Here is a 47,258-nt window from a genome sequence, read left to right as displayed (position 1 = left end):
CCGCGATCGCGCTCGAGGAGCCGCCGCTGATCGAGGTGGTGCCCGGCTCGTACGACCTTCCCGGGGCGCGGGTGCTCGACCTGGTGGCGGTGATGGACCGGTTGCGCACCGAGTGCCCGTGGGACCGTAAGCAGACGCACGAGTCGTTGGTGCCGTACCTGCTCGAAGAGGCCTACGAGGTGCTGGAGACCATCGAGCAGGGCGACTACCCGGCGCTTCGCGAGGAGCTGGGCGATCTGCTGCTGCAGGTGGTCTTCCACGCGCGGGTGGCCGAGGAGTTCGACATGGACGACGTGGCGGCCGGGATTGTGGAGAAGCTCATCCGCCGCCACCCTCATGTCTTCGGCTCCGTGCGGGCGGAGAGCGCCGACGAGGTCAACGACAACTGGGATGCGATCAAGGCGGCCGAGCGGGCGTCCAAGGGGCGCGAGTCCGTGCTCGACGGCGTGCCCATGGGGCAGCCCGCGCTCTCGCTGGTCGCCCAGCTCCTGCGCCGCGCCTCCCGCGCCGGTGCGCCTGACTCGCTGGCGGCCGCCGTGGGGCAGGGGGTGGCGCGCGAGCTCTTCGACCTGGTCCGCCGCGCCGGCGACGCCGGCCTCGACGCCGAGGCCGAACTCCGGGCCGCCGCCCGCGCATACCGCGACCGCGTCCACGCCTGGGAATCCGCCTGACACGGTTCTCGAGGGCGGTCGAAAGGTTCACCGGGGCACGAGCCTGACCGTGCGGTGCGGCGTACGGACGTACCGATAGGCTCTGATGGCATATTGCCTTTCCGATTTAGGAGCGCATCCCGTGGCTACCATCGAGGTCGTATACGCCCGCGAGATCCTCGACTCGCGAGGCAACCCCACGGTCGAGGTCGAGGTAGTGCTCGACGACGGCAGCAGCGGCCGCGCGGCCGTGCCGAGCGGGGCGTCCACCGGTCAGTTCGAGGCGGTCGAGCTGCGTGACGGCGGCAAGCGTTACGGCGGCAAGGGTGTGGAGAAGGCCGTCCTCGCCGTGACCGACGAGATCTTCGAGGAGATCAACGGGGTCGAGGCCGAGGACCAGCGCATCATTGACCAGATCATGATCGACCTGGACCGCACGCCCAACAAGGCCAAGCTCGGCGCCAACGCCATCCTGGGCGTCTCGCTGGCCGTCGCGAAGGCCGCCGCCGACAGCGCCGACCTGCCGCTCTTCCGCTACGTCGGCGGCCCCAACGCCCATGTGCTGCCCGTACCGATGATGAACATCCTCAACGGCGGCGCCCATGCCGACACCAACGTCGACATCCAGGAGTTCATGATCGCGCCGATCGGGGCGGAGACGTTCCGCGAGGCCGTGCGCATGGGCACCGAGGTCTACCACGCGCTCAAGAGCGTGCTCAAGGAGAAGGGTTACGCCACCGGCCTGGGCGACGAGGGCGGCTTCGCGCCCAACCTGCCGTCCAACCGCGACGCGCTCGACCTCATCCTGGTCGCCATCGAGCGGGCCGGCTACGTGCCGGGCGACGACATCGCGCTGGCGCTCGACGTGGCCGCCTCCGAGTTCCACAAGGACGGCGTCTACACGATCGACGGCAAGGGCCTGTCGGCGCAGGAGCTGATCGCGTTCTACGAGGACCTGGTCGCCAACTACCCGCTGGTCTCCATCGAGGACCCGCTCGACGAGGAGGACTGGGCGGGCTGGAAGGCCATCACCGAGGCGCTCGGCGACAAGGTCCAGCTCGTCGGCGACGACCTGTTCGTCACCAACCCCGAGCGGCTCGAGCGCGGCATCAAGGAGGGCACCGCCAACGCCCTGCTGGTCAAGGTCAACCAGATCGGCACGCTTTCGGAGACGCTCGACGCCGTGGACCTGGCCCACCGCAACGGCTACAAGTGCATGATGAGCCACCGCTCCGGCGAGACCGAGGACACGACGATCGCCGACCTGGCCGTGGCGGTCAACTGCGGCCAGATCAAGACCGGGGCCCCGGCCCGCTCCGACCGCGTGGCGAAGTACAACCAGCTGCTGCGCATCGAGGAGCTGCTCGACGACGCCGCCCGCTACGCGGGTCGCGCCGCTTTCCCGCGTTTCGGGCGCTAGTTTCGAGTACCGGGCTCGCGGAGTCCTGATCCACCCGCGAGCCCCCGTACTTGAAAGGGGGTGTGGAGCAATTGGCGAAAAGGCCGCAGCTGACCGGGCGGGCCGCCATCCTGGCCATTGTGGTGTGCGCGATCGCGATGAGCCTGGCCTACCCCGTGCGCGAGTACATCAGCCTGCGCCGCAGCATCGCCGAGCTCCGGGCGGAGAAGGCCAGGGTCGAGGCGGAGAAGCAGACGCTGCTGGAGCGCGACCGGCAGGTCTACGATCCCAACTGGCAGAAGAAGACGGCCAAGGAGCGGCTGTTCTACTGCGGGCCGGGAGAAAAGTGCTTCGTGGTGATGGAGCGCCAGCAGACCAAGGAGCAGGCGGCCGTGCAGCAGCAGCCGGCGGCGCCGCCGTGGTACCAGACGCTCTGGGAGTCGGTGGAGGCCGCCGACAAGGGCACGGGGCGCCGGGCCGTGACGGGGAAGGAAAGTGTTGGACAGTAAGGACGTCGAGACAGTGCGACGGCAGCTCGGGCGGCCGCCCAGGGGGTTGCGCGCGGTGGCGCACCGCTGCCCGTGCGGCAACCCCGACGTGGTGGAGACCGCGCCGAGGCTGCCCGACGGCTCGCCCTTCCCGACTCTCTACTACCTGACCTGTCCCAAGGCGGCCTCGGCCATCGGCACGCTGGAAGGCTCGGGACTGATGCGGGAGATGCAGGCCAGGCTGGCCACCGATCCCGAGCTGGCGGCCGCCTACCGGGCGGCGCACGACGACTACGTCGCCAGGCGCGACGAGGCCGCGCAGGAGCAGGGCCTCGAGCCGCTGCCGCGTGACATGCAGAGCACCGGCGGCATGCCGGAGAGGGTCAAGTGCCTGCACGCGCTCGTCGCGCACGAACTGGCGGCGCCCGGAGTCAACCCGTTCGGCAGGGAGGCGCTCGACGCGCTCCCCCAGTGGTGGAGTGACGGACCATGCGTGTAGCCGCTGTCGACTGCGGCACCAACTCCGTACGCCTGCTCGTCGCCGACGTGGGCGACGACCTCATCGACGACGTCGAGCGGCGGATGGAGATCGTACGCCTGGGCCAGGGCGTCGACAGGACCGGCAGGCTGGCCCCCGACGCCCTGGAGCGCACGTTCAAGGCCATGCGGGCCTACCGCGAGCTGATCGACCGGCACGGCGCCACCCGGACCCGCGTGGTGGCCACGAGTGCGACCAGGGACGCGGCCAACCGGCAGGAGTTCGTGGACGGGGTCCGCGAGATCTTCGGGGTCGAGCCGGAGGTCGTGTCGGGGGCCGAGGAGGCCGAGCTCTCGTTCGTCGGCGCGACCAAGGGCCTGCTACGGCTGTCGCCGGAGACCGAGATGCCGCAGGGGCCGCTGCCCCCGTACCTGGTGGTGGACATCGGGGGAGGGTCCACCGAGTTCGTGGTCGGCTCCGAGCACGCCGAGGCCGCGCTGTCGGTGGACATCGGCTGCGTACGCCTGACAGAGCGGCACCTGAAGGACGCCGGAGACCCGCCTTCCGCGCCGGCCCTGGAGGCCGTGGTGGCCGACATCGAGGCGGCGCTCGACCGGGTCGAGGCGGAGGTGCCCGTCCACCGGGCCCGCACACTCGTGGGACTGGCCGGCTCGGTGACGACGGTCGCGGGCATCTCGCTCGGCCTGCCCGCCTACGATTCGGCCAGAATTCACCACTCGAGGATTTCGGCAGAGCAGGTTCACGAGGTGACGCGGCGGCTGCTCGCGATGACCCATGGTGAGCGCGCCGAGGTGCCGGTGATGCATCCGGGAAGGGTCGATGTGATTGGGGCAGGTGCGCTAATACTTGACCGGATCGTACGACGTTTTGCGTTTTCCCAGGTCGTGGTAAGTGAGCACGACATCCTCGACGGCATTGCGTGGTCAATCGCCCGATAGCTGAAGAAATCCGGACATTTCCAGTACTTAGACTGAGTTGAGCGTGCAATCAGTATTGTGGTTAGGTAAAGAGGCATTACGGGGGCTTTGCCATATTGCTGTGCACGAAAGGTGTCGGCGTGGCGACCGTTCCCGAGCGCGTACCTTCCCTCACGGAATGGAGCACTCTCACATGAAGTCTGTTGGGTTAGCACGTAAGGCGGCGGCGTTCGGCGCGTCCGCCGCGGTGCTGGCCGCCCTGGCCGCGGGCCTGGTCGCCAGCCCCGCCCAGGCGGCGACGAAGGCAGCGCCCAAGGTCGCGGTATCGGCGCCCCGGGCGTCGGACAGTGACTACGAAGGATCTTGCCCGGTCAAGGTCGACTTCTCGGCCAAGATCAAGGTTGCGGTAAAGGGCAAGACGAAGCTGGCCTACCGCTGGCTCCACGGTGACGGGTCCAAGAGCAAGGTCAAGGTGATCAAGCTCACGGGCAAGGGCACCAAGTCGGTGACGGTCAGGCAGTCCCTGACCTTCAAGGAGGACGTCAAGGGCTGGGAAGCCGTCCAGGTCCTCGGTCCGAAGAAGGCGACCTCCAAGAAGGGCTACTTCTCCGTCTCCTGCGAGAAGCCGATCGAGTTGCCGAACCCCGGCCCGGCGGTGTCGGCTCGCGCGTGGGCCAGCCCCAGCTCGTACGTCGGCCCCTGCACTCCCGGCGACAAGATCAACTTTGCCGGCGTGATCGAGGCCAACCGCCCGACGTGGGTCCGTTACCGCTGGGTTCTCAACGGCGACGTGGTCGACTACGGCAAGGTCAAGGTCTACGACACGCGCAAGGTCGGTTTCGGCATCTCCCCGCGTGACAGCCAGCGCGGCTGGGCACAACTGGAGATCCTGAGCCCCGACGCCACCTCTTCCAACCGGGCCTACTACCGGGTCTGGTGCAAGGACGAGGCCCCCGAGACCACCAAGGTCTCGGCCGCTACCACGGTGGGCACGACGCCTGACTGCAAGCTCAGCGCGACCGGCACCATCACTTCGACCGGCGCCGGCCGGGTCACCTGGACCTGGCTGCTGAACGGCAAGACGGTGTCCAACGGCGAGACCTACTTCGACCGGAACGGCGGCACGAAGAGCGTTGACGCGCTCTCCGTCGCGCTCACCGGCGATGACGCCAAGGGCGGCAGCGTGAGGCTGTTCGTCTCGGGCCCGGACAACAGTGACCAGATCTTCAAGTCCTACGCGGCCTGCTCGACCCCGGCTACCTCCACGTCTTCCCCGGCGTGAACAAGGGTTCGGGTTACTGACTGAGAGCCGGACGGCACCCTCGGGCGCCGTCCGGCTTTCTTGTTGCCACTATTACGTTTTGCGCAGTAGTGTTCTTTACGTGGATCACAGCCAGCTTCTCAAGGGCGTGCTCGACCTGGCCGTGCTCGCGGTGCTTCACGAGCGCGACGGCTACGGATACGACGTCGTGCGCCGGCTCAGGGAGGCGGGCCTGGAAGAGGTGGGCGACGCCTCGGTCTACGGCACGCTGCGGCGCCTGTTCAAGGCCGGCGCGCTCACGTCATACGTGGTGGCCTCCGATGAGGGGCCACACCGCAAGTACTACGGGCTCAACGAGGTCGGCAGGGGCATGTACGCCGAATCGGCCAAGACCTGGGCCTCTTTCTCGGCCACCATGGCATCCCTGCTCAAGGAGGGACCAGCATGACCCCCGAACAGTACGCGCAGGCCGTACGGGATGCCCTTGCCGACCATCCCGAGCGGGAGGAGCTGCTCGAAGATCTCGACGACCACCTGGCCGAGATCGCGGCGGACTCGGATCTGCCGCTGGAGGACCGGCTCGGGCCGCCGGAGGTCTACGCGGAGGAGCTGGCGGCCGCGTACGGAGACCGGCCTGAGAGCCGCAGGAGGCGCCGTCCGGACCCTCGGGCGTGGGTGCTGGGCGCGCACACCAGACTGATGGGCCAGGGGCCGTACCGGGGCCTCGCAGGCTTCCTGCCGGAGCTGCGGCCCGGATGGTGGGTGCTGCGCGGCTACCTGCTGGCCATGCTGCTGCTGGCGGCGACCGGCGACGGCGGGCTCGTCCCGCCGAACATCGCGGGCTGGGCCCTGGCCGCGGCGGGCGTGTGGGCCTCGGTCTGGCTCGGCAGACGGCGCAGGGGACGGCTGGGCGCGGGGCTCATGGCGGCGCTCAACCTGGTGGCGGCGCTGACGTTATTCGCCGGGATGGTCTCGGCTGCCTCGTATGGTGAGGACAAGGAGCCCGTCCTCATGGCGACGCCACCGCAGGGGGTGTGGGTGGCCCCGGCCGCGTCCAGCGACGGTGTCTACAACATCAAGCCGTATGCCAAGGACGGCACCCCGCTGACCGACGTCTACCTCTACGACCAGGACGGCAAGCCGCTGACCACCAACCCCGAGGACTACGGCTACACGGTCGACCGGTCGTGCGGCGAGCCCATACTCAACCGCTACCCGCTGCCGCTTATCCAGCAGTCGGAGGCGGTCGAGCAGGGTCCGGCGACGAAGCGGACCTGCCCGACCCCCACGCCCAGTCCGACGCAGGGCAAGTGATCGGGCACCATCGGTGTCATGAGCTTCGTACCTCCTGGCACCGGCTGGCCCGACGACCCGGCGACCGCTGACACCCCGGTCGCGCTCGACCCCGCGGACGTGCGCCGCCTCGCCGCCACCAGCGGCACCCTCGCGGAGCTCACGGCCAGGCAGTCCGTCTGCCGTGCCTGCCCCCGCCTGGTGGAATGGCGCGAGCAGGTCGCCGACGTGAAGCGGCGCGCGTTCGCGGACCAGACGTACTGGGGCCGTCCCGTCCCCGGCTGGGGCGACGAGCAGCCGCGGATCCTGATCGTCGGGCTGGCGCCGGCCGCGCACGGGGGCAACAGGACCGGACGGATCTTCACCGGTGACCGCAGCGGCGACTGGCTGTTCGCCTCGCTGCACCGCAGCGGCCTGGCCGTACAGGAGACCAGTACGCACGCCGGCGACGGGCAGAAGCTCGTCGGCGCGCGGGTCCTGGCGTCGGTGCGCTGCGCGCCGCCCGCGAACAAGCCCACGCCCTCGGAGAAGGCCGCGTGCTTCCCGTGGATGGCCCGCGAGGTGCAACTCGTCGCGCCGTACGTGCGGGTGGTGGTGGCGCTCGGCGGGTACGCCTGGCAGGCCATGTGGCCCGCGCTCAAGGACGCCGGCTACGAGCTGCCGCGCAGCAGGCCACCGTTCGGGCACGGCGTCGAGGTCGAGGTCCGGTACGCCGGCGCGCCCGTCACGCTGATGGGCTGCTACCACCCCAGCCAGCAGAACACGTTCACCGGCCGCGTCACCGCTCAGATGCTGGACGACGTCTTCACCAAGGCCAGGTCACTGGCTGTGTGACGCGTTGCACCACCCCTGGATTGGATTCATCAAGTGCGCTTGACGTAAGCTTGTGAATGCTTTCACAAGCATTCCACGAGGGATGGGGCCTCAGGATGAACAAGCACATCTTGATCGTCGGCGGTGGATACGTCGGCCTGTACACAGCGCTCCGGCTGCAGCGCAAACTCCATCGGGAGCTGCGCAGCGGCGAGGCACGCATCACGATCATCGACCCCCAGTCCTACATGACCTACCAGCCCTTCTTGCCTGAGGCGGCTGCGGGTAACCTCTCGCCCAGGCACGTGGTGGCGCCGCTGCGGCGGATCCTGCCCAGGGCGCAGATTCTCAACGGCACGGTCACCAAGATCAACCACTCCGACCACACGGTCACTTTCCAGCCGGCACAGGGCGAGCCGCGCCAGATGGCCTACGACGTGATCGTGATGGCCGCCGGATCGATCTCGCGTACGCTGCCCATCCCCGGCCTCACCGACATCGGGATCGGCTTCAAGAGCGTGGGAGAGGCCATCGCGCTCCGCAACCGCGTGCTGCACCTGCTCGACGTGGCCGAGTCGACCGACGACCCGGAGGTGCGGCGCAGGGCGCTCACGTTCGTGGTGGTCGGGGCCGGGTTCGCCGGCGTCGAGGCGCTCGCCGAGCTGGAGGACATGGCCAAGGACTCGACGCGCTACTACCGCAACATCAGGCCGTCGGACCTCCGCTGGGTGCTCGTGGAGGCCACCAACCGGGTGCTCCCCGAGGTCGGCCCCGAGATGGGCAAGTGGACGCTGGAGCAGCTGCGCGAGCGCGGCATCGAGGTCAAGCTCGAGACCCGGCTGGAGTCCTGCGTCGGCGGCCACGTGATCCTCTCGGACGGCTCGGCGTTCGACGCGGAGACCCTCGTGTGGACCGCGGGCGTCAAGCCCAGCCCCGTCGTGAACGACAGCGACCTGCCGCTCGACGAGCGCGGCCGGATCAAGACCACCGCCATGCTCACGATCGCCGGCACGCCGGGTGCCTTCGCGGCCGGAGACGCCGCCGGGGTGCCCGACGTGACGAACCCCGGCCAGTTCTGCGCCCCGAACGCCCAGCACGCCGTCCGGCAGGCCAAGGTGCTGGCCGACAACATCGTCCGCTACCTGCGCGGAGAGCAACTGGTCGAATACCGCCACAAGTATGTCGGATCGGTTGCCGGATTGGGCCTTCATCAAGGCGTCGCCAATGTCTATGGAGTCAAGCTTCGCGGATTCCCTGCATGGTTCATGCACCGCACCTACCATCTGTCGCGGGTGCCGACGCTGAACCGCAAGGTCCGCGTCGTCGTCGATTGGACCCTGGCTCTGTTCTTCAAGCGGGAGACGATCTCGCTGGGTGAGATGGAGCACCCGCGTGAGGACTTCAGGGCCGCGGTCGCGACGACCCGCCGCTAGCCCAGGCAAGGCAGCGCCCCGGCGAGCCTCGCCGGGGCGTTTCGGCACCCCTGGTCGCAAGCGGAAGGGGTACCACGGGTGGGGCTCTCAGCGGTGACCGTGCTCGGCGTCGACCGGCCCGGCGTGATCGCCGCAGTCACCGGTTCGCTCGCCGACTGCGGAGCGAACATCCAGGACTCGACGATGACGTTGCTCGGTGGCCACGTGGCGATGATGCTGCTGGTGTCGGGCGACCTGGACTCCGCCGAGCTGCTGAAACGTCTGTGCGCGCCCGACCTCGTGGTGACCGCGTCCGCCATCGAGGCCCAGCGCCACTTCTGCGAGGAGGGAGGCGGCCTCGGCTACGTGCTGACCGTGCACGGGCCCGACCGGCCCGGCATCATCTCGGCCATCAGCGCGGTGCTGGCCGCGGACGGGGGCAACATCACCGGGATGAGCACCCGGCTCACCGGCCGCCTGTACGTGCTGATCGCCGACGTCGAGCTGCCGAAGGAGGTGGACGTGGCGGCGCTCATGCGCAGACTGGCGGCCGTCGGCACCAGCCTGGACTCGGCGATAACCTTCCGCCCCGTCGAACCGGACCTGCTGTGAGCGAGCACAGCGAGCGAACCACTGGACACAGAGGTTTGCTCACAGGACCGGCGAAGGAGGGCCTGTGAGTGGCCGGGGCGGCGGGCTTTGGGGGGTGGCCCGCGGTCGTCCGGGGACTCCGCGCGAGGTGCTCGGCGCCCCCCACCCTCTCCTGTCCGCCATGGCCGAACCGGTCGATCCGACCGCTCCCGAGATCGTGGCCGCCGCCGCCGACCTCCTCGCCACTCTGCGCCGGAAGACCTCCACGACCGGCCTGGCGGCTCCTCAGATCGGCCTGAGCTGGCGGCTGATCGCCTTTGACACCCGGCTCCACCCCAGAAGCCGTTCGTGGGCCGGAGAGCTCGTCCTGGCCAATCCACGGCTCGCCAGGGCCTCCCACTGGGACCCCGGGCGCGAGGGGTGCGCGTCCATCACAGGGCTCACGGCAGACGTCCCCCGTGCCACCCGTATCACCGTACGTGGGCATTTGCCAGGCACGGGCGAGCCCGTCACCATCGAAGCGGATGCCCTCGAAGCCCGCTGCATTCAGCACCAACTGGACCATCTGGACGGTCTACTCTTCTTGGACAGAGTGTCTGGAGCGCTATCCCTTCACCGCAGACTTCACAGTTGTGACTCTTGATGCGAAGTTGTGCTCCTCGGAAGTATGGTCTGTTTCGTATGATTGCGGCGCCCCCGTAGCCCAATGGCAGAGGCAAACCCCTTAAAAGGGTTGACGTGCGGGTTCGAATCCCGCCGGGGGCACTTGCCGTCTTCATCGCCTTTGGGTCCCTGACCTGGAGGTTTACCGCGATCGTCGGACGGCCTTGCTGCGGCCGATATGGAGTTGTTACGGAGCCGCGCTCTCAGCGGCCGCAACGCCCCTGGTGGCAGGGGCTGTCGGCGTCGGCGCGATGCCGGTCGGGTCGCTCGCCGGGGGTGAGTAAGCTCATGTCAGCGTCGTTTGCTTTTCACCTCTGACCATATTGACAAGGCGCGGTTTCTCTGCATCATCGGGCTTCTCCAGGGCGTTTCTTTCCGTGAATGCTCGACTACATCATTACTGCCGGTCTTTTCTCGCGGACGGACAGTAAAAGGCGCTTGCGGCGGACCCGCCTGCCCCTGGGCCTGGATGATCTTGGAACGGGCCCGATGACCTTGGGAACTCGGCGACGGGCACGTTCGTTGTCATCGCTGCCGAAGTCCCGTAAGAACATGCCAGTTGACCAAGGTGCCGCTGCGCCCCGTAGGCTCGGCGTCACAGGAGGCAGCGATGGAGAGCAAGAACCCCGTATTCAGCAGGTCGCGGCAGCAGGCCGCGGGCTGGGCTGGGCCGGACCCGTCCCCCAGTCAGTTGCAGAACATGTACGACGCCCCGTCGTACGCGGCCCCCACCCGGCCCGCGTACCGCACCATGACGCTCGACGACGTCGTCGTGCGTGGGTTCCTCACCCTCGGGGTGCTCGTCGTGGCCGCGGCCGCGGCGTGGATCCTCAACGTGCCGCCCGGGGTCGCCATCGGCGCTGCCGTAGTCGCACTGATCCTGGGGCTGATCGCCTCGTTCACGCAGAGCACCAACCCGGCGCTCATCCTGGGGTACGCCGCCTTCGAAGGCGTGTTCCTCGGCAAGATCAGCTCCGTCTTCGAGGGCCTCATCAGCGGCATCGTGCTGCAGGCCGTGCTCGGCACGGCGTTCGCGTTCGGCGCGGTGCTGACGGTCTACTCGTTGCGGGTCATCCGCGTCACGCCCAAGCTCGTGAAGTTCGGCCTGGCCGCGGGCATCGCGGCGCTCGGGCTGCTGCTGGTCAACATGCTCGTCGGCCTGTTCGCCGACGGCGGCCTCGGCCTGCGCACCGACAGCCCGATCGGCTGGGCGTTCAGCATCGTCATGATCCTCATCGGCTGCTTCTTCCTGCTGCTCGACTTCGACTCGATCGAGCAGGGCGTCAGGCAGGGGGCGCCGGAGAAGTTCGCCTGGCAGTGCGCGTTCGGCCTGACGCTGAGTCTGGTCTGGATCTACCTCGAGGTGCTCCGCTTCGTCAGCTATTTCACGAGTAGCGACTGATCGTTAACCTCCGCTTCACCACCGAGGGCTTCGCCGTCACGGCGGGGCCCTCGCCGTATGCGACCGAAAATCTACGTGCCGTCACAAAATGATGCCTGGCGGGGGGGTTGCCATTCGGACGTAGGTGTTGCAGTGTCGAGCCAAGGACCGTTATCCGCGGAGGTGCCCATGTCCTTGAACCACTCACCGGAGACGCAGACAAAGCTGATCGCAAGGGTCCCATCCATCACGGGACGCGAACTCCCAGAGTGGTTCCAAGCCATCGACAACGGCCCGGCTTTCCTGAGGTGCGATGAGCGGGCCAACTGGCTTGCCGACGAGCACGGGCTATCCCACGGCTACGCCGCCGCGATCGTTCACGAACACGAGCGGCACCGCCGTAACCGCATGGGCTTCATCTAAGCCCATCCATCCCCGCGCCCGCGCTCGAAGCGCGGGCGCGCCATCATGGCTGGATGGATCTCGACAAGGCACTCGCCTTCCTCCGCACCAACCACCACGCCATCCTCCTCACCAGGCATCGCGATGGGCGCCCGCAGATGTCTCCGGTGACCGCGGGAGTGGCGGGTGACCAGATCGTCATCAGCACCCGGGAGACGGCCGTCAAGGTGCGCAACGTCCGCCGCGACCCGCACGTCTCGCTCTGCGTCTTCACCAGCGCCTTCTACGGCGACTGGATCCAGGTGGACGGCACGGCCGACGTTCTCTCCCTCCCAGAGGCCATGGAGGGGCTGGTCTCGTACTACCGCGACATCTCGGGCGAGCACCCGGACTGGGACGACTACCGCGCCGCCATGATCCGCGAGCGCCGCCTCCTCCTCCGCATCACCCCAACCCACGCCGGCCCCGACTTCCGCGGCTGACTGGACCCACACCACCACACCGCCGCACGAGCGACCGTTTTGGCCCCCGGTGCGAACGGCGCGTACGCGGGCCGGTGCCGCACGTCGCCCGTCCCTTGGGAAGGAGGTCGGCGGGTGCGGCACCGAGACCGGTGGGGCCCAGAGCGCCGGGTCGGCGGCATGTGGTGCGGTGGTGTTCGGCGCAACGCGTACGGCGCCCGGGGTGGGCCACGGTAACCGGGCAATCATGGGCTCGCGTAACGGCGCTCAGCCGATGAAGGGTCAGAGGCCGTTTCCTGGAGGGCCATCAGCCGAAGTGCGGCGGATGGCCTGCCAGGGCGCAGCCGTAACGTATGGGCATCTCGTGGGGCCATCAGCCGAAGTGCGGCGGGTGGCCCGTCCGGGGCGCAGCCGTAACGTATGAAGGTTTGATACTCAGCTCAGGCGCTCGAGGATCATCGCCATTCCCTGGCCGCCGCCGACGCACATGGTTTCGAGGCCGATGGACTTGTCGTGGTGCTGGAGGCTGTTGATCAGTGTGGATGTGATGCGCGCCCCCGTCATCCCGAACGGGTGCCCCACCGCGATGGCCCCGCCGTTAACGTTGAGCCGGCCCAGCGGGATCCCCAGATCCCGATAAGACGGGATCACCTGCGCAGCGAAGGCCTCGTTGATCTCCACGAGGTCGATGTCCTCGATCGCCATCCCCGCCCGTGAGAGCGCCTGCTTCGAGGCCTCCACCGGCCCCAGGCCCATGATCTCCGGGGACAGCCCCGTGACCCCGGTCGAGACGATCCGGGCCAGCGGCGTGATCCCCAGCTCGGCGGCCTTCACATCGCTCATCACGATGACGGCCGCCGCCCCGTCGTTCAGCGGACAGCAGTTGCCGGCGGTCACGGTCCCGTCGGGCCGGAAGACCGGCTGGAGGGTGGCGACCTTCTCGTACGTCGTCCCCGCCCGCGGCCCGTCGTCCTTCTCCACCACCGTCCCGTCAGGCAGCGTCACCGGCGTGATGTCCTTCGCCCAGAACCCGTCGGCCAGCGCCTTCTCCGCCAGGTTCTGCGAGCGCACCCCGAACTCGTCCTGGTCCCGCCGTGTGACCCCCTTGAGCTGGGCGAGGTTCTCGGCGGTCTGTCCCATCGCGATGTAGATGTCGGGAACATCGCCATCCTCGCGCGGGTCGTGCCAGACTTTCCCGCCCTCGCCGAACGTCTTGGTACGCGCCACGGCGTCCGTGAAGATCGGGTTCTGCGTGTCGGGCAGCGAGTCGGAGCTTCCCTTGACGAACCGGGACACCGTCTCCACCCCCGCCGACACGAACACGTCCCCTTCGCCCGCCTTGATCGCGTGGAAGGCCATCCGCGTGGTCTGCAGCGACGAGGAGCAGTAGCGCGTCACGGTCGTGCCGGGCACGTTGTCCAGCCCGAGCATCACCGACACCACCCGGGCCATGTTGAACCCCTGCTCGCCTCCGGGCAGCCCGCACCCCAGCATGATGTCGTCGATGGACGAGGGATCGAGCTGGGGCACCTTGGCCAGCGCCGCCTGGATCATCTGCACGGTCAGGTCGTCAGGGCGGATCTCCTTGAGCGAGCCCTTGAAGGCCCGTCCGATCGGGGAACGCGCGGTAGCGACGATGACTGCCTCGGGCATGGCCCCTCCTTTGTCGGTGCTACAGATAGAACTATATTCGGGTCCTATCCGTACATACCCGGAGCGGTCGCGGTTTGGTCGTTGACGGCGTGGATGGCCCCCTTCTCGTCGCGCCACAGCCGCCACCCGTCCTGGCTGCCCGTGAACCAGGGCGGCGGGACGACAGCGCCCTGGACCCGCTTGCCGGTGCCCAGGTCGTACTCGCAGATGGCGGCCGTCGAGTAGAAGCCCGGCGCCTGCCCGCGCAGCGGCAGCGGCTTGGGGTCGGTGACGCAGAAGGACCAGCCGCGTTCCTCCTCGACCGGCACGGACTTGCCGGTGGCCAGGTCGAACGCCGAGCCCTTGGCGTCGTGCTTGAGGAAGCCCAGCTTGTCCATCCGATCGGGGAAGGCCAGCCACCAGCCGGAGCCGGGGACGTCGGCCGCGGTGATCTGTCCGAGCACCCGGCCGCTCTCCGACTCCAGCCGGGCGAAGCCGCCGTAGGCTCCTTGGCGGTCGACGGGGCGCACAACGGGCGCGTAGCCGGGGTTGCCGCTGGGATAGACGCGTACGACCGAGGGGCGCATCCAGTTGATCGTCCCGTTGCCGATCTTGACGGAGAAGAGGCCGAAGGTGGAGACCTTCTTGGTCTGCGGGTCCGTGTAGGGGGCGACGTAGCCGACCAGGTTGTCATCCGTCGCGCCGAACGCCCACCCGCCCGACATGTCGATGCCCGGGCCGAGCGCCTGCTCGATCGGCTGCTGCCACTGCAGCTTGCCGGTCTTGAGCTCGTACGACTCGATCATAGGGTTGGCGGCCAGCCTCAGCAGCAGGACCCGGGCCGGATCTGACCACTCCACCTCGGAGATCCCCGGCAGCTTCCACAGGAGCTTCCCCGTGACCGGGTCGAGCACCACCGTGCGGGCCTTGGCCAGGGCGGTGTGCTCGGACAGGCAGATGTACGGACCGCAGCGCTGCGGCCCGAACGTCGAATGCATCGGCCTGGTCCACTTCTGCGCCCCCGAACGGGCGTCGCGGGCGATGAGCGTGGCGTTCCAGCGGCCGCTCTTGGCGGGGTCGAGCGCGACGACCACTCCCTGGCCCTGGGACGTCTCCACGATCGCCGGGGTCGAGACGCCCATGCCGGGCAGGCGGCCGGCCATCGTGGCCGGGTAGGCCCACAGCCGCTTGCCGTCGCGGAGGCCGACGGCGACGGTCTCGAGCGTGCCGTCGGGCTTCATGGAGGTGGTGGCCACCACCCCGCCCGCCACCGCCATCCGGCTGACGACGTTGACCTGGGTGTTCTGCCAGGTCGGGAAGTTCGTGGTGGTGGCCGCGTCGCTGCCGGAGCAGCCGGCCGCGGCGAGGGCTCCTACGAGGGTTCCTGCGAGGGCGATGGACGGTTTCCAGGGGGGACGCTGCACGGGCAATCCACTCCAAAAAGGACGAGGAGTGGCGACTCCGGCGCGCAGAGTGACCAGCACCAGGCGCACCTCGCCCGGCCTGAGCGTCGGACGTCAGGCCTAAGCCGAGCCTGAGCGTCAGACGCCAGGCGTCGTCGACGGTCTCGCCGAGCCGCCTGAGCGTCGGACGTCAGGCGTCGTCGACAGTCTCGCCGAGCCTGGACGTCACACGCCGGGCGTCGTTGAGCGTCACGCCGAGTCGCCGGCGGAGCAACGTCGCCCACTTCCCGTGCAGGCCCGTCGCCCGCCCGTCGACCCGGGTCGCGGTGACCTCGGTGCCGGGCTCCTCCGCGGCCGTAGCCGCCGCGAGGTAGATCGGTTGCAGTGCTTCGCCACGTGCGGGCCGCGGCTCAGGCCACAGCCCCAACGCAGCGCACACCGACGGTAGCACTGCGTTAGCGGCCTGCGCGTAACCTCGGGCAGATGGATGGAAACGATCCGGTCCGAACATTTCTGTCGGATTTGTATCGAACTCTGGCCCCAGAACGTCGGCGAACGCCACCGTACGGCCGCCCGCGTCGACCACCGCCACCGTCTGCGCCGCCGCGAGCTGGCGGCTCCAGCGCCGCGTCACCCAGCGCAGCGGCTGCGCGATCGGCCGCACCGTGCCGAGGTCGGGACAGGTGCCCACGACCACCTCGACCCCCGCGTCACGAAGCCGCCGCACGGCCTTGGTCAGATGTCGTACGGCGATCGCGGGCGGCGTCTGCGTGATGATGTCGTTGGCCCCCACGAAGATCACCGCCACGTCGGGCTCCATGGCCAGGGCCTTGTCCACCTGCTCTCCCAGCTCGGATGACGGGGCGCCGGACTTGCCGACGACGAGCAGGTGCACCGGACGCTCGGCGACCGAGGCCAGTCCGTTCGCCAGCAGCACGCCGGGGGTCTCGCTGTGGTCCGCCATGCCGAGTCCGACGGAGGTGGAGTCGCCGAGCATGGCCATCTTGAGCGGCTCGCCGGGGAAGTCGCCGTACGTGCCGTCGGACGGCGGCCCGTCCAGCCCGTGCGGGCGCCCGATGGCCTTGCGCGCGAGCAGCCCTTCGGCGATCAGCAGACCGTATGCCGTGGCACCGAGGGCAGTCAGCCCGCCCCCGCCGAGCGCCGCGGCCGCGGCGATTTTGCGTGCCGCGCGCGCCATACTAGCTGGCCAGACCACGTAGTGCCCTCCCTAGTCGAACTCGGCGGTAGCGTTTGCTTGAAAACTAGTCGAGGGCCTGCCACCCCCAATGGATCTCGGCCACAGACAAGCTGACCAAGCTTCGGCAAAGAAGGTGAACACCTCGGTGCGCGTTTACGATTCCCTGGTCGATCTGATCGGGAACACTCCGCTCGTCCGGCTGCACAAAGTCAACGCGGGGCTGCCCGCACAGGTGCTGGCCAAGGTCGAGTATCTCAACCCGGGTGGCTCGGTCAAGGACCGCATCGCGGTACGCATGATCGAGGCCGCGGAGGCGTCGGGCCAGCTGCGTCCCGGCGGCGTGATCGTCGAGCCGACCTCCGGCAACACCGGCGTGGGTCTCGCGATCGTGGCTCAGCAGAGGGGGTACCGGTGCCTGTTCGTGGTGCCGGACAAGGTGGCCCAGGACAAGATCGCGGTGCTGAGGGCGTACGGGGCGGAGGTCGTGGTCTGCCCGACCGCCGTCTCGCCCGACCATCCCGACTCGTACTACTCGGTGTCCGACAGGCTGGCCCGCGAGGTGCCGAACGCCTGGAAGCCCGACCAGTACTCCAACGTCAACAACCCCGACTCCCACTACCACTCGACGGGGCCGGAGATCTGGGAGCAGACCGAGGGCCGGATCACCCACTTCGTCGCGGGCATCGGCACCGGCGGCACGATCAGCGGCACCGGCCGCTACCTCAAGGAGATCTCCGGCGGGCGGGTGAAGATCATCGGGGCCGACCCCGAGGGCTCGGTCTACTCGGGCGGCTCCGGCCGGCCGTACCTCGTGGAAGGGGTCGGCGAGGACATCTGGCCGGCCACGTACGACACCAAGATCTGCGACGAGATCATCGCGGTGTCCGACAAGGAGTCGTTCAACATGACCCGCAGGCTGGCCCGCGAGGAGGGGCTGCTGGTCGGCGGCTCGTGCGGGATGGCGGTCGTGGCGGCGCTGCGAGTGGCGGCCACGGCCGCACCCGACGACATGATCGTCGTGCTGCTGCCCGACGGCGGCCGCGGCTACCTCTCGAAGATCTTCAACGACGACTGGATGGCCGACTACGGCTTCCTGACCACGCCCTCCGAGGAAGGGCTGGTCAGCGATGTGCTGGCCCGGAAGGGGCCGGGGCTGCCGGAGTTCGTGCACGCGCACCCGCACGAGTCGGTCAGCACGGCCATCTCCATCATGCGCGAATACTCGGTCTCCCAGCTTCCGGTGATGAAGGAGGAGCCGCCGGTCATGGCGGCCGAGGTGGTCGGCTCCATCGTCGAGCGCGACCTCCTCGAAGCCCTTTATCACGGCAGGCTCTCCTCCGACGACCCGATCGCCGATCACATGTCAGCGCCGCTACCCATGATCGGCAGTGGTGAACCTGTGTCCCGTGCGGTTGAAGCGCTGGAGAAGGCCGATGCGGCGGTTGTGCTGGAAGACGGCAAGCCCGCGGGCATGATCACCAGGCAGGACCTGCTCGCCTTCCTGGCGAATCACTAGGGCTTTCTGATCGACTCGATCACGGTGCCGAGGCCCTCGTGGCCGCGGCCCTCGGCGTCGGCGCGCTCGAACAACGCCTTGAGCGCGCCCGGCACCGTGGTCTCCATCCCGGCCTCGGCCAGCGCCTCGACGGCGTGGCCGATGCCGACGGCCTGCATGTGCAGGGAGTTCTGACCGCCCGGGTACTCGCCGGCCTCGAAGCAGTCGGCCAGGATCTTGGCGTACCCCATGGGGCCGTCACCGCCCACCTGGGTGAACAGGTTCTGGGCGAACGGCAGGAACTCCCGCGGCGGCACCTCCGCCGTGCGCAGCAGCGCCATGGCGTGCATGAAGCTGGTCAGGCTCGACCAGAAGATCAGCAACTGGGCCTGGTAGTACATCATCGCCAGGCCCTGGTCCGGCCCGACGTAGGTGACCTCGCTCAGCGCCTCCAGCGTCCCGGCGTGCCGGTCGAGGACCTCCTTGGGGCCGCTGTAGAAGGCGTACGCGCCCGGCAGGCCGATCGCCGGCGGCGGGACCATGATGCCCGCCGTGATCAGCGTGCCACCGCGCTCCTCCACCCACCTGGCGGCCCTCCGCAGCGCCTCCGGGGTGTCGGAGCTGAGGTTGACCACCGCCTTCCCGTCCAGCCTGGCGTCGCCGAGGCTGTCGTACATCGCCTGGTAGCTGATCTGGCTGACCACCAGCAGCTCACCGTCCGCCGCGCTCGCCGCCTGCCTGGCGCCCTTGGCCACCAGCGGCGCTGCCTTGCTCGCCGTACGGTTCCACACCGCCACCTCGTGTCCGGCGGCCAGGAAGGTCTCTGCCATCTTCGACCCCATCGGGCCGAGTCCCACGACTGTCACTTGACTCATGCCCCTCACCCTTTGGCACGCCGCTACGGAAATCCTTCGGCCCCGCTACGGGTTGGTCATGACGTGGTGCGTTTCGGGGTGCTGGGGCCGCTGGAGGTCTGGGCGGAGGACGGGTCGCCGGTCCGGGTGGCCGAGCCCAAGGTGCGCGCGCTCCTGGCCGACCTGCTGGCGCACGGGGGCGGGCCGGTCTCCGCCGACCGGCTGATCGAGCATCTCTGGGGCGACCGGCCCGGCCGCAACCCGGCCGGCACCCTCCAGGCCCGCGTCTCCCAGCTCCGCCGCTCGCTCGGCGACCCACGTTCGGTCGTGCACGGTCCCGCCGGGTACCGCCTGGCTCCTGCCGACTCCGACGCCCTGCGCTTCCGGTCCCTCGTGGAGCGGCGATCCTCCGATCTCCGTCTGCGCGCCGCCGAGCTGGACCAGGCTCTCGGGCTGTGGCGCGGGCCCGCGTACGCCGACTTCGCCGACGCCGGCTTCGCGCGCGCCGAGGCGGCGCGCCTGGAGGAGACGCGCCTGGCGGCGCTGGAGGAGCAGGCGGAAGTACGGCTGGAGCTGGGCGAGCCCGTGGACCTGGGCGATCTGGTGGCTCGTCACCCGCTGCGCGAACGGCTGGTCGCCTCGCACATGAAGGCGCTCTATCGGGGCGGGCGGCAGAGCGAGGCCCTGGCTGCTTACGGCGAGTTGCGACGGCGGCTGGGGGAGGAGCTCGGGCTGGACCCGTCGCCCGCGCTGGCCGAGCTCCACCAGGCCGTCCTCCGCCAGGACCGGGGGCTGCTCACAGCCGGGGCCGCGCCTCTTGGGGACGTTTCCGGGCTTCGTACGAACCTGCCCGCGCCGTTGACCGACATGATCGGGCGCGACGGCGAGCTGGCCGAGGTTCGTGAGCTGCTGTCCACCTCCCGCCTGGTGACGCTCACGGGGCCGGGCGGCGTCGGCAAGACCCGGCTCGCCCTGGCCGCCGCCCCGGGCGCCCCGGGTTTCCCCGACGGGGTGTGGCTGGTCGAGCTGTCGGGGGCGATCGATGTGGCGGAGGCGGTCGCGGCCGTGCTGGGCGTCCGGGACGACGACGCCGTCGCGCTTGAGCCCAGGCTGGCCGGGGCGCTGGCGGGCAAGCGGATGCTGCTCGTCCTCGACAACTGCGAACACCTGGTGGTTCAGGCGGCCGGGCTGGTCTCCGCCCTGCTGCGGGCGGCCCTCGGGCTCCGCGTGCTCGCCACCAGCCAGGAGCCGCTGGGCGTGACGGGCGAGCACGTACGCGTGGTGCCGCCCCTGCCCGAACCCGAGGCCGTACGGCTCTTCACGGCCAGGGCGAGCATCCAGCCGAGCGAGACCGTGGCCACCATCTGCAGGCGGCTCGACGGCATCCCGCTGGCACTGGAGCTGGCCGCCACTCGTGTACGCGCGCTCGGGGTGAAGGAGCTGGCGGACCGGCTGGATGACCGGTTCAGGCTGCTCAGTGCAGGAATGCGGGACGCGCCTGCGAGGCAGCGCACGCTCCGGGCGATGATCGACTGGAGCTGGGAGCTGCTCTCCGGTCCCGAGCGCGTCGTGCTGCGGCGGCTGGCCGTACACGCTGACGGGTGCACGCTGGACGCGGCCGAGGAGGTGAGCGCCGAGCCCGGCGTGGACGTTCTCGACACGCTGGCCAGGCTGGTGGACCGGTCACTGGTCGTGCGTGTGCCGGGGCCGCGTTTCCGGCTGCTGGAGTCCGTGACGGCGTACTGCGTGGAGCGGCTTCGGGAGGCGGGCGAGCACGACGCGATCAGGGAGCGCCACGCCCGCTACTACACCGCCCTGGCGGAACGGGCCGACCTCAGGGGGCCGGGGCAGCGCGAGTGGCTCGCCCGGCTCGACGCCGAGAGCGCCAACCTCCGGCTCGCTCTTGCGGGCCCGGAGCCGCTACGCCTGGTCGACGCTCTCGCCTGGTACTGGTTCCTGCGCGGACGCCTCCGCGAGGCCCGCCGGTCCCTGGCAGCGGCACTGTCCACCCGCACCACGCCTGCCGCGGCGGCATCCGTGACGGCGGCTGAGGCGGCGCGGGTGTCGGTGTGGCTGACGGGGATCGAGATACGGATCGGCGAGCCGGCCTCGCCGGTGCGTCACGCCGAGCTCGATCAGGCGGGCGCCGCGCTGGCCGACTGGTTCCTGAGCCACGTCCGGTGGGCTTACGGCGACAGGCAGGCGCACGAGGCGGCGGCCGAGCGGGCGCTGGCGGCGTACCAGGAGCTGGGCGATCGGTGGGGTGTGGCGGCGGCGCTCTGCCTGCGCGGCAAGCTCGCCGTCGGCCGGGGCGACCTGGAGGCGATGGAGCGGGACGGGGAGCGGGGTCTGGAGGTCTTCAGGGAGCTGGGCGACGAGTGGGGGCAGATCGAGGCCATGGACGTGCTCGACCGGGCGGCCGAGATCCGCGGGGACTACCCGAAGGCCGCCCGGCTGCGTGAGGAGGCGCTGCGGCTGGCCGAGGAGCTGGGGTTCGAGGTGTCGTTCAAGCTGGCCGCCCTGGGCAGGATCGCGATGTTGTCGGGCGACTACGAGCGGGCCGACGACTACCACGAGCGCGCCAGGAGGGTGGCGGTCGAGCAGTCGTACAAGTCGGCCGAGGAGAACGCCGTACTCGGCCTGGCCATGAGCGCCAGGCGGCAGGGCAGGTATGAGCAGGCGGAGTCGTACCTGCTGTCCCTGCTGGACTGGTTGCGGCGGGTGCGGGGGACGCCGGGGATCGCGTTCATCATGGCGGAGCTGGGCTTCGCCGCCGAGCAGCGCGGTGCCGCGGCGACCGCGCTGGCCAGGCATCGCGAAGGGTACGAGGCCGCGCGGGCGACCGCTGACCCCCGCGCGATCGCGCTGGCACTCGAGGGCCTGGCCGGGGCCCTGTCGCTGGAGACATCCGTTAACGGTGACGAGCCCGGCCCGCGCTCACAAGGTGGCGGCGCCGTGGTGGCGGCCAGGCTGATCGGGGCGGCCGCGGCCATCCGGGACGCGGTCGGGGCGCCCCTGCCGCCGGGCGAGCGGCTGGATGTGGAGCGGATCGGCCAGAGGTTGCGCAACGTCCTGGGCGACGAGGGCTTCGAGCAGGCTCTAAGGGAGGGGGAACTCGGCGACCACTTCCCAGGCGCCCTGGGCGGAGGGGCCCGCGTAGAGCCTGCCGCCCAGCGCCTCCACCCGCTCGGCCATCCCGACCAGCCCGAACCCGCCACCGAGGCGGGAGACCCGCGGATCTGACGCGGCCCCGAAGTTCCGCACCCGCAGCACCACCGTCTGCTCGTGGCGCCGCAAGTCCGATTCGACCCAGGCGGTGTGGGAGGCGTGCTTGCGCACGTTCGTCAGCGCCTCCTGGAGCACCCGGTGCAGGGTGGTCATGACCTCCGGCGGCAGCGTGTGATCGTCCAGCCCCTGCCCGATCTCGAACGCCACCTTCGGCCCGTCAGCGGAGAACCGGTCGGTCAGTATCCGCAGGTCGGCCAGCGTGATGCCGGGCTTGCGGGCCGCGTCGTCCTCGGTACGCAGCACCGTGACCATGCGCCGCATCGAGGTCAGCGCCTCCGAACCGGCTGTGGCGATGGCGTCGAGCGCGGGCGCGACCGCCTCCGGGCTGGTCTCGGCGACCGTTCGCGCGGCCTGGGCCTGGACCACGATGCCCGTGATGTAGTGGGCGACCAGGTCGTGCAGCTCCCTGGCCAGCTCGAGCCGTTCGGCCCGCCGTACCGAATGGACGGCCTCCGCGCGGCGCTCCTGCTGGAAGCGGAGGTAGCCGCCGATCCCCGCCGCCGTCGACCACCCCGCGAACAGCAGGAACGAGAACGCCAGCCCCGCGTTGTGGTATTCGCGGCCGACGGCCTCGGCCATCAGCACGATCAGCCCCACGCACGCGAGCACCGCCGCCCGCCGGACCGGCTCCACGTGCCGCAGCACGCCGATGAGCAGGATGAGCAGCGACCCTGTCTCCGCCATGCCGGGCGCGCCCGCGAGCCCGGTGCCCCCGATCACGATCGACGTGCCGAAAGACAGGGCCAGCATGGCGCTGAACCCTTCGATCCGGTACCTGCGCCGCAGCACCACGGCCGCGATCCCGCACGCGCCGCAGAAGGGCACCAGCCACTGGAAGCTCCCGATGCCGACGGCCAGCACGAGGTCGAGCAGCAGCATCATGGCCAGCCAGCCGATCATCGCGATCTCGCTCAGCCGGCGGATCCAGTACACGATGCGCTTGGTGTCCCCCACGGCCCTGAGCCTAGGCCGGAAGTCGGACATCTCGTATCGACCGTTCGGCCGAGCCGGGTCGCCAGAGACCAACCCTTCAGCGGAGGCGGCGGCCAGGGGGCGTCGCCGATGCTGGATGTGTCGGAAGGGGACAGGAAATGGTTGCCATCGGGTTCGTGCTGCTGGGTGTCGGGCTGCTGGTCGGAGTGCTGCTCGCGCTGGCCGACCCAGTGCTGCTCTCCCGCATCAACGGGGACGCCGCGGAGGGCGGCAGCGGCCGGTTCGTCGAGGCGGATGTCGTACGGCTCGAGCGCCGCCCGGACCACAACGAGCCGCAGGCGGCCTGACGACCTGGCTCGCGCGGGCATGGTGCGCGAGCCATCGCGGGGCCGTTGGGGGACGGCACCCCGCGAGCGGCCCGCGATCCGGAGGGGACGGATCGCGGGCCGACGTCCATTAACGTGGCCTATATGAGCAACGGTTTTGAGACGCTGGCCATCCACGCAGGTCAGGAGCCCGACCCGGTAACGGGTGCGGTCGTGCCGCCGATCTACGCGACGTCCACGTACAAGCAGGACGGTGTGGGGGGCCTGCGTTCCGGATATGAGTACAGCCGCTCGGCCAACCCCACCAGGACGGCGCTCGAAGAGGCGCTGGCGGCGGTGGAGGGCGGCGTGCGCGGGCTGGCGTTCGCCTCGGGGCTGGCCGCCGAGGACACCCTGCTGCGCGCGGTGTGCAAGCCGCAGGACCACGTCATCATCCCGAACGACGCGTACGGCGGGACGTTCCGGCTGTTCGCCAAGGTCCAGGAGCGCTGGGACCTGCACTACGACCCGGTCCCGCTGCACGACCTCGACGCCGTGGCGGGGGCGATGACGCAGAAGACGAAGATCGTGTGGGTCGAGACGCCCACCAACCCGCTGCTCGGCATCGCCGACATCGCCGCGCTGGCACAGCTGGCCCACGACAACGGGTCGCTGCTGGTCGTCGACAACACGTTCGCGTCGCCGTACCTGCAGCAGCCACTGCTGCTAGGGGCGGATGTGGTCGTCCACTCGACCACCAAGTACGTGGGCGGGCACTCCGACGTGGTCGGCGGGGCGCTGATCACGAACGATCGCGGGCTGGGGGAGGAGCTGGCCTACCACCAGAACGCGATGGGGGCGGTGGCGGGGCCGTTCGACGCGTGGCTGACGCTGCGCGGGCTCAAGACGCTCGGCGTACGCATGGACCGCCACTGCGACAACGCCGAGCGCGTCGTCGACCTGCTGCTGGCGCACCCTCGGGTGACCGAGGTGCTCTACCCGGGGCTGGCCGAGCACACGGGGCACGAGGTGGCGGCCAAGCAGATGAGGCGGTTCGGGGGCATGGTGTCGTTCCGCGTCGCCGGGGGCGAGGCGGAGGCCGTGGAGGTGTGCAACCGGGCGAAGCTCTTCACGCTTGGCGAGTCGCTGGGCGGAGTGGAGTCGCTGATCGAGCATCCGGGCAGGATGACGCACGCCTCGGCGGCCGGGTCGCCCTTGGAGGTGCCCAGCGATCTGGTGCGGCTGTCGGTGGGCATCGAGACCATCGACGACCTGCTCGCGGACCTCACGCAGGCGCTCGCGTAAGCCCCCGGCCTTTGCGTGTGAGGATGCTCAGCCGGTCGGGACCACCATCAGGAAAAGGATCACCAGCCAGATCACGGACAAGAGCCCACTGATCGCGGCGATCCGCCCGTTCTGCACCTTCGCGTCGTCCTCGGCGCTCTCGCTCGAGAGCGCCCGGACGGCGGTGCGCAGGTCGCGGTCGATGATGACGAGCAGCACCGCGGCCACGATGAACAGCGTCATCGAAGCCGTCATGTACCACCTGCCGAGGAGCCCGTCGCCGATCACCGCGCCGAGCGCCAGCCCGAACACGAACACGCCCAGGGTGCCGAGGCTGTAGATCCTCGTCATGCGCTGGATGTACTGCAGCGTGGGCACGTTCTTGTTGCGGATGACGCGCGGCGCGGCCATCGTCGCGGCGGTGACCGGGCCGATCGTGAAGATCGCGAATCCGATGTGCAGCCAGAGAAGCAGGGACGACATGCCGCTGAGACTAGTCGCCGGTGATCTCGGTGGGGGACTCGACACTCTCTTTGCTCTTCTCGGAGCACCGCATGATCAGCTCTGTGGTCGCGACGGCGACGACCATCAGGACGATCAGCAGAACCGTGGCTATCATGGGCACCCCTCCTTCCCCGTGTCAGACGTAAATATCGTCCGTAATGACTAGACGTCGGCGCAACGGAATAAGTTCGGCGCGGGTAAGGTTGCTCACTGTCTTTTTCTTTCGCCGTTAGGGCACAAGGGGGTGCCATCCGTGGCCATCAGGCACGTCGCGCCGTACACCGAGGAGTGGCTGCAGCAGCCGGCCAGTTATGTACGGCAGGTCATCGACGAACTCGGACCTGAGGTGGCGGACTGGTGGGAGGGCCCCAGCGACCCGCGCGACGCCACGCTCCGGCTCGCCGACGGGACCGCCCTGGTGTGGGACGAGGAGAGCGGCTGGCGCCTGGGCGCGTTCGTCTCGGGCGGTCGCGGCAGCCACACCGAGCTGAACGGCATCCGCTACCTTGGCCACGGCCTCCTCCCCAAACCGGAACGCGTACCCTCGGCCCTCAACGACGCGAGGGCCGGAGTCGGCGCCAGCTCGGCCTGGCGCCCCTGCTACCGCTCCCACCGCAACTGCCGCGACGGCTTCGACGTGGCCCTCGCCTTCTACTCCCGCCTCATCGGCGCCTGAACCCACCGAACGCCGGGCCCGACTGCATGGGCCTCCACGGTGGACGCGCTTCGCGCGGCTCGGCTACGGACTGGCCTTACGGGAGCCCCGCACTCCCGGACCCTCGGTGGTCGGCCGACTGAGCGATGAGGCGCGCCGAAGTGGCGAAATACAGGTGCGAACCGATCTGCGGACTCGCCAGACTCAGCGACATGAACGCCAAGGTCACGCGAATAAACCCGGACCAATTGCACAAGACGCCCGGGTATCGCCACATCACCATCGTCGAATCCGGCCGGATGGCTTTCCTCGCCGGTCAGTGCCCGCTCGATCACACGGGCGCTCTGGTCGGCCCCGGTGACCTCGACGCACAGATCGACCAGGTCGTGGCCAACGCCCTCACCGCGCTGGCCGCGATCGGTGCCCGGCCTGAGCACGTCGTCCGCTCGGTGATCTACGTGGTCAGCGACGACACCGGGGTGCTGGCCGCCGCGTGGCGCCGCCTCATGGGCTCGGCCCTCGCACCGGCCTTCACCACCGCCAGCACTCTCCTGGGCGTCGCGCAGCTCGGCTTCGAGGGGCAGCTCGTCGAGGTGGATCTCACGGCGGCACTTTCCGACTGACCGAGAAACGAAGCCCGCTGGGCTGGGGCTCACTGCGGACTTCGGGCGTTGATCTTCGCTTGGGTCTGATCGCGGTGGCCGTGGCGTGGCGCCACATGGTGATGCTCCTCGGGGGCATCACGATGGAGGCCGGCAAGCCCAGGACGGGTAGCCGTCGGGGCGCAGGGGGCCATGAAGAGGTCATTTCAGGCCGGTCAGGCGGCACAGCGCGGCGAAGCCGTCGTCGGTGCCGGGCCAGTGGCGGCGTACCGCGTCGATCCCGGAGCGTCGTACGACCGAGCGCAGCACCGCGGTGACGATGATGGCGTCGTCGGCGTAACCGAGGACCGGGATGAAGTCGGGGATCAGGTCGATGGGGATGGCCAGGTAAGCCAGCAGCAGCCCGAGCCGTACGCGCACGCCGCGGGGCAGGCTGGGGTCGGCGGCCAGGCGGCGCACCAGGCGCAGCACGTCGGGGAGGAGGCGCAGCGCCTCGCGCAGCATGCCGCCGCGCGGCCGTACGATCGCCAGCGCGGCGATCAACGCCGCCCAGGAGACGAGCAGCGCGACCGCCAGCCCGATCAGCAGGTCCCAGCCCCACGAGCCGGTCATGCCTGCCCGCTCTCACGCGCTTCCGTGACCACGGTTGCGGCTTGGCTGAGGGGTGCGTCGGGGGCCTCGGCGGCGAGGGCGGCCTGCTCGAACGCTGCGAGGTCCGCGGCGGCGGCCCGCGCCTGGGCTCCGGCCGGGGCGGCGAAGTAGTCGCGGTTCGCACGACCGGCGCTTGTCAGCGGGGCCGCCGTCGTGGCCGCCAACGGGCGCCCGGTGGGCCGGCGCGACCCGTGCGCGGTGCTGCTCAGCTGAGCAAGGGGAGACGCTCTTGGGCAAGGCGGGCGTTGGGTGAGTGGGGCCACGGGCGGGTCCTTCGGTGTCGCGGGTCTAGGTGGGCTGTGCCTGGCGGTGGAGGACGAGCATGATGTGCTCGTCCTCGCCGTGCCGCACCGTCCCCGACCGCTGGAAGCCGTGCCTCTCCAGGAGCCGGACCGATCCGGTGTTTTCCTCAAAGGGGTCGGCGTAGAGGGGGCGGGCCTTCTCCTGCAGCAGGAAGAGCCCCAAGGCGCGGGTGCCGATGCCGCGGCCCCAGAACTCGCGGCCGAACCAGTAGCCGATGAAGCGTCTGTCCGCTTCCCACCAGGCCACGATGTTTCCGGCCAGATCGCCGTCCACCGTGACCGCCTGCACGAACACGGTGGGGTCGCCGAGGATCCGGGTGGTCCAGTGGTGGAGGAACGCCTCCCGCGGCCGGGGGCGGAACTTCGACCTCCGGACCGCCTCCGGGTCGTGCTCCTGCCTCAGGAACACCTCCAAATCGGCCTCCACCACGTCACGGAGCCGTACGTCATCGCTCATGCCAAGCAAGCCTGCCAAACGCCGCCGACAATTCAGCGGGCGCGGCGGAGGCGGAGGAAGTCGCTGACCACGTACTCGCCCAGGCGCTCGGCGCTCGGCGAGAAGACGCGGCCCCCGTTCCTGCGGGCCACCTCGTCCACGAACTCCTTCAACCGGTCGTCCGCCGCCAGCATGAAGATGTTGATCGTGGCCCGGCGGCGGGTCATCTTGTCGACCTCGGACAGCGTGAGCTCCAGGGTCTCGTGCGAGGGCGGCCACTCGAACGCCGACCTGCCGTTGCGCATGAGGTGGGCTGTGGGCTCGCCGTCCGTGACCACCAGCACCACCGGCTCGAAGTCGGGATGGCGGTCGAGGTGGCGGCCGGCGATCAGGAGGGCGTGGTGCAGGTTGGTGCCCTGGACCATGTCCCAGTCGAGGCCCGCCAGCTCGTCCGGCTGCAGGACCCTGGCGTAGTTGGAGAAGCCGATGATCTGGACGGCGTCCTGCGGGAACTTGGACGCCACCAGGGCCTGGAGCGCGAGGGCCGTCTGCTTGGCCGCGGCCCATGTGCCGCGCAGGGCCATCGAGTACGACAGGTCCACCAGGAGGCAGACGGCCGCGGCGGTGCGACGCTCGGTCTCGGACACCTCGAAGTCGTCCACGGACAACCGTACGGCCGTCGTCCCCGCGCCGTCCCGGGGAGTGATGCCGCCGCTGCGGACGCCGTTCACCAGCGTGCGGACCACGTCGATGGGCTGCTCGTCGCCGAAGCGCCACGGCCGGGACGAGCCCGTGAGCTCTCCCGCCGAGCCCGCGTCGTGCTGGTCGTGGTCGCCGCGGCGGCCCGCGTCGAGCGAGGAGAACACGCGGCGCAGCGCCGTCTCGCCCAGGCGGCGGACCGCCTTGGGGGTGAGCTCCAGCTTGCCGCGGCGGCGCAGGAGGTAGCCCTGCTCCTCCAGCTCCCGCTCGATGCGCTTGAGCGCCTCCAGGTCGTCCACGGCCGAGCGGCCGAGCGCGCGGCGCACGGCGGCCTCGTCGATGTCGTCCAGTCGCGCGCCCGGGTAGTCCTGGCGCAGGGCGGTCTCCAGCTGGGTGAGGTCGGCCAGCTCCTCCAGGGCCGTGACGGCGTCGCCCATGGCCAGGGGCTCTTCGCCGGTGAGGCGCTCCGGGGCGTTCCAGGCCAGGTCGGGGCGGCGGGCGTAGAGGGCCTCGCCGAGGCGGCGCATCTCGTCGGAGAGACCGGCCTGGTCGAGGGTCTGGTTGATCAGGTTGGCGAGCTCCTCGCGCTGGCGCGGGGTCATCGAGGCCAGCATGCGCTGCGTGGCGGCGGCGCGGCGGGCCAGGATGTCGACGAGCTCTTCCAGGTTGCGAGGCTTTTCGGGGAACAAATCGCCATATTTCCCCATGAAGGCGTCAAAATCCGCCTGGGTGTGCTGGCCGCGGGCGTCGTTGTCCAGCATGTCGTTCAGGTCCGACATCATCTGCCGGACGCGTTCCATCGCCTCGGGATCCGGGTTGGCGAGGGCGTCCCGCAGGCCCCTGAACTGGCTGTCCAGGACCTCCCTCCGCAGCAGGTCCCGCAGCTCCTCGAACGTCTGGCGCGCCGCTGAGGAGCGCCAGTCGTACGTGCTCAGCTCCTGGATCGCGCTGGCCGTGTCATCGGGCAGCGCGTCGAGCCCGGTCTCCCGCAGCCGCGCGTCGTCGGACGGGTCGGGGAACAGCTCGGCCCGCTCCTGCCCGATGGCCTTGTCGAGCAGCGCCCGCGCCTTTTCGAGGGTGCCGTCGAGCCGCCCGCGCTCGCGCAGGTCGCGCCGGCGCCGGCGTACCTCCCTGAGCATGTCGTCGAGCCCGCGGCGGTCCTGCGCGCCGGGGAGCCCGCGCTTGAGCAGGTCGCGCAGGGCGTGGACCGGCGTCGAGCCGGAGAGGATCGCGTCGCCCATCTCGTCGAGGGCCGCCCGCACGTCGTAGGGCGGGGCGAGGGGGTCGGGGCCGTCGTGGTACTCGCCATAGCGAAAGGCCATCACGCACCCACGCTAACCCGATCCGCCCGGTTATGCGTCCCCCGGAAGCCTTCTGCGCGGGTCCGGCTACGCGTCCCCGAAGACCTCCCACACCTCGTTCACGCCGCCGACTCCGGGCGTGTAGTCGATCGTCACGAGTACGGGGTGCTTCGCCGCTTTGAGCGCTTTGGTCAGGTCAGCCGAGGTGCACGACTTCTTGCCGAGCCCGTGCTTGTCGGCGTTGACCGGCTCGCCCGCCAGCCACGCGTCCCGGCACCGCGCCGTGGTGCGGTGGAAGGACGTGGCGTACGTGTATCCGAGCTTGACCTGTTTTCCGCCGGACGCGAACAGGACGGTGGTGTCGTTGACGCGCTTGATGGTGCCACGGGCAGTACGCGAGCCGGGCCACTCCGTGACCAGGAACTCGTTGATCTTGACGGCGCCGGAGCCCTGGTACTCGACGCGTAGCGGGACGGGACCGCGCCTCAGCGCGGCGTCCAGATCACCGGGCTCACAGGCCGTGCGGCCCAGCCCCTTGGCGTCGAGGGCCACCTGGCCCTCGGTCTCCTTCAGGTCGCAGGCCACCGTGACGCGGCCGTAGGACGCGTGGGTGTAGTCCAGCCGCACTTCCTTGGCACCCGTCACCGTCTTGAGCCGGTAGCCCAGAAAGCCGTCCTTCCGCACGAAGGTGGCCGACTTGGGCACGATTCGCAGGTGGCCGTTGCCGTCGGCCCACGCGTACCCGTACACGACCTTGCCGGCCTGCGCGGAAGCAGGCACGGCGAAGAATCCCATGGCGAGAGCGGCGGCACAGGCAAGCAAACGCATGGGCGGTCTCCTCGTCGGCGAGATCAGCTATCCACTATGACGCGGAAGACCGCCATGATGTTCACGTGCGATAGACGGAGACTCCGTCAAGGTCCTCCTTGGAGAGGCGCCGCATGAGGTAAAGCCCCTCCAACGCGAACTCCAGGGCCGCCGCCGCGTGCCCGGGCGACTCCTCGCCCGCTCCCATGCCGAGACGGGACATGACCTTGGCCAGCCCGGGGACGGGACCCATCCGGTGCAGGAGCTCGCCCGCGGGGACCAGCTCGCCCGACTCCACCTGGGTGCCCTCGGAGAACTTGTCGATGATCGTGGACAGGTCCATGCCGCCCAGGCGGGTCCTGAACGTCTCGGCTGTGGCCCTGCGCAGCAGGTGGGCGAGGATCTCGGTCTCCCTGCCCTCCTCGCTGACCTCGAACTCCACCTTGCCCCGCAGGCTGTGGACCACGGAGGCCAGGTCGATCACGCGCGTGACGGCCCGCTCCTCGCTCGTGATCGCGGCTCTGCGCACGGCCGAGGCGGCGGCGGTCTCGGCGGCCGCGATCGAGAAGCGCGCCGACACGCCGGAGCGGGCGTCGACGGCCGTGGACTCGCGTACCAGCCGGGTGAACCTGGCGATCACCTCGATGAGGTGCTCGGGGACGTCGGCGCCGATGTCCGGCATGGACTCCTGGCGGATGAGCGTGAGCTCGTCCTCCACCGTCAGGGGGTAGTGGGTGCGGATCTCCGCGCCGAAGCGGTCCTTCAGCGGGGTGATGATCCGGCCCCTGTTGGTGTAGTCCTCGGGGTTGGCGCTGGCGATGAGCAGGATGTCGAGCGGGAGCCGCAGGTTGTAGCCGCGCACCTGGATGTCGCGCTCCTCCAGCACGTTGAGCAGCGACACCTGGATCCGCTCGGCCAGGTCGGGCAGCTCGTTGACGGAGAAGACGCCGCGGTTGGTGCGCGGGACCAGGCCGTAGTGGACGGTCTCGGGGTCGCCGAGCGTGCGCCCTTCCGCGATCTTGATCGGGTCGACGTCGCCGATCAGGTCGCCCACGGAGGTGTCGGGCGTGGCGAGCTTCTCGCCGTAGCGCTCGTCGCGGTGCTTCCACGCGACCGGCAGCTCGTCACCCAGCTCCCGCGCCAGGGCCTGGCAGCGCGTGCAGGCCGGCGCGTACGGATGGTCGTTGATCTCGCAACCTTCGACGACCGGGGTCCATTCGTCCAGCAGGCCCGTGATGGTGCGGATGAGCCGGGTCTTGCCCTGGCCGCGCTCGCCGAGGAGCACCAGGTCGTGCCCGGCGAGCAGCGCGCGCTCCAGATGCGGTAGTACGGAGTCGTCGAAGCCCACGATGCCGGGGAAGCGGGGCTCGCCCGCCCGCAGCTTGGCCAGCAGGTTTTCCCGGACTTCGGCTTTGACGGTGCGATGAACGTGGCCGCTCTCTCGCAACTCGCGGAGAATACGTGGCTGATGCACGGGATCGAGACTACGTCCCCCGCGAGCAATGCGGCAGAGAGTTTCGCATCTGGCGGAGATTTCGGATCTCGACCATTGAGTGACGGTTCGTGTGCGTGCTTGTCCCTTTAGTGGGGAGAATGCGGCCTAGGGAACTTTGACATGTCGAGGGAGGCGAGACCCATGGCCTTGATGACGAGCCGCTTCGCCGACGGCCTCGCCGTGGGTTCCGACCTGGTGGAGGCCGCGGAGACCGCCGTCGGCCGGGCACTGTCGAGGCTCAGCGGCCGAGCCGACTTGGTCTGCTTCTTCATTTGCGGCGACGATCCAGAGACCGTCGCGCGGGCCGGTGAGGCCGCGATGAAGCTCGCACCTGACGCGCACGTGATCGGATGCAGCGCTACGGGAGTGATCGGCGACGGACAAGGAGTCGAGCTGACGCCTGCCGTGAGCGCGTGGGCGGCGACCTTGGACGGCGCGAGGCTGACGACCTTCGCGCTGGAGACGCTGACGGCCGAGGACAGGTTCGTGGTGGTCGGGCTGCCCGAGCGGGGTGGGGACGATCATGTGGCGATCCTGCTGGCTGACCCGTACACCTTCCCGACCGACGCCTTCGTGGAGCGCTCGGTCGATGTGCTCGGCGACCTGCCGCTGATCGGCGGGCTGGCCAACGGGCTGCAGGGCCGGGGCTCCGTACGGCTGTTCGCCGACGGCGAGATCTACACCGAGGGCGCGATCGGCGTCCTGATCAGCGGCCCGGTCAAGATCAGCACCGTGGTGAGCCAGGGCTGCCGCCCGATCGGCCCCAGCATGGTCGTCACCGCGTCGGAGGACAATCTGCTGCTCGAGCTGGCCGGTCAGCCGGCGCTGGCCCGGCTGGAGGACATCGTCAGCGAGCTGGACGAGGACGACCGCGAGCTGGTCGCCTCCGGCCTGCAGATCGGCTTGGCCATGAACGAGTACGCCGAGCGCCACGAGCGCGGCGACTTCCTCATCAGGGGAGTCATCGGCATCGACCCGGAGCGCGAGGCCGTGGCCATCGGCGACATCGTGGAGATCGGCAGGACCGTGCGCTTCCAGGTGCGCGACGCGGCCACTGCCGACGAGGACCTGTACGACCTGCTCGACGCCCATCGGGAGCAGCTCGGCAGGGTGGACGGGGCGCTGCTGTTCTCGTGCAACGGCCGCGGCTCGGCCATGTTCGGCACGGCGGACCACGACCCGGTCGCCCTGCGCGACACGCTGGGGCCCATCGGCATGGCCGGCTTCTTCGCCGCCGGTGAGGTCGGCCCGGTCTCGGGCCACAACCATGTGCACGGGTTCACGGCGTCCGTCCTGGTGTTCTCCAGCGCCGGTCCATGAGCTCTTCCGGTACGGCAGGCCGTCCGTGATCCTCGCGATCGACGTCGGCGGTACCAAGATGGCCGCCGGGCTGGTCGCCCGCGACGGCACGGTGACCAGGTCCGTCCGGGTCGCCACGCCGCAGGGCCGCGGACGCTTCGACCCTGTGGAAGACGCTCGTGGACCTCGTGGAGCCGCTCTCGGAGGTCGTCGAAGGGGGCGTCGAGGGCGTGGGTGTGGGCTGCGGCGGGCCCATGACCTGGCCTGACGGTGAGGTCTCGCCGCTGAACATCCCCGGCTGGCGCGGCTTCCCGCTGCGCGCCCGGCTGGCCGCCCGCTTCCCCGGCATGCCGGTACGGCTCCACAACGACGCCGTCTGCCTGGCCGTGGCCGAGCACTGGAAGGGCGCCGGGCGGGGCGCGGCGGACATGCTGGGCATGGTGGTGTCCACCGGTGTGGGCGGCGGCCTGATCCTGAACGGCCGGCTGGTCAACGGCAGGACGGGCAACGCCGGGCACATCGGTCACGTGATCGTCGAACCCGACGGCGGTCCGCGGTGCGGCTGCGGCGGCCACGGCTGCCTGGAGGCCGTCGCCCGCGGCCCCGCCCTGACCGCCTGGGCCCTGGACCAGGGCTGGATCCCCGGCACCGCCCAGCCCAGGACCACCGCACGGGCTGGGGATGGTAGGCCCGGACTCGTGCGGGCCTGTGCCCCCGGCGCCGCGCTCAGTGCGCCCGACGGCGCGTCCACTGGGTCCGACCGCGCGGTGGTGCGGGTCGGGGGCGCTGGGGAGGCGTATCGGGAGGATCGGGCGGTCACCGCGCGGGCGCTGGCGGCGGACGCGCTGGCTGGGGATCCGGTGGCGCGGCTGGCGATGCGCCGACCCGGGAGGTGGGTTACTCGGTTTCGGTGTGGAGGCTGGGGCCCTGGTCCGTGCCTTCGGTCTTGGTGTCCAGCCTGGCCCCGCCGTCGTCCGTGAAGCCGGAGCCGGCCTTGTCGCCGCCAGCGCCGGGAGCGGGCATCGGGGTGGCCTCGCAGGGCGCGACCGTCCCCTTGACGATCTGGAGCGAGGTCGCGAAGGGCGGCTTGTCGTCGCCGTCCTTGCTCTTCGAGACGGCCAGGACCAGCGTCTCATCCGCCGGCACCTGCCCCTTCTCGATCTTGAAGGTGATCCCGTTGGTCGACTTGCCGACGCTCGCCGAGAACTTCCCCGTGCCGGTCCCGCGCTCGCCACGCGGCTCCTTGCACGTCTGCCCCTCGGGCAGGTAGTCCACGACCGCCTTGACCCCGGCCTTGGCCAGCTCCGCGGCCAGCCCGTCCGGGTCGCTGAACTCGTTGATCTGAACGCTGACCGCCCCGTCGGCGCCCTTGGTGACCGCGTACGCCGGGCTGCTGGTGAGCCCGGTCAGCAGCAGCACTGCGGTGCCGGCGGCCGCGACCCCCGCCACCGCGGCCGACAGCCCCACGAAGCGCCGCCTCGAGCCGCGCTCAACCGGTGTCACAGTCGTCGTCATCCCGTCCTCCGCCTTCCGCGTCGTGATCTCTTCCTTGAGTGCACCGAGAAGGCGCTCTTCGAAGTTGCTCATGCCTGTCCTTCCACGTACACGGGTGCCGGCGCGCTTTCTGGCCTAGCTCCGCCCGGCGGGCTGAAGACATCCATCTCAGCGACGTGTTCAAGGGCCCGTCTCGCCCGGTGCAATCTGACTCGTGCGGTCACCTGCCTGATGCCCAGGGCCGTGGCGGCCTCGGTGACGGTGAGCTGGTCGATCGCCACGAGCTCCAGCACCGCGCGCTCGCCCTCTGGCAGGTCGTGCATGGCACCCAGGGCGCTGCGCATCTGGCGCTCGGCGTCGATCCGCTCCTCCATCCTGACGAGATCGTCATCGTCCATCAGCCGGCGGCCGGCGACGCGGTCGGTTGCCCGCGCCTCCCTGGCCGCCTTGCGATACTGGGCGGACACGACGTTGCGCGCGACGCCGTACAGCCAGGCGATCTCGCTGCCCCGGCCGGGCACGTAGGTATGTGCCGAGTCCAGGACCGCCAGGAAGATGTCCGACGTCAGGTCGGCGGCGAGGTGAGGGTCGCTCACCCGCCGGACCACGAATCTCATGACGGCATCGACGTGGCGGCGATAGAAGGCCTCAAAGGCCGCAGGGTCTTCGTTGAGGCGCACTGGCCTCGCTCCCTTCGTCGTTCGCCTTACATCCGTACTTGGACTGAGCGACGAGAAGCGTTTCCGTGCGGCTCAGGCAGGGCGGGTCGGTTGGAAGAGCCAGGCGTCGAAGAGCGGGTGGAGGTCTTTGCCGGACAGCTGCTCGGCGAGGCGGATGAACTCGTCCGTCGTGACGAGACCGTAGCGGTGGTCGGCGGTCCACGTCTTGAGCAGCTTGAAGAACGTGGCGTCGCCGATGGCCCTGCGCAGGGCCTGCAGCGTCATGGCGCCGCGAACGTAGACCGACGTGCCGAACAGGTCGTCGGGTCTGGCGCGCCCCGGCGGGTAGGTCCATATCGGGTCGCTGGCCGGGCGGGCGTGGAGCTCGTTGAAGATGGCGTCGGCGGTCTTCCCGCTCTTGTGCTCCGACCAGAGCCACTCCGCGTACGTGGCGAAGCCCTCGTTGAGCCAGAGCTCCCTCCAGCGCTTGATGGTCAGGCTGTCGCCGAACCACTGGTGGGCCAGCTCGTGGGCGATGATGTCCTGACCGGGGGAGAAGCCCCCGTAAAGCGGCTTGGTCTGGTTTTCCAGCGCGTAACCGGCGGCGTAGTCGTCGATGATGCCCCCGGTCGAGGAGAACGGGTAGGGCCCGAAGACCGTGGACCAGTAGTCGGTGATCTCGCCGGAGAGCCTGAAGAGCTTGTCGAGCGAGGTCTTGAACTTGGGGTCGACGGCGGCGGTCTCGGGGATGCCGGCGGGCGTGCGGCCCTCGCGCAGGTCGAACTTGCCCATCGTGGCCGTCGCCAGGTAGCTCGCCATCGGATGCCGCTCGCGCCACCGGAAGGTGGTCTTGCCCTGGGCGGTCGTGGGCCGCCCGACTTGCTCGCCGTTGGCCAGGGCGGTCACCCCGGCGGGAACGGTGATCGTGAAGTCGTACGTGGCCTTGTCGGACGGGTGATCGTTGTTGGGGAACCAGGTCTTGGAGCCGTCGGGCTCGGAGGCGACGAACGCGCCGTCGGGGGTCGCGACGAACCCGAACGTGCCCAGGTTGGCGCTGTCCTTGATCGGCTGGGGCTGCCCTGAGTAGACGACCTTGACGGTGAAGCGGGACTTGTTGTCGATCGGCTCGGCAGGCGTCACGGTCAGCTCGTCGCCCTGGCGCCGGAACGCCGCGGTGGAGTTGTCGACGGTGACCTTGCTCACGGTCAGCCCGTGGAGGTCGAGGTCGAAGCTGGACAGATCCTGGGTGGCGGCGGCCTGGATCTTGGTCGTCCCCTGGAGCTGCTTGGTCAGCGGCACGTAGTCGATGGCCAGGTCGTAGTGGGAGACGTCGTAGCCGCCGTTGCCGTCAGCGGGGAAGTCGGGGTCGCCGATGCCGACCGCGCCCGGCCGGGGTCCGGTGAGCGGCGGGTCGTCGAGCCGGTGGTCGGCCAGCGACGGTGGCTTGTCCACGGGCGCGCAGCCCAGCACGCTGATCAGCGCGGCCAGCAGCAGCGCCACCCAGCGCATGTTGGAACCCATCGGCTTACGATCCCCCTTCAAACTGTGACCTGCAGCTTACGCTGGGTTAGGCGTTGACGACGACCGTCCTGGCCGCCTTGTCGTGCAGGGCCTGTTTACGGGGGTCGAAGAGGATCCAGCTGAGGTCCAGCAGCAGGCCGACGCAGCAGACCCAGGCGAGCGCGGACTCCACGGCCTGCCTCACCGCGGCCTGCATCACAGTGATCCCGGCGCCGTTCTCCTGCACGACTCGCATGCCGAACAGCCTCTTGCCCAGGGTCTGGCCGTTCCAGAAGGCGTGCAGCAGCCAGAAGTACAGGAAGGCCACGAGCCCGGCCAGGAAGGTGTGCTGCACCGGATAGCGGTCCCACGCGCCTCTGCCGGGGTCCCAGACGTACGTCCAGCTCTGCCAGTCGAAGGGGACGGAGATGACGTTGACGATGAACCAGTCGAGGACGCCGGCGAACAAGCGTCGCCAGCGTCCCGCCAGCCCCGGTGGTGATCCCATGATGTCCTGATGACCACCACTAAGTCGGGGCAAACTAAAGGTTGCCCCTCCGTTCCTGCTCGCGCTCGATCGCCTCGAACAGCGCCTTGAAGTTGCCCTTTCCGAACCCGAGCGACCCGTGCCGCTCGATCAGCTCGAAGAACACGGTGGGCCTGTCCTGCACCGGCTTGGTGAAGATCTGCAGCAGGTAGCCGTCCTCGTCGCGGTCCACGAGGATCTTCCGCTTCTTCAGCTCCTCGATCGGCGCCCGCACATTCCCGATGCGCGCCCGCAGTTCGGGGTCGTCGTAGTACGAGTCAGGCGTCTCCAGGAACTGGACGCCGGCCGCCCGCATGCGGTCGACCGTGGTGAGGATGTCGTTGGTGGCCAGCGCGATGTGCTGGACTCCCGGCCCGCCGTAGAACTCCAGGAACTCGTCGATCTGCGACTTCCTGCGGCTTACGGCCGGCTCGTTCAGGGGGAACTTGACCTTGCGGGAGCCGTCCGCCACGACCTTGGACATGAGCGCCGAGTACTCGGTGGCGATGTCGTCGCCGACGAACTCCGCCATGTTCGTGAAGCCCATCACCTTCCGGTAGAACTCCACCCACTCGTTCATCTTGCCCAGCTCGACGTTGCCGACGCAGTGGTCGATCGCCTGGAAAAGCCGCCCGTTCTTCGTCTCGGGGGGCGCGACCAGCGGCTCGGCGGCCACGTATCCGGGCAGGTAGCGCCCGCCGTAGTTGGACCTGTCGACCAGTGTGTGCCGGGTCTCGCCGTAGGTGGCGATGGCCGCGAGCTGCACCTTTCCGTGCTCGTCCTCCATCGTGTACGGCTCCACCAGCCCTCTGGCCCCGTGGGCGACCGCGTACGCGTACCCCGCCTCGACGTCGGGCACCGCGATGGCCAGGTCGATCACCCCGTCACCGTGCTCGGCGACGTGCCTGGCCAGGTCCGTGCCCGGGCGGAGCGGAGCACGGAACTCGAAGGTGGCGCCGCCCGAGACCAGCACGTACGCGGCCTCGTCCCGGCTGCCGTTCTCGGGCCCGCGGTAGGCCACCAACCTCATACCGAACGCGGTCGAGTAATAGTGGGCCGCCTGCTTGGCGTTGCCCACGGCGAACACGACGGCGTCCATCCCGTTGACCGGAAAAGCATCATTCATAAGTCCAACTGTCGATTTTCCTGGGCGAGCTGCGCAACAGTTACTTGAATCGGTGGACAACCTGCCTAGCTTCTCCGCGAAATATCGGGTAAATCTGTACAGTATGACGATCGATGACCTTGACGCCCGGCTGATCGCCCTCCTGGCGGAGGAGCCCCGCCTGGGCGTGCTCGAATGCTCACGCCGGCTCGGCGTGGCCCGTGGCACCGTGCAGGCCAGGCTCGACCGGCTGATCGCCAGGGACGTGATCACCGGGTTCGGGCCCGACGTGTCGCCTGAGGCCCTCGGCTACGGTGTCACCGCGTTCGTCAGCATGGAGATCAGGCAGGTCGCCGGGCACGATCCGGTGGCCGACCGGCTGGCCGCGATCCCCGAGGTGCTGGAGGTGCACACGATCACCGGCGACAGCGACCTGCTCTGCCGCGTGGTCGCGCGGACGAATGCCGATCTGCAGCGGGTTATTGACCGGATCGTGGATGTTCAGGGCGTGCTCAGGACTAATTCGATCATCGCCCTCGACACACCCGTTCCATACCGAGTTCTGCCGTTGGTCGCCGATGTCCCGCGCAGGGGCTAGCGCGGGCCGTACTATCGCTTTGGGACGGGGCACCGATATCGATCGTTTACCCTTGGCATTCGCCCAGCTTGCGGGTTGTTCTGCGGTTGAGTTGGGTGATGCTTGGCGAGGGGGTCGAGGTGCGGAGTGATGGTGGTAACGGGATGCGAAAGCGGCGAGTTCTCCGACTTCTACTGATTTCATTCGGCGCAGGAATCCTCGTACTGGTCGGGCTTTTCGCGGTCGCGTGGGCGATGACCCCGATTCCCGATTCCACGCAGAAGCAGGCCACCGCGCAGGGTTCGGTGATCTATTACCGCGACGGCAAGACCGTGCTCGCCCGGCAGGGCATCGACCGCAAGAACGTCGAGCTGGCCAAGGTGCCCCAGCACGTGCGCGACGCGGTCATCGCGGCGGAGAACCGCTCCTTCTACGAGGACGGCGGCGTCTCGGTCAAGGGCACCGCGCGGGCCGTCTGGTCCACCGTCAGCGGGCAGCAGCTCCAGGGCGGCTCGACGATCACCCAGCAGCTCGTGCGCAACTACTACAGCGGCCTCAGCCAGGAACGTTCCGTCACCCGGAAGTTCAAAGAGATCCTCATCGCGATAAAGGTCGACCAGTCCAAGTCGAAGGACTGGGTGCTCGGGCAGTACCTCAACACGATCTACTTCGGCCGCGGCGCCAACGGCGTCCAGTCGGCCGCCCGTGCCTACTTCGGCAAGGACGTCGGCCAGCTCAGCGTGGCCGAGGGCGCGTACCTCGCGGCGGTGATCCAGCAGCCCAGCAGGTTCGCCGACCCCAAGGGCGCCGACCTCCAGGCGGCCGAGCAGCGCTGGCAGTCGGTGATCGACGCGATGGGCCAGACCGGCGCGCTGACGCCCGAGCAGGTCGCCGCCCAGCGCTTCCCCCGGCTCACGGCCCCGAAGAAGCCGTTCGAGCTCAAGGGCCAGGCCCAGTACATGCTGGAGCAGGTGACGGCGGAGCTCAACCGTCGCGGCTACACCGACGAGGACATCAACGGCGGCGGCCTGAAGATCGTCACCACGTTCGACAAGAAGCTCATGCAGGCGGCCCAGCAGGCCGTCAAGGACGTGCTGCCGGACGCCACGCCCAAGAAGGTCTTCACGGGGCTCGCGGCCGTCGATCCCGCCACCGGCGAGATCGTCGCGTTCTACGGGGGCCGTCCCACGCAGTCGCAGTACGACAGCGCGTTCTCGGCCAAGGTCCAGGCCGGGTCGACCTTCAAGCCGTACACGCTGGCGGCGGCGCTCGAGAACGGCTTCGACCTGTCCACCAGGGTCAACGGCAACTCGCCGATGCGCGTGGCGTCGGACCCGAAGCCGATCCCCAACGACAGTGACCGCTCGTACGGCGAGATCAACCTGGTGCAGGCCACCCAGAACTCGGTCAACACCGCGTTCGTGGACCTCGGCCAGAAAGTCGGCCTGGACAAGGTCTCCGCCGTCGCCGAGAAGGCGGGCATCCCCAAGGCGCAGATCGAGAAGCAGCAGAGCTACGCGTCCTTCCCGCTCGGCGTCTCCTCGGTCAGCGCCGTCCAGAACGCCTCGGGCTTCTCCTCCTTCGCCAACAAGGGCGTGCACATGGAGGCCCACGTGGTGAAGTCGGTCACCGACGCGGACGGTAAGAAGCAGGACATCGAGCCGGTCGCGACGAGGGTGGTCAGCGAACAGGCCGCCGCGGACACGACGTACGCGATGCAGCAGGTCGTCAAGTACGGCACCGGCACCGCCGCCCGCCTCTACGACCGCCCGGTGGCCGGCAAGACGGGCACCACCGACGAGTCGAAGTCGGTCTGGTTCAACGGGTTCACGCCGCAGCTCGCCGTCGCGGTCGACATGTTCAGGGACGACAACGCCACCGTCACGATCCCCGGGTACGGCACGCAGTTCGGCGGCCAGCTGCCGGCGCAGATCTGGCGGGCGTTCATGACCGAGGCCATGGCGGGCAAGCCGGTGGAGGAGTTCCCGCAGCCGTCGGACTACGGCTGGGGGCCCGACTACTCGACGCCCGATCGGTACCAGAACGATCCCCAGCAGGACTACACGCCTCCGACGAACCCCAACGACTGGAACAGCACCCCCGATCCCAGCTCCACCGAGCCCACGATCACGGACCCGCCGGTGACCGATCAGCCGAGCAACAACGACGGGCAGAACGGGCAGCAGGACCGGCAGCCCACGATCACGGACCCGCCGGCCACGCAGGCTCCCAGCCAGCCCACGACGGGGCCCGACACGGGTGGCGATCCCAACAACACGGGCCGCCTGCGGACCGGCTAGCGCGCGGCTGAAGGCGTGGCGCGGGTCCTCGGGAGTCCGCCCGCGCTCACCCGCCCAGCTCGGCGCGGAGCTCCTCGACCGTGGTCACGGGCATGCGGCAGGTGAATCCCCTGCACACGTAGGCGGCGGGCGCCCCGCCGACGAGCCCGCGCCCCTCCAGCAGCTCGGGGAAGTCGCCGGGGCCGAGGGCGACCACCAGCCCTGGCGCGTCGGCCAGCAGCGCCTGCCTGTGCAGCGCCACCGTACGCGGGTCGTCGGCCGGGCCGACCACGGCGACCTCCACGGGCCCGTCCAGCGCCGCCCGCGCCACGGACAGCCCCCACCCGGCGAACCTGGCGTGCCCCGTGGCCAGCACTGACACGGTGCCGAGCGCGGCGTGGGCGATCTCCCTGTGCCGCGTGGAGCCGGTCAGGGCGCCGTAGGAGAGCAGCGCGCCCGCGGCCCCGTACTGGCCCGACGGGGTGGCGTTGTCCGTGGGGTCCTGCGGCCGCTGGAAGAGCCGCTCGGCGTCGTCCGCCGTGTCGTAGAAGCCGCCCGCGCCGTCGGCGAACCTGTCGAGCACGGTGTCCAGCAGGGATCCCGCGAGCCGCAGCCACCTGGTCTCGCCGGTCACGCCGTACAGGGAGATCAGGCCCTCGGCCACGTTGGCGTAGTCGTCGAGCACCCCGGCGTTCGTCCCGGCCCTGCCGTCCTTGGACGTACGCAGCAGCCTGCCGTCCACCACATGCGTGCTCGCGAGCAACTCGGCCGCGGCCGTGGCGGCCTCCACGAGATCGGGCCGCTCGAACACCGCGCCGGTCTCTGCCAGCGCCGCGATGGCCAGGCCGTTCCACGAGGCCACGACCTTGTCGTCGCGGCCGGGGCGTACCCGCTGGTCCCTGGCGGCGAGCAGCCGCCCCCGGACGCCGGCGTAGCGTACGGGGTCGTCGGGGTCGCGCGGGAGCTGCAGCACGGACGTGCCGTGCTCGAACGTGCCGGTCACCTCGAAGAGCTCCTGCGCCCAGCGCGCGTCGTCCTCACCGAGCACCTCGCGCAGCTCTTCGGGCGTCCAGACGTAGAACTTGCCCTCCACACCCTCGCTGTCGGCGTCGAGCGCCGAGGCGAACCCGCCTTCCTTCGTGCGCATCTCGCGCAGCATCCAATCGGCCGTCTCCAGCGCCACGCGCCGCGCCAGCTCGCCGCCGCCCGCCTTCCACCAGTGCGTGTAGACGCGCAGCAGGAGCGCGTTGTCGTAGAGCATCTTCTCGAAGTGCGGCACGACCCATTCCGCGTCCACGCTGTAGCGCGCGAATCCGCCGCCGAGCTGGTCGTACATGCCGCCGCGGGCCATCGCCCCGAGCGTCTCGCCGCTCATCTCGCGCTCACCCGAGCGCAGCAGGAACTCCAGCACCATGGACGGCGGGAACTTCGGCGCCCTGCCGAACCCACCGTGCGCCGGATCGAACTCCTCGCGCAGATTCTGTACGGCCCGCGCCAGCGTCTCCTCGTTGGGGACGGCGCCGCTGGGCAGTGTCGTGCCCGCGTTGAGCGCCTCCACCACCTTGGCGCCCTGTGTCAGCACCATCTCCCGGTCGCCGACCCACACGTTGTGCACCTCGGTGAGCAGGCGCTGGAAGTTGGGGCGCGGGAAGTAGGTGCCGCAGTAGAACGGGTGGCCCTCGGGCGTCGCGAACACGGTCATCGGCCAGCCGCCCTGGCGCGTCATGGCCTGCGTGGCGCCCATGTAGACGGCGTCCACGTCCGGCCGCTCCTCGCGGTCGACCTTGATGTTGACGAAGTGCTCGTTCATGAGACGTGCGGTTGCGGCGTCCTCGAAGCTCTCATGCGCCATGACGTGACACCAGTGGCACGCTGAGTAGCCGACGCTGATGAGCACCGGCACGTCCCGCTGCCTGGCCTCCGTGAACGCCTCCTCGCCCCAGGGGTGCCAGTCCACGGGGTTGTCCGCGTGCTGGAGCAGGTAAGGGCTTGTGGCGTCTTTCAAGCGGTTCATCAGGACCTCCACTGATCAGCCTATTCCGCCCCCGGCCCCTACCCCTCGGCCGCCACCTCCCCGCCGACCACGTTCCCACCTACCCGAGGGCGCCGCACCGGCCACGGGCCGCACGTGTCGGGGGCCGTCGCGACACGCGCGCAGGCGGCAGCCCCAACGGCGGCCCGCGGCCCTCACGTGCACCTTTGAGCCGTGTGTCGCCACCCACCCGCTCACAGGCGCCCCGGCGCGAGTGCCCCACCGCCCCATGCACGCCCGATGCCGCATCCCCACCGGCGGGCGGCTGACTGGAGAGGGCGGGACGGCGTAGGTTACGGGGCGTGGATATGGACTTCGTCTGCGCCCACGCCGGGCGCCCCGCGGGCGCCATCACACGCAGGGACGTGGCACGCGCGCTGCTCGCCGTATCGTCAGGGGTGGCGCTCGTGGCGCTGCCCGACCTGCGGCGCGCGATGATGGCGGCGGGCAACCCGCTCTCCCGCCCGTTCTGGGAGTCGGCCAAGGCCACGCTCAGCTCGATCGAGTCCGGCGTCGCCACGGTCGGTGACGTGCAGCGCTGGGTCGAGTCCACCGGCACCGAGCCGATCCTCATGACACCCAGCTACTTCGTGTGGCCTGGGGAGGACGAGCGCGGCCCCGTGGCGGCGGAGATGTTCGCCCGGCTGGTCGCCCACCTGGAGGAGCGGGTGGAGTCCGGCGAGATCGACCCCGACGCGCTGGCCGCGGGCGACCAGGAGGCCCGCAGGGCGTACGAGGAGCTGCAGGAGCGCTGGCTCGGCACGCCGCTGTCCGACGGCAGGGTGCCCGGGTTCGCGGTGAGCGACGAGCAGGATGAGGAGCTGTTCTCGGCCTGGGACGAGGAGGAGGCGTTCGCGCTGTCGGAGCTCCGGCGCATCGTCGCGGGCCTGCCCGAGCAGCCCGAGCGCCCCGCCGGCCAGCTGGAGGCGGCCGCCGCGCGCCTGCGCGGGCTGCTCGCCCAGCCCGGCTACCCCGCCAGCGTGCTGCGGGCCTGCGCCGGGTTCGACGACGTCCCGATGCCGGACGACGACGTCGAGCTGTGGCTGGCGGTCGCGGCGGGCATCGCTGGGCCCATCTCGGACCTGTCGGAGAACGGGGACGTGCTGGAGGAGTTCGCCGATCTCGACAGGGACCTCAGTCTGGAGGACGCCGCGCTGGCCAACCTCTGCGCGATCCAGCACGCCGACTGGCTGGCCGGGGTGGCGGCGCTGACCAGGCTCGGCCCCGGCGTGCTCGCCTCGCCCGAGCGGATCGCGCGGCTCATCGCCGAGTCGGAGGACATCGACGTCGACGACCAGAACGTCGACGACCTCGACGCGACCGAGGGGCTGTTCATGTCGGTGGTGAGCCTGTGGGGCTATCTCGGCATCGTCGACGAGAACGAGGTGCTCACCCCGCTGGGCTGGTGGGGGCTGCCCCAAGCCCTGGAACGCGCCTGGTCACCGGCCGCCGAATGAGGTGTCGACCAGTTCCTGGAACTCGGGGTGGCGCTCGATGTACTTCGCGACGTACGGGCACAGGGGCACGACGCGCAGGCCGGTGTCGGCGCTCGCCTGGAGCGCGTACCCGACCAGCTTGCTCGCCAGCCCCTGCCCCTCGTACGCGGGCAGCACCTCGGTGTGAGTGAAAACGATCTTGGTGGGCAGCAGCCGGTAGTCGGCGAACCCGGCTACCTTGCCGTCCACAAGAACCTCGAACCGGCTCTCCGTCGAGTTGTCGACTACTTCGATCGACATCTACTCGGCCTTCTTGTCGTCCGTGTCGCCCTCGTGCGGCACCCGGATCTTCGACATCTGCTTGTTCATCGACTTGATCAAGAAGTACAGGGCGAACCCGAGGAAAGCCACCACGACGAAGCCGAGCAGGCCCGGACTCACATCACCTGCTGCTAGAACGTTCACAGTTCCAGTCTGCCATCCAGGGAGGGTGGTCCCGTCAGTGGCAGGCGGGGGAGACGTCCTCGGCGTGGATGCCGGCGAACAGGTCGTCCTCGGGCAGTTCGGTGTCCACGAGCGAGCGCGCCAGGTGGTAGTCCTCGGTCGGCCAGATCTCCTGCTGCAGCTCGCGCGGGCAGACGAACCACCAGCTGTCGGGGTCGATCTGGGTGGCGTGGGCCAGCAGGGCCTGGTCGCGGATCTCGAAGTAGTCGCCGCACGGCACCCGCGTGGTCACCGGCCACTTGGCCGGGCGGTCCTCCCAGCGGGCGATCCAGTCGGCGTACGGGGAGCCCAGGCCGCGCGAGGTCATCGCCTCGTGCAGCGCCTCGAAACGCTCCTTGGTGAAGCCCATCTGGTAGTAGAGCTTCAGTGGCTGCCAGGGGTCGCCCGTGCCCGGGTAGCGGTCGGGGTCGCCGGCCGCCTCGAACGCCTCGACCGAGACCTTGTTGGTCATGATGTGGTCGGGGTGCGGGTAGCCGCCGTCGTCGTCGTACGTGATGATCACATGCGGCCTGAACTCGCGCACGGCCGCCACCAGCGGCGCCGAGGCGTCCTCCAGCTTCTGCACGGCGAAGCAGCCTTCAGGGAGCGCCTCGTCCTCGTTCTCCGGCAGGCCGGAGTCGACGAAGCCCATGAATCGCTGCTGCACGCCGAGGATCTCGCGGGCCCGGTCCATCTCGGCCTTGCGGATCGCGGCGATGTTGGCCACGACGTCGGGGCGGTCCATCTTGGGGTTGAGCACGGAGCCCCGCTCACCGCCCGTGAGGGTACAGACCAGCACTTCCACGCCTTCGCGCACGTAACGCGCCATCGTGGCGGCGCCCTTGCTCGACTCGTCATCGGGGTGGGCGTGGACGGCCATCAGCCTCAGCGGTGCACTCACGGGCTCGATGTCTCCTCAGTAGGGACCGGTCACTCGCTCAGAGAGGTTAGTTTCTGCTGGGCGGTCGCGAGGGCACACCCCCCGCGGGCGACAATTGTCTCGGATAACGCTCAGGGAGTGCAGGGAGATTCCGCCATGGCGACCAGAGATGTCGAGAACGGGCCAGTTCTCGGCACACCCGACGACTTCCCGGACCGTCCCAAGCGAGGCGGCCGGCTCGTCGTCCACGTCGTGATCGGCGTGCTGGTGGCCATCGTCGCCGGCGGCTGGGGATACGTCATGTGGTCGATGACGGCAGGCGGCTCAGAGGCGCCGTCGCAGGTGGTGACGTTCACGGTTGAGAGCGCGAATCGCGCGGAGATCACCTTTGAGGTGTACAAGCCAGACGATAGGGTGGCCGTCTGCCGGATCAGGGCGCTGGACGTCTATCACTCGGAAGTGGGCAGCAAGGAAGTAAGAATCCCGGCTGGTGAGGGTAGTAAGCAGATCAAGGAAAGCCTCGACACGAGCGGTCAGGCCACTTCCGTCCACATCCAGTACTGCAATCTCGTATAGTGAGACATTTGGGGAAGCGTTGGAGCGGTTAACTTGTTAGCCTTTCGCAATTCAATCACACGTAACCTCAAGTGATCTCAGGGCCCCCTAGGCAAGCAAGGAGAACCCGTGGCCGACTCTCGCGATGAGAACGTCACATGGCTGACGCAGGAGGCGTACGACCGTCTGAAGGCGGAGTACGAGTATCTCTCTGGCCCCGGGCGCGTCGACATCGCCAAGAAGATCGAAGCCGCCCGCGAAGAGGGCGACCTGCGTGAGAACGGCGGCTACCACGCCGCCAAGGATGAGCAGGGCAAGATGGAGGCCCGCATCTTCCACCTCCGGCAGATTCTCGACAA

The 47,258-nt window shown here is 69.6% G+C and carries 49 protein-coding genes, 1 tRNA gene and 1 pseudogene (1 of these 51 only partly in view); 29 read left to right on the top strand and 22 right to left on the bottom strand.

All coding sequences use genetic code 11. From position 1 onward, the window contains the following. The 16 genes from AB0J09_RS02175 to AB0J09_RS02100 form a co-directional block, all read left to right on the top strand. Window positions 1–671, top strand: a 671-nt coding sequence (locus AB0J09_RS02175) for a MazG family protein (protein ID WP_360683640.1), incomplete at its 5' end; no start/stop codon positions are given. 121 nt (window positions 672–792) lie between these two features. Continuing rightward, on the top strand, window positions 793–2,070 hold the full coding sequence (gene eno / locus AB0J09_RS02170) for a phosphopyruvate hydratase (protein WP_360683637.1): 1,278 nt from the start codon (window positions 793–795) through the stop codon (window positions 2,068–2,070). Window positions 2,071–2,132: 62 nt separating this feature from the next. Further along, a complete protein-coding gene (locus tag AB0J09_RS02165; RefSeq protein WP_360683634.1) occupies window positions 2,133–2,558 on the top strand; it encodes a septum formation initiator family protein in 426 nt (141 codons plus the stop codon). Next, window positions 2,548–3,036, top strand: coding sequence for a DUF501 domain-containing protein (locus AB0J09_RS02160; RefSeq protein WP_360683661.1), 489 nt, complete (start codon window positions 2,548–2,550; stop codon window positions 3,034–3,036). Before AB0J09_RS02165 ends, AB0J09_RS02160 begins: the two co-directional genes overlap by 11 nt. After that, window positions 3,027–3,974 carry a Ppx/GppA phosphatase family protein gene (locus AB0J09_RS02155; protein WP_360683631.1) on the top strand — a complete coding sequence of 316 codons (948 nt, stop codon included), beginning with the start codon at window positions 3,027–3,029 and terminating at the stop codon, window positions 3,972–3,974. Before AB0J09_RS02160 ends, AB0J09_RS02155 begins: the two co-directional genes overlap by 10 nt. Window positions 3,975–4,146: 172 nt before the next feature. Then, entirely contained in the window at window positions 4,147–5,235 is a 1,089-nt protein-coding gene (locus AB0J09_RS02150) for a hypothetical protein (protein WP_360683628.1), read from the top strand. Window positions 5,236–5,335: 100 nt separating this feature from the next. Further along, entirely contained in the window at window positions 5,336–5,662 is a 327-nt protein-coding gene (locus AB0J09_RS02145; RefSeq protein WP_360683625.1) for a PadR family transcriptional regulator, read from the top strand. Beyond that, window positions 5,659–6,528 (top strand): hypothetical protein, encoded by an 870-nt coding sequence (locus AB0J09_RS02140; RefSeq protein WP_360683622.1) that lies wholly within the window; start codon window positions 5,659–5,661, stop codon window positions 6,526–6,528. Before AB0J09_RS02145 ends, AB0J09_RS02140 begins: the two co-directional genes overlap by 4 nt. Before the next feature lie 18 nt (window positions 6,529–6,546). Next, window positions 6,547–7,341 (top strand): uracil-DNA glycosylase, encoded by a 795-nt coding sequence (locus tag AB0J09_RS02135; RefSeq protein ID WP_360683619.1) that lies wholly within the window; start codon window positions 6,547–6,549, stop codon window positions 7,339–7,341. Window positions 7,342–7,436: 95 nt separating this feature from the next. Next, window positions 7,437–8,753, top strand: a complete 1,317-nt coding sequence (locus AB0J09_RS02130) for an NAD(P)/FAD-dependent oxidoreductase (protein ID WP_360683616.1) — start codon at window positions 7,437–7,439, stop codon at window positions 8,751–8,753. A gap of 78 nt (window positions 8,754–8,831) precedes the next feature. Further along, complete coding sequence (locus AB0J09_RS02125) at window positions 8,832–9,344, top strand: ACT domain-containing protein (protein ID WP_360683613.1); 513 nt, start codon at window positions 8,832–8,834, stop codon at window positions 9,342–9,344. A 64-nt stretch (window positions 9,345–9,408) separates the two neighbouring features. Further along, window positions 9,409–9,966 (top strand): peptide deformylase, encoded by a 558-nt coding sequence (locus AB0J09_RS02120; RefSeq protein ID WP_360683610.1) that lies wholly within the window; start codon window positions 9,409–9,411, stop codon window positions 9,964–9,966. A gap of 49 nt (window positions 9,967–10,015) precedes the next feature. Beyond that, window positions 10,016–10,088, top strand: a tRNA-Leu gene (locus AB0J09_RS02115). Window positions 10,089–10,596: 508 nt separating this feature from the next. Beyond that, window positions 10,597–11,388 (top strand): Bax inhibitor-1/YccA family protein, encoded by a 792-nt coding sequence (locus tag AB0J09_RS02110; protein ID WP_360683607.1) that lies wholly within the window; start codon window positions 10,597–10,599, stop codon window positions 11,386–11,388. A 168-nt stretch (window positions 11,389–11,556) separates the two neighbouring features. Continuing rightward, window positions 11,557–11,790 carry a DUF4287 domain-containing protein gene (locus tag AB0J09_RS02105; RefSeq protein ID WP_185068609.1) on the top strand — a complete coding sequence of 78 codons (234 nt, stop codon included), beginning with the start codon at window positions 11,557–11,559 and terminating at the stop codon, window positions 11,788–11,790. Window positions 11,791–11,843: 53 nt separating this feature from the next. After that, window positions 11,844–12,251: a PPOX class F420-dependent oxidoreductase gene (locus AB0J09_RS02100; protein ID WP_360683603.1), complete on the top strand. Its 408-nt coding sequence runs from the start codon at window positions 11,844–11,846 to the stop codon at window positions 12,249–12,251. A 414-nt stretch (window positions 12,252–12,665) separates the two neighbouring features. Here the strand turns inward: AB0J09_RS02100 and AB0J09_RS02095 are convergent, their stop codons facing one another. From AB0J09_RS02095 to AB0J09_RS02085, 3 genes are all read right to left on the bottom strand, one after another. Continuing rightward, the gene (locus tag AB0J09_RS02095; protein WP_360683600.1) at window positions 12,666–13,883 is read right to left on the bottom strand and encodes an acetyl-CoA C-acetyltransferase; all 1,218 of its coding nucleotides are present in this window, start codon (window positions 13,881–13,883) and stop codon (window positions 12,666–12,668) included. Window positions 13,884–13,927: 44 nt separating this feature from the next. Beyond that, complete coding sequence (locus tag AB0J09_RS02090) at window positions 13,928–15,286, bottom strand: PQQ-binding-like beta-propeller repeat protein (RefSeq protein WP_360683597.1); 1,359 nt, start codon at window positions 15,284–15,286, stop codon at window positions 13,928–13,930. 169 nt (window positions 15,287–15,455) lie between these two features. Further along, window positions 15,456–16,463, bottom strand: coding sequence for an SGNH/GDSL hydrolase family protein (locus AB0J09_RS02085; RefSeq protein ID WP_360683594.1), 1,008 nt, complete (start codon window positions 16,461–16,463; stop codon window positions 15,456–15,458). A 145-nt stretch (window positions 16,464–16,608) separates the two neighbouring features. On the opposite strand from AB0J09_RS02085, the gene AB0J09_RS02080 reads away from it, so the two are divergent. Then, the gene (locus AB0J09_RS02080) at window positions 16,609–17,979 is read left to right on the top strand and encodes a cystathionine beta-synthase (RefSeq protein ID WP_360683591.1); all 1,371 of its coding nucleotides are present in this window, start codon (window positions 16,609–16,611) and stop codon (window positions 17,977–17,979) included. Here AB0J09_RS02080 and AB0J09_RS02075 read toward each other — a convergent pair. Beyond that, entirely contained in the window at window positions 17,976–18,833 is an 858-nt protein-coding gene (locus AB0J09_RS02075) for an NAD(P)-binding domain-containing protein (RefSeq protein WP_360683589.1), read from the bottom strand. The genes AB0J09_RS02080 and AB0J09_RS02075 overlap by 4 nt on opposite strands. On the opposite strand from AB0J09_RS02075, the pseudogene AB0J09_RS02070 reads away from it, so the two are divergent. Further along, window positions 18,759–21,386, top strand: a pseudogene (locus AB0J09_RS02070) (BTAD domain-containing putative transcriptional regulator); the annotation flags it as partial. The gene AB0J09_RS02075 and the pseudogene AB0J09_RS02070 overlap by 75 nt on opposite strands. Before the next feature lie 525 nt (window positions 21,387–21,911). On the opposite strand, the gene AB0J09_RS02065 reads toward AB0J09_RS02070, so the two are convergent. Beyond that, complete coding sequence (locus tag AB0J09_RS02065) at window positions 21,912–23,054, bottom strand: histidine kinase (protein ID WP_360683586.1); 1,143 nt, start codon at window positions 23,052–23,054, stop codon at window positions 21,912–21,914. A 137-nt stretch (window positions 23,055–23,191) separates the two neighbouring features. Here AB0J09_RS02065 and AB0J09_RS02060 point away from each other — a divergent pair, with 137 nt between their 5' ends. Both AB0J09_RS02060 and AB0J09_RS02055 read left to right on the top strand, forming a co-directional pair. Beyond that, complete coding sequence (locus tag AB0J09_RS02060; protein ID WP_360683583.1) at window positions 23,192–23,380, top strand: hypothetical protein; 189 nt, start codon at window positions 23,192–23,194, stop codon at window positions 23,378–23,380. Between the two features lie 123 nt (window positions 23,381–23,503). Continuing rightward, window positions 23,504–24,643 carry a cystathionine gamma-synthase gene (locus AB0J09_RS02055; protein ID WP_360683580.1) on the top strand — a complete coding sequence of 380 codons (1,140 nt, stop codon included), beginning with the start codon at window positions 23,504–23,506 and terminating at the stop codon, window positions 24,641–24,643. A gap of 27 nt (window positions 24,644–24,670) precedes the next feature. On the opposite strand, the gene AB0J09_RS02050 is transcribed toward AB0J09_RS02055, so the two are convergent. Further along, window positions 24,671–25,105, bottom strand: a complete 435-nt coding sequence (locus AB0J09_RS02050) for a hypothetical protein (RefSeq protein WP_360683577.1) — start codon at window positions 25,103–25,105, stop codon at window positions 24,671–24,673. 10 nt (window positions 25,106–25,115) lie between these two features. Continuing rightward, entirely contained in the window at window positions 25,116–25,241 is a 126-nt protein-coding gene (locus AB0J09_RS02045; RefSeq protein WP_360683574.1) for a hypothetical protein, read from the bottom strand. Window positions 25,242–25,379: 138 nt separating this feature from the next. On the opposite strand from AB0J09_RS02045, the gene AB0J09_RS02040 reads away from it, so the two are divergent. Both AB0J09_RS02040 and AB0J09_RS02035 read left to right on the top strand, forming a co-directional pair. Beyond that, complete coding sequence (locus tag AB0J09_RS02040) at window positions 25,380–25,802, top strand: DUF6292 family protein (RefSeq protein WP_360683571.1); 423 nt, start codon at window positions 25,380–25,382, stop codon at window positions 25,800–25,802. 191 nt (window positions 25,803–25,993) lie between these two features. Beyond that, window positions 25,994–26,404 carry a RidA family protein gene (locus AB0J09_RS02035; protein WP_360683568.1) on the top strand — a complete coding sequence of 137 codons (411 nt, stop codon included), beginning with the start codon at window positions 25,994–25,996 and terminating at the stop codon, window positions 26,402–26,404. Between the two features lie 180 nt (window positions 26,405–26,584). Here AB0J09_RS02035 and AB0J09_RS02030 read toward each other — a convergent pair whose 3' ends face one another. From AB0J09_RS02030 to AB0J09_RS02005, 6 genes are all read right to left on the bottom strand, one after another. Then, window positions 26,585–26,995, bottom strand: coding sequence for a DUF1232 domain-containing protein (locus tag AB0J09_RS02030; protein WP_360683565.1), 411 nt, complete (start codon window positions 26,993–26,995; stop codon window positions 26,585–26,587). Then, entirely contained in the window at window positions 26,992–27,198 is a 207-nt protein-coding gene (locus AB0J09_RS02025; protein WP_360683562.1) for a hypothetical protein, read from the bottom strand. The genes AB0J09_RS02030 and AB0J09_RS02025 overlap by 4 nt, the downstream gene beginning before the upstream one ends. A gap of 124 nt (window positions 27,199–27,322) precedes the next feature. Next, window positions 27,323–27,793, bottom strand: a complete 471-nt coding sequence (locus AB0J09_RS02020; RefSeq protein WP_360683559.1) for a GNAT family N-acetyltransferase — start codon at window positions 27,791–27,793, stop codon at window positions 27,323–27,325. A gap of 32 nt (window positions 27,794–27,825) precedes the next feature. Then, window positions 27,826–29,793 (bottom strand): hypothetical protein, encoded by a 1,968-nt coding sequence (locus AB0J09_RS02015; RefSeq protein ID WP_360683658.1) that lies wholly within the window; start codon window positions 29,791–29,793, stop codon window positions 27,826–27,828. Window positions 29,794–29,859: 66 nt separating this feature from the next. Then, entirely contained in the window at window positions 29,860–30,600 is a 741-nt protein-coding gene (locus tag AB0J09_RS02010; protein ID WP_360683556.1) for a hypothetical protein, read from the bottom strand. 61 nt (window positions 30,601–30,661) lie between these two features. After that, the gene (locus AB0J09_RS02005) at window positions 30,662–32,053 is read right to left on the bottom strand and encodes a sigma 54-interacting transcriptional regulator (RefSeq protein ID WP_360683553.1); all 1,392 of its coding nucleotides are present in this window, start codon (window positions 32,051–32,053) and stop codon (window positions 30,662–30,664) included. 171 nt (window positions 32,054–32,224) lie between these two features. Between AB0J09_RS02005 and AB0J09_RS02000 the strand changes: the two genes are divergently transcribed. Together AB0J09_RS02000 and AB0J09_RS01995 are read left to right on the top strand one after the other, a co-directional pair. Beyond that, window positions 32,225–33,394, top strand: a complete 1,170-nt coding sequence (locus AB0J09_RS02000) for an FIST N-terminal domain-containing protein (protein ID WP_360683655.1) — start codon at window positions 32,225–32,227, stop codon at window positions 33,392–33,394. A gap of 158 nt (window positions 33,395–33,552) precedes the next feature. Beyond that, window positions 33,553–34,353 (top strand): ROK family protein, encoded by an 801-nt coding sequence (locus tag AB0J09_RS01995; protein WP_360683550.1) that lies wholly within the window; start codon window positions 33,553–33,555, stop codon window positions 34,351–34,353. Here the strand turns inward: AB0J09_RS01995 and AB0J09_RS01990 are convergent. The 5 genes from AB0J09_RS01990 to hppD form a co-directional block, all read right to left on the bottom strand. Continuing rightward, window positions 34,271–34,960, bottom strand: coding sequence for a hypothetical protein (locus AB0J09_RS01990; protein ID WP_360683547.1), 690 nt, complete (start codon window positions 34,958–34,960; stop codon window positions 34,271–34,273). The two genes, AB0J09_RS01995 and AB0J09_RS01990, sit on opposite strands and share 83 nt — an antisense overlap. Then, complete coding sequence (locus AB0J09_RS01985; RefSeq protein ID WP_360683544.1) at window positions 34,957–35,547, bottom strand: RNA polymerase sigma factor; 591 nt, start codon at window positions 35,545–35,547, stop codon at window positions 34,957–34,959. Before AB0J09_RS01985 ends, AB0J09_RS01990 begins: the two co-directional genes overlap by 4 nt. Window positions 35,548–35,619: 72 nt before the next feature. Next, a complete protein-coding gene (locus tag AB0J09_RS01980; RefSeq protein ID WP_360683541.1) occupies window positions 35,620–37,047 on the bottom strand; it encodes a M1 family metallopeptidase in 1,428 nt (475 codons plus the stop codon). A 46-nt stretch (window positions 37,048–37,093) separates the two neighbouring features. Continuing rightward, complete coding sequence (locus AB0J09_RS01975) at window positions 37,094–37,534, bottom strand: RDD family protein (RefSeq protein ID WP_360683538.1); 441 nt, start codon at window positions 37,532–37,534, stop codon at window positions 37,094–37,096. 34 nt (window positions 37,535–37,568) lie between these two features. Continuing rightward, entirely contained in the window at window positions 37,569–38,678 is a 1,110-nt protein-coding gene (gene hppD, locus AB0J09_RS01970; protein ID WP_360683535.1) for a 4-hydroxyphenylpyruvate dioxygenase, read from the bottom strand. A 103-nt stretch (window positions 38,679–38,781) separates the two neighbouring features. Between hppD and AB0J09_RS01965 the strand changes: the two genes are divergently transcribed. Next, window positions 38,782–39,255: an Lrp/AsnC family transcriptional regulator gene (locus AB0J09_RS01965; protein WP_360683532.1), complete on the top strand. Its 474-nt coding sequence runs from the start codon at window positions 38,782–38,784 to the stop codon at window positions 39,253–39,255. A gap of 233 nt (window positions 39,256–39,488) precedes the next feature. After that, the gene (locus AB0J09_RS01960) at window positions 39,489–41,534 is read left to right on the top strand and encodes a transglycosylase domain-containing protein (RefSeq protein WP_360683529.1); all 2,046 of its coding nucleotides are present in this window, start codon (window positions 39,489–39,491) and stop codon (window positions 41,532–41,534) included. A 46-nt stretch (window positions 41,535–41,580) separates the two neighbouring features. Here AB0J09_RS01960 and AB0J09_RS01955 read toward each other — a convergent pair whose 3' ends face one another. Continuing rightward, window positions 41,581–43,527: a thioredoxin domain-containing protein gene (locus AB0J09_RS01955; RefSeq protein ID WP_360683526.1), complete on the bottom strand. Its 1,947-nt coding sequence runs from the start codon at window positions 43,525–43,527 to the stop codon at window positions 41,581–41,583. A gap of 326 nt (window positions 43,528–43,853) precedes the next feature. On the opposite strand from AB0J09_RS01955, the gene AB0J09_RS01950 reads away from it, so the two are divergent. Beyond that, window positions 43,854–45,002: a hypothetical protein gene (locus AB0J09_RS01950; RefSeq protein WP_360683652.1), complete on the top strand. Its 1,149-nt coding sequence runs from the start codon at window positions 43,854–43,856 to the stop codon at window positions 45,000–45,002. Here the strand turns inward: AB0J09_RS01950 and AB0J09_RS01945 are convergent. From AB0J09_RS01945 to mca, 3 genes are read right to left on the bottom strand one after another with little or no spacing between them, the layout of a single operon-like run. Continuing rightward, window positions 44,985–45,281, bottom strand: coding sequence for a GNAT family N-acetyltransferase (locus AB0J09_RS01945; RefSeq protein WP_360683523.1), 297 nt, complete (start codon window positions 45,279–45,281; stop codon window positions 44,985–44,987). The genes AB0J09_RS01950 and AB0J09_RS01945 overlap by 18 nt on opposite strands. Then, window positions 45,282–45,446, bottom strand: coding sequence for a hypothetical protein (locus AB0J09_RS01940; RefSeq protein ID WP_360683520.1), 165 nt, complete (start codon window positions 45,444–45,446; stop codon window positions 45,282–45,284). Window positions 45,447–45,480: 34 nt separating this feature from the next. Further along, on the bottom strand, window positions 45,481–46,365 hold the full coding sequence (gene mca / locus AB0J09_RS01935) for a mycothiol conjugate amidase Mca (RefSeq protein WP_360683517.1): 885 nt from the start codon (window positions 46,363–46,365) through the stop codon (window positions 45,481–45,483). Between the two features lie 135 nt (window positions 46,366–46,500). On the opposite strand from mca, the gene AB0J09_RS01930 reads away from it, so the two are divergent. Both AB0J09_RS01930 and greA read left to right on the top strand, forming a co-directional pair. Continuing rightward, window positions 46,501–46,920 (top strand): DUF4307 domain-containing protein, encoded by a 420-nt coding sequence (locus AB0J09_RS01930; protein ID WP_360683514.1) that lies wholly within the window; start codon window positions 46,501–46,503, stop codon window positions 46,918–46,920. A gap of 108 nt (window positions 46,921–47,028) precedes the next feature. Next, window positions 47,029–47,258, top strand: partial view of a transcription elongation factor GreA gene (gene greA, locus AB0J09_RS01925; protein ID WP_043628806.1) — the beginning only. Its footprint extends 271 nt past the window's final position; the window shows 230 of its 501 coding nt (coding positions 1–230); its start codon is at window positions 47,029–47,031; its stop codon lies off the right edge, out of view.

Source organism: Nonomuraea sp. NPDC049784 (assembly GCF_040659615.1).
Taxonomy (GTDB): Bacteria; Actinomycetota; Actinomycetes; order Streptosporangiales; family Streptosporangiaceae; genus Nonomuraea.
Note: the sequence above shows the minus strand (reverse complement) of the source record. Positions and strands in the feature narration are given on the sequence as shown.

Coding starts and splice junctions, on each gene's coding strand:
- AB0J09_RS02155 (WP_360683631.1), top strand. CDS start 3,027: ATGCGTGTAGCCGCTGTCGACTGCGGCACCAACTCCGTACGCCTGCTC.
- AB0J09_RS02150 (WP_360683628.1), top strand. CDS start 4,147: ATGAAGTCTGTTGGGTTAGCACGTAAGGCGGCGGCGTTCGGCGCGTCC.
- AB0J09_RS02140 (WP_360683622.1), top strand. CDS start 5,659: ATGACCCCCGAACAGTACGCGCAGGCCGTACGGGATGCCCTTGCCGAC.
- AB0J09_RS02135 (WP_360683619.1), top strand. CDS start 6,547: ATGAGCTTCGTACCTCCTGGCACCGGCTGGCCCGACGACCCGGCGACC.
- AB0J09_RS02130 (WP_360683616.1), top strand. CDS start 7,437: ATGAACAAGCACATCTTGATCGTCGGCGGTGGATACGTCGGCCTGTAC.
- AB0J09_RS02110 (WP_360683607.1), top strand. CDS start 10,597: ATGGAGAGCAAGAACCCCGTATTCAGCAGGTCGCGGCAGCAGGCCGCG.
- AB0J09_RS02105 (WP_185068609.1), top strand. CDS start 11,557: ATGTCCTTGAACCACTCACCGGAGACGCAGACAAAGCTGATCGCAAGG.
- AB0J09_RS02100 (WP_360683603.1), top strand. CDS start 11,844: ATGGATCTCGACAAGGCACTCGCCTTCCTCCGCACCAACCACCACGCC.
- AB0J09_RS02095 (WP_360683600.1), bottom strand. CDS start 13,883: ATGCCCGAGGCAGTCATCGTCGCTACCGCGCGTTCCCCGATCGGACGG.
- AB0J09_RS02085 (WP_360683594.1), bottom strand. CDS start 16,463: ATGGCGCGCGCGGCACGCAAAATCGCCGCGGCCGCGGCGCTCGGCGGG.
- AB0J09_RS02075 (WP_360683589.1), bottom strand. CDS start 18,833: ATGAGTCAAGTGACAGTCGTGGGACTCGGCCCGATGGGGTCGAAGATG.
- AB0J09_RS02060 (WP_360683583.1), top strand. CDS start 23,192: ATGGTTGCCATCGGGTTCGTGCTGCTGGGTGTCGGGCTGCTGGTCGGA.
- AB0J09_RS02055 (WP_360683580.1), top strand. CDS start 23,504: ATGAGCAACGGTTTTGAGACGCTGGCCATCCACGCAGGTCAGGAGCCC.
- AB0J09_RS02050 (WP_360683577.1), bottom strand. CDS start 25,105: ATGTCGTCCCTGCTTCTCTGGCTGCACATCGGATTCGCGATCTTCACG.
- AB0J09_RS02045 (WP_360683574.1), bottom strand. CDS start 25,241: ATGATAGCCACGGTTCTGCTGATCGTCCTGATGGTCGTCGCCGTCGCG.
- AB0J09_RS02035 (WP_360683568.1), top strand. CDS start 25,994: ATGAACGCCAAGGTCACGCGAATAAACCCGGACCAATTGCACAAGACG.
- AB0J09_RS02030 (WP_360683565.1), bottom strand. CDS start 26,995: ATGACCGGCTCGTGGGGCTGGGACCTGCTGATCGGGCTGGCGGTCGCG.
- AB0J09_RS02020 (WP_360683559.1), bottom strand. CDS start 27,793: ATGAGCGATGACGTACGGCTCCGTGACGTGGTGGAGGCCGATTTGGAG.
- AB0J09_RS02015 (WP_360683658.1), bottom strand. CDS start 29,793: ATGGCCTTTCGCTATGGCGAGTACCACGACGGCCCCGACCCCCTCGCC.
- AB0J09_RS02010 (WP_360683556.1), bottom strand. CDS start 30,600: ATGCGTTTGCTTGCCTGTGCCGCCGCTCTCGCCATGGGATTCTTCGCC.
- AB0J09_RS02000 (WP_360683655.1), top strand. CDS start 32,225: ATGACGAGCCGCTTCGCCGACGGCCTCGCCGTGGGTTCCGACCTGGTG.
- AB0J09_RS01990 (WP_360683547.1), bottom strand. CDS start 34,960: ATGAGCAACTTCGAAGAGCGCCTTCTCGGTGCACTCAAGGAAGAGATC.
- AB0J09_RS01980 (WP_360683541.1), bottom strand. CDS start 37,047: ATGGGTTCCAACATGCGCTGGGTGGCGCTGCTGCTGGCCGCGCTGATC.
- AB0J09_RS01975 (WP_360683538.1), bottom strand. CDS start 37,534: ATGGGATCACCACCGGGGCTGGCGGGACGCTGGCGACGCTTGTTCGCC.
- hppD (WP_360683535.1), bottom strand. CDS start 38,678: ATGAATGATGCTTTTCCGGTCAACGGGATGGACGCCGTCGTGTTCGCC.
- AB0J09_RS01965 (WP_360683532.1), top strand. CDS start 38,782: ATGACGATCGATGACCTTGACGCCCGGCTGATCGCCCTCCTGGCGGAG.
- AB0J09_RS01960 (WP_360683529.1), top strand. CDS start 39,489: ATGACCCCGATTCCCGATTCCACGCAGAAGCAGGCCACCGCGCAGGGT.
- AB0J09_RS01955 (WP_360683526.1), bottom strand. CDS start 43,527: ATGAACCGCTTGAAAGACGCCACAAGCCCTTACCTGCTCCAGCACGCG.
- AB0J09_RS01950 (WP_360683652.1), top strand. CDS start 43,854: ATGGACTTCGTCTGCGCCCACGCCGGGCGCCCCGCGGGCGCCATCACA.
- AB0J09_RS01945 (WP_360683523.1), bottom strand. CDS start 45,281: ATGTCGATCGAAGTAGTCGACAACTCGACGGAGAGCCGGTTCGAGGTT.
- AB0J09_RS01930 (WP_360683514.1), top strand. CDS start 46,501: ATGGCGACCAGAGATGTCGAGAACGGGCCAGTTCTCGGCACACCCGAC.